We start from the raw sequence: 57,671 nt of genomic DNA on the forward strand, positions 1-57,671 counted from the left end.
TTGGGCGCAACCGATGTTGTCAATAATGAAGATGTAGGTAATGTATTGACTTACAATCCAACGACAGATTTCTTATCCAACACAACGTATTATGTAACAATCACCGCATACAATTCCGCAGGCGATGCTACAGGTTGTTCAGAAACAAGTTTTACCACAGAGAAAAGGGGTGAGATAAAATATGGTTTTTCACCAGATGGTGATGGAATTAATGAATATTGGGAAATCAAGGGGATAGAGCAATATCCGAAAAATGTTGTGAGTGTATACAACCGTTGGGGAGATATGGTATTCGAAATTAAAGGGTATGATAACAATTTAAGAGTATTTAGAGGAGAGGCTAATAAGAAAAAAGTTTTAGGAGCAGGAGCTTTGCCTTCAGGAACTTATTTTTTCAATATTCAAATTACAGGGACACATAACTTTAAAAAATTAAAAGGATTTTTAATCTTAAAACGATAAAAATAATTATGCAAGCAGTATTTAAACCAATATTTATTGGATTACTTTTTGGGATGTTTCATGTATGTTTGGCGCAGCAAACACCAACTTTTTCTGAGTACAATTACAATGTTTTTATTTTAAACTCAGCATATGCAGGTTTTGAAAAAGACACTGAATTGGTGTTTTCGAGTGCAGGTTTTTCTAATGAATTAGATGGAGCACCAAAAAGTACAACTTTTAGTTTTAACACCTCTTTAAAAGAAGGACAAATAGGTCTTGGAGCAGGTGTTATTCATGATGAAGTAGGGGTGTCAAAAACAACAACAGCTTTTGCAGCTTATTCATATAAACTTTTTTTTGATAGTCAGGATGATCGACCACATTGGCAACATTATTATCCAACAGTTCTTTCTTTTGGAATAACAGCTGGAGCACAGTTTTACAATGATAATTTGTTAGATTTAGGAATTATTGATGATCCTAAATTTCAACAAAATATAAATACAATAATTCCTATTATAGGTGTTGGTTTTATGTTTAATTATAAAGAGTTATTTGTTGGTGCTTCTATGCCAAATGTGTTAGGTGCTGAATTAGCGTCTGAGGATAATTTAGATTTATCAACACCTTTTTATATTTATGGGGGATACCGAATTTTTACAAATGTTTTTAGAGAGACAATGATTAAACCTAGTTTTTTATTGAAAAAAGAAGGAGGAGTGCCATTACAAGCAGATGTTAATGTAGCAGTAAACCTTAAAAATAAGATAGAATTTGGTGCGGGGTATAGAACCAATGGCTCCCTAAATTTATTATTAGGAGTTTATGCACTTAAAAAACTTAGGGTGATGTATAATTATAACATGGCATCAGGAAATGCGCCAATTCATACAACTCACGGTATTGTGTTAGGATACCGATTTGGAGATGGATATTCGGAATAAACAGTAAGCAACTTTTAATAAAAAAGAGAGTTATGATTTGATATAACTCTCTTTTTAAGAGGTTAGTTTGTGCTGAAAATGTCTAATAATATTGGTTTTAATCCACTAAAGAAAAACTCTACAGCAATAACCATAACAATTAGTCCCATTAAACGCATCATAACATTAATACCAGTTTGCCCAATAACTTTTATGATTTTTGAAGAGCTATAAAGTATTATATAAGTTAGTAAAATTACTAAGAAAGCAGTAAAAATTAACGCTATTTTTTTCTCCATAGAATCAGCATCTTCCATCATAACAATTGCGTTTGTTAAAGCTCCAGGACCACAAATCATAGGAATTGCTAGTGGTGTTACAGAGATGTCGTTTACATAATTTTTTACTTCAGGGTCTTTCAATTTTACTTTTCCTAATCTAGCATGTAGCATATCCATCCCCATTAAAAAGAAAATTACACCACCTACAATTCTAAAACTATTAACGGATATTCCAAAAAAGTTAAATAACAATTGACCAGAAAAAGCAAAAATCAAAATAGTAATGAAACTAACTATCGATGCTTTTTTTGCAGTTTTTGTTCTATGATTTTGATCTAAATCAGCAGTCATCGTCATAAAAATCGGCATGGTTCCAAAAGGATTTATCAATGTAAAAAAAGATGTAAAAGATAAAATTCCAAAAGCGATTACTTCGTTCATAATTTATTTATAAAATAGCTGTTTTTAACATACAATTTTTAATGATTTGATACGTGCGCTCAATATCATTATCCAATCCGATAGAAAACCGAATTAAACCATCAGATAAACCCATTTCTTTCTGTTCATCTTCTGGAATTTCAGATGACGTTGAAGTTCCAGGAGCTGAAAATAATGTTTTATAAAACCCTAAACTAACCGCTAAGTAACCTACATTTTTTTCTTGCATTAATTCCATTAAAGCATTTGCTTTATCTAACGAACCAGCATCAATAGTTAACATACCACCAAAACCGTACTCTTCATTCATCATCGATTTAAAAATTTCATGTGATGGATGTGATTTTAATCCAGGATATACGGTTTTTAATCCGTCAGCTTCAAATTTTTCAGCTAAAAAAGCAGCATTTTTACTGTGTTGTTTTATTCTGATGTGCAACGTTCTCATATTTTTTAAAATTGATGAAGAACGCAACGAATCCATTGAAGAACCTAATAACATACTTGCGCCATCAATTACACTTTTTTGCGAATTGATAAAATCTGCGGATGCACAAACAACACCTCCCATAGTATCAGAAGAGCCATTGATGAATTTTGTTAAACTATGTATTACCACATCGGCACCTAATTGCGCAGGTGAAATTGATAACGGAGAAAAGGTGTTGTCAATGACTAATTGTAAGTTGTACTTTTTTGCTAAAGCGGATAAGCCTTTAATATCGGCTATTTCTAATAGCGGATTACTTACCGATTCGCAATAAATCATTTTTGTGTTTTCGGTAATGGCAGCTTCTACAATTGCTAAATCTGTAATATTAACAAATGATGTTTTTATTCCTAATCTGGGAGTAAAGTTTTTTAAAAAAGCATAGGTTCCTCCATAAATAGTTCTACTTGAAACAACATGATCATTAGCCCCACAAATTTGTAAAATGGTAGCTGTAATTGCTCCCATTCCAGACCCAGCAACATTGGCAGATTCTGCACCTTCCATAGCTGCTAAAGCTTCACTTAAATATAAATTTGAAGGTGATGTGTGACGGGAGTATAAATAACAACCATCGGTATTTCCTTCAAAAGTATCGAACATTGTTTTTGCTTTTAAAAAAGTGTAGGTAGAAGAATCAGAAATAGAAGGATTTATACCTCCATATTCTCCAAAATATTGTAGGTCTTGAATATTATCAGCAGGTTTGAAACTCATAATGTAATTTTTTAGTTGTTTTTATTGCTGTAAAACACATGTTTTTTTGATTGTAAATCAATGCATAAGGTTAATTATAGATTATTTTTCTTTAAATTTTAGTATTAGTAGTTTTAAAAGTTTATTTTTTGCTTTTTAAAGTATAAAAACACTTAAAATTTTCAGATGAAATTAGATGGAATAGATAAAAAATTATTGAGCTTACTTCAAAAAGATAGTAAGCAAACCACAAAACAATTGTCTTTACAGTTAAATTTATCGGTAACTGCTGTTTATGAGCGAATTAAAAAGCTTGAAAGAGAAGGTGTAATAACCCAATATGTGGCACTACTTGACAAGAATAAAATTGAAAAATCTTTTTTAGTTTTTTGTCATTTAAAGTTAGAAAAACATACTAAAGAAAATATTGTAGTTTTTGAAAAAGAAATTACAAAATTAGAAGAAGTAACCGAATGCTTTCATGTCAGTGGTGATTACGATTATATTTTAAAAATTTACGTAAAAGATATGGATGAATACCGTGATTTTATGGTAAATAAATTAACTGTATTAAAACACATTGGAAGTACTTACAGTACGTTTACTATAGGTAAGGTCAAAAATTCTAATGCTATTATATTATAAAAGAGCAACCAATTAAACGGTTGCTCTTTTGATTTTTGTTAGAATAATTATTATATCAATAATATTTTATTTTTTAATTAAAACTATATTTTCGGTTTGTTTTTCAACTAGTTTTTTATAAAAATTTTTAACTATACCATAGTATTGTTGATTAATAATTTGTGTATTAAATTGTAATATTGACGATAATTTTATTTTATTTCCTTGAACTGTAACGAGATATTTAAAGACCCCTAGATTATCAGGTAAAGCAATAGCACTCTCTTTAGGAAAAGATTCAACGATATAACCTTCAGGCACCGTTATAGAAACTGTAAATTTATCTTGCCAAGGAATGATATAATCAATAGGATAGTTTCTTTCATTAGTCTTAAATGGGTTTTCCGAAGTTGCTAAAAATAATAAAGGCGAAAAATATAATTTTTCATTAACCTTTTCAATTAAATCTTCACTTGTAAATTTTAAGGTTTGTGTAATTGATTTTGTAGTGTTTTCTTTATTTAAAATTTTAAAGTCATTAACTTCAATACTAAGTTTTTCTTCTATTGATGTAATAATTTCATCTTCTTTTTTGATGTTGTTTAATTGTCTGTAAAACATAGCCGCATGACCTGACAATGATTTTCGATACATTCCTGTAACTTCACCTAAATCAGCATCTATTTTTACATATAAAATATTATTTTCTTTTGAGTGCTTTGTAGGGGTTAGTTCTACTTTTCTTGAGTCTCCATTGGTAAGAATTTCTCTTCCATACCAATTTAATGCTCTTTGTGGAATTACATTAGGAGCAGAATAAGGGTCAGTAGCATCTAATAAAATATATTTTCCATTAGAAAAATTAACTTTTGAAATAACATAATTAAATCCTAGTACAGTAGGGAAAAGAGGTACTCCGCTGTTTTTTGTGCTTATCAAGACAGGGTTAGCGTCTAAACCAGCAAATCGTAGCATTGATGTAAGCATAAGATTTATTTCTGCAGAATTTCCAGTACCTTCTTTATATGCTTTTTTTACACCTTTATCGGTGTACTTAGAGTAGTATCTATTCCATTTTACTTTAAATTTCAAAAACTGAAAAATAGATAAAGCCTTTTCGAAATTATTTTTACTATCACCTATAATTGATTTTAAATCATCTTTGTAGTAATTGTTTTTTTCTAGTTCTCGACCAAAATATGGAGACTCATATATCGTTTTAGATATGTTTTTCCAATTAGTAGAGAGGTATTTAGGGACTGAGTTTGGGAATTTTAAAACACTTGTTTCAAACTTTATAGCAGCTCTATAGTTGTGAATATTAGAAGAAAAAACCTCTTTGCTTTTTAGCCTTGGTACATTTTCTTCTTGAATGATGTATAGATAATTTTTAAATTCTAAATTACCTTCAAACTTAGTTTTTACATACCCTCCTTGTTGGTTAACCATTTTGTCATATTTGTAAGGTATCGTTTTATTTTCAATACTTTCTTTGATGTTAAAATGTAGGAATCCTTTAATATGTTTTTTTGTTACGAAATATTCTGGAATTTTAACAATAACATCGAGTTTTTTTATAGGTATATTGTTTTGTAAATAAATTTCACTAATACTAGAGGTAAATGGAGAGGTTATGGTATAACTTAAGTCAATTATACAAAAAGGCTTTACGTTAGGCATTGTAAATTTAACCAATTCTAAATATTTATTTTTTTGTTCTTTAAATATATCTTTTTTTGTCAGTTTTGTTCTTTCTATTTTATTTTCATTAAGATTAAAAGTGTATGCTTTTAATGAAGAAATATTCTCTTTAGTGTTATTGTTTTTTAATAGTTTTATTTCTTTTTTAGAAAATTTGTAACCATTCTTATTTAATATTTTAATTGTTTCTCGTACGTAAGTTTTTGTGGTCCAGCCTTTAGTAGGGCTAAATTCGTATTCAATTTTTTTTTCTTTTAAAAGATATATCGCATCTGCAGTAGAATCTAAAGGGTGAAGTTTTTCTTCAAGTTCAGTTTTTGAAACTTTTCCGAATTTTATTTTTTGAGAATTGATTGTCAATGAGATTAATAGTGTAAAAAGTAAGAGTGTTTTTTTCATAGTAATTATTGTTTAGTAAGTTCTGTTCTTAAGTTATCATATTTAGCAACCGTTTTTCTGAATTTTCTGTAGGCTTTATATTCTTCTTTTGGATGTATTCCTTTTTTTAAAGAGAACTCTCTGTTGTATTTAAAAGAAGTTTCATTAATTTTTTCAAAAGCTATTTTATAAGTTCCAAACTTATTTGAAATATGTTTATTTAACGGTAAGTTTAAAATTGAATATCCTTCAGGTATTTTAAAAGTAAAACTATCTTTGTCAGTAAAGCCTCTATCAATTTCTAAAACTCTTTTTCTATTCCTATATCTTTTAGGTATGCTTGTAATTCTATTAAAAACATTCAGCTTAAATAAATAACTATTATCTTTAACTGTTGCAAAATTTTTAATATTTGCATTTATTTTTTCAGTAAATTCAACTTTTTCTTTATTGTTTTCAAGTACTACGTTTTCAATTTCTAAGTTGTTATTGTAATCCCAAACACGCGATTTGTAATACTTATTGAGTTCTTTTTTAGTGTAGTTTTTAATATGGTATCTATCACCATATTGTGTTCCGTATGATTTTTTTTCAATAGTTGCGCTCATGTCACCATTAGTTAAAAGAGTGATAATTGCGTTGTTTAATTGTAAGTTTTTATCATTGATATATGAAGTAGTTCTTTTAATAATTCCACCCTCAGGTGTAATAACTAAAACATCTCTATCATCAGTAAAATCTCCTAAAAATCCAAAAGGAATTGTTTGACTAGTACATTCCAACCAAACATCATTGCCATTATTTGGAATATTTAAAATCACGTGATTTCCTTGCATAGAAGAAAAATAAGTATGTACATTTTTCTTTTTGCTTCCTGCCCATACAACTGAATAATGTGATGTTACGCCTGCTGCATCTAATAATGCTTTTGTATAATTAGTTAAACCTTTACAATCACCATATCCTAGTTCATCCACTTTATTTGCGGTTATAGGTCTCCATCCCCCAATATCTTCTTGAACACTTATATATCGTGTTTTATCTTGAACGTATTTATAAACAATTTTGGCTTTTTCTAAGGGAGATTTCACTCCACTAGTTAATTTTTTAATATTACTTTTTATAGTTTCAGAAATTACATCGTTCCCGTTTTTCAGATGATTGTATCTCCATTTCCCAAACTCTTTCCAATTAGAAGCTTTACCTTGTACTCCTTTTAAACTAAACTCGTTTAATGAGATACTAATATTAGGTACAAAATCTTCATAATTAACGGTTCCTCTTTCGTACTTAATAGCTTTTTGATTTGTTAAAGAATAGCTTAAACTATTCTCATTTGAAGATTTTTCAATAGCAAATCCTTTAAAATTCTTCTCCTTTTTTCTAAAAGATATATTCTGAGGATTGTGCAGTTCGTAGATACTTTTTTCTACAGATAGATAATAATTTTCTACAGGGAACCACTTAGGGATGAATCCTGTTGATGAGTTTTTATATTCAGATTCTATAACAATCGTATAAGGATAAGATGTAGGTGTATACTCTAAGACTTTAACTCTAGAGTCTGAATATAAAGTTCCGCCATCAACAGCAGATACATCTGTAAAATCACCTTTAGAGTATTTTTTCTTTTTTTTACCTAAGGCATCATATATAATTGCAGATAATTTAGTGATTTTAGTATCCTCATCATAGTGTTTGTAGGCATCTACATGTGTTTTTCCTAATTTATTTAAAACGGTAACAATTCGTTTTTCTTTAACAATTAATTGGGTTGGAGAAGTAACTGTTATCGTTGTTTTTTGAAGCCTAATAACAGCATTTGCATCTGTTTTTAGTATTTCAGGAATAGTCAGAGAAGATAAAATATTGGCTTCTTGGGCTTGGGCTATTGTTTTTACACATAGCAAAATAGCCATCAAAAAGATAGCTTTGGATATTCGATTCATGCAATATTATTTTTTTGATTCGAATATAAAAAAATTATATGATTTCTTGTTGATTTTTATAAAAAGTATCCGCTTGTTGTTTTAGTAAATTACGTGCTATTTTTTGCTTGTACAGATACAATTCTTCTTCGGTTTTAAGATCAGAATACACTTTGTTATTAAGGTCAATGTCAGTTTTTAAAATGGCTTCTCGTTGTTGTACTTGTTGTTCAATCCATGTTTTAACTTTTGATTCTTCATTTTCGAGTTTAAAATCATATTCTCCTTTAGGGCTGATAAGTTTCGAAAAAATAGGTGCCGTTTCAATCGCTAAAAACAATAAAAAAATAAAGAATGAAGGTAGCCAAGGCAATGTGTTTAATGCCTCAATACGCGCCATTAATCCATCGAAATTAGAAATTATGGGTTGTGTTTTTTCTTCAGTTAACAGTTGTTTTTCTTGTAAGTTTACAATCGCTAATTCTTTCGCTTTAATTTGTTGTTTATTGTTCTCTTTTAATAATTGTAGTTCAGTTAAAGAGGCATCGTGTTTTGTTCGTTTTTCTTTATAAACAGGCCCTTTTCCTAAGCGTTTCGTTCCTTTTGTGCCTTCAGCTTCTGCAATATAAGTTTCGTATAGTGCATTGGTTTCGGTTTCTTTTGTAAGAATTTCATTTTTTAAAACGTTAATTTCAGAATTAAGACTGTTTATTTGGGGTGTAAATTGTTGTGCAATTTGGGTTTTATTTGCTAAAGTCATTTTATTTTTCTCAGTTAACAAAACCTGATTAATTTCTTTTTCAAAAATCTTTAATTCTAGCGGCTTTGAAATTACCACGGCAATAATAAATGCTAAAAGTAAACGCGGAATTACCTGTGTTATTTCTTGACGTTTTGAATCTCTTTTTTTGATAGTTGAAACAATAAAACGATCTAAATTAAAGATTAGCAAACCCCAAATAAAACCAAAAAAGATAGCTGAATATAAGTTGTCAAAAATTATAAATAGCGCATAGCTACACGCAATTGTAGCCATCAAGGCTGTAAAAAATACAGTTGCACCAATACCTGCATATTTGTTTTGCTCTCCGTTAGCGCAATCTTTAATTAATTGTAAATCTACTCCCGAACAAATAAGAAAAAATTGTTTTAACATAAAAATAAGTATATGCTATAAGAACGATATTTTTATAAAAATGTTACAAAAAAAGCCTCAATTAAGAGGCTTTTAACAAAAAAAATAGCTTTTGAGATTGATTTCAATACTTTTTTTAAGGTATAACGAAATTATTTAGATAATTCAGTAAAATATTTATAAAAATGAGGAATTGTTTCAATTCCTTTCAAGTAATTCCAAACCCCAAAATGTTCGTTTGGTGAGTGAATAGCATCAGAATTTAATCCGAATCCCATTAAAATAGTTTTGCTTTTTAACTCTTGCTCAAATAAAGCAACAATAGGAATACTACCTCCACTACGTTGGGGAATTGGCGTTTTGTTAAAAGTTTCTTGATAGGCTTTACTGGCTGCTTGATACGCAATATTATCTATCGGAGTTACATACCCTTGTCCTCCATGATGCGGTGTAACTTTTACGGATACAGACTTTGGAGCAATGCTTTCAAAATGTTTTTTAAATAAATCGGTAATAGCTCTCCATTCCTGCCCTGGTACAAGTCGCATCGAAATTTTTGCATACGCTTTACTAGCAATAACTGTTTTTGCACCTTCGCCAATATAGCCGCCCCAAATTCCGTTTACATCTAACGTTGGTCGGATAGAGTTGCGTTCGTTGGTTGTATATCCTTTTTCACCGTGTACATCGTCAATTTTTAAAGCATCTTTATATTCATCTAACGAAAAAGGTGCTTTTGCCATTTCATCACGCTCTTCACGAGATAATTCTTCTACATTGTCGTAGAAACCAGGAATGGTAATGTGATTGTTTTCATCGTGTAATGAAGCAATCATTTTTGTTAAAATATTGATTGGGTTTGCTACGGCACCACCATATAAACCTGAGTGTAAATCGCGATTAGGACCCGTAACTTCAACTTCTACATAACTTAAACCACGTAAACCTGTTGTAATTGACGGAATATCGTTTGCAATCATTCCTGTATCAGAAATTAAAATTACGTCGTTAGCTAATTTTTCTTTGTTTCTTGGTACAAACCAAGCTAAACTTTCTGAACCAACTTCCTCTTCACCTTCAATCATAAATTTCACATTACAAGGTAAGTTTCCTGTACTTGTCATGTATTCCATGGCTTTAACGTGCATGTACATTTGCCCTTTATCATCACAAGCTCCACGAGCAAAAATTGCACCTTCAGGATGAATATCTGTTTTTTTAATTACAGGTTCAAAAGCGGGAGAATCCCATAACTCAATTGGGTCAGCAGGTTGCACATCGTAATGACCATACACTAAAACCGTAGGCAAATTAGGGTCGATAATTTTTTCTCCATAAACAATCGGATAACCAGGCGTTTCACAAATTTCTACTTTGTCGCACCCTGCTTTTTCTAAGCTATTTTTAACAGCATCGGCAGTGTTTAATACATCTTTGCTAAAAGCTGGATCGGCACTAACAGAAGGAATTTTTAATAAATCGATTAATTCGGTTATAAATCTATCCTTGTGCTGATCAATATATTTTTTAATGTCTTTCATGGGTTGTTATTTAATAGGTATCAAAAATAATAAAAATTTTGTGCTTGTGCTTTGTAGTTTGTAAGTATTGTTTATATTTGCAGCCACAATTCAATAAGTATGCGGGCGTGGTGGAATTGGTAGACACGCTAGACTTAGGATCTAGTGCCGCAAGGTGTGGGAGTTCGAGTCTCCCTGCCCGTACAGCGTTAAAAAGCTTCTCATTTACGAGAAGCTTTTTTATTGTTTATAAAGTTTTTTTTATCTAAAACTCCAATTTTTATAATTACTACTAGCTTCTAGCCTAGTTTCAATAGCATCTGGCAATTCTGGGAAAAAATCAATACCAGTTTTTTCTTCTAATTTATCAATAGAAACCACAAAATTATATAAAGGTTTGTTGCTTTCTTTATGAGGAAATAAAAACGCAATAGCTTTTATTTCTGGCTGTGAATAATCTAATAGTATCTTATAAAATTCGGTAGGAACACTTACTTTGTTTTTGCCAATAGTTTTTAAATCAGATTTTAAAATACCGCCAGTAACAACATATAAATGTTGGTGTTTTTTAACCCAATAACGCGTTTTTTGCTCTAATCTGTTCCAAATACCAGCGTTAAAATCGTGTTTTTGAGGCGAAATATTAGAAGTGTAAAAAGTTTCGTCATGTGCTGCTTTAGAATAACGCCTATCGGCAGCAGGACACAAATGCCCTTTATCATAACCAGATTTTTTATAACTCCGCCAATTAGCAGATTTTGTTTTTACCTTCGGATCGTTAATAAAATAAGGACGTTTAAAGTTGTTATAAACAATATCACTTTTATTTAACGAATACGCAACCCATTCTGCTTGCTCATGTTGTTCGCTATAAGATAATTGATATCCATGATGTTTTACAATAACTCCAGTTGTTGAGGTAGGTAAATAATTAAAATCTCCAATATTTTCAACGGTTTTTTCAGAAGAAAAGTCAGAATTGTTTTCACCTTTTTTAATCCAGTAACTAAGAAGTAAAACAATAGCAGCAATAATTATTTGTATTTTTTTAGCGTTACTCATTAACTTTTTAGTAAAATTTCCTTAAAGTCATCTGTTTTTTCAACCTGATCAAAAATTGTTTGAAACTTGGTTGGCGGAACCGTTAATTTTCTTTTTACCAAATCTAACCAAGCTCCGTACACGGTAATTATTGCTGATAATTTTCCTGTTTCGTTAAAAACTTCGTGCTGAATTTTCCAACGCTCCCCTTTACTTGATAACCCAATTATTTTTAAATTTACTGAGATATCGGTTCCCATGTGAATTTCTCGTAAAAATTTGGTATTCTCTTCAAATAATATAGGGCCGGTTTTTTCTTTAGTAAAGTCTTGAATCGTAATATCATGCTCCTTAAAAAAACGTAATCTCACTTCGGCAGCATAATCATTGTATGCCGTGTGTCGCATATGTATATTGGCATCAAAATCTGACCATCTTGTTTTAAAATCTACACTAAAACTCATTTCTATCTTTATTTTTTTGAAAAGCGAAGATACAAACTTTCATTCTTTGGGCGTTACCACAAGGGTCGGGCTTTTCGCACTCGCTTTTTGTTCGTGTCTCACAAAAGAGCTTAAACAAATGCTACAATCCCTAACGCGGGTGTTTTGTCAATTTCTAGCGTAAAATCACATTAATTTTTCACATCTAAAGCATCACGAAGTGTATTTCCTATAAGCATAAATGCCATTACTAAACTCATAATTGCAAGCCCAGGAATTAATGCTAAAAAAGGCTTTCCTAAGATGATATAATTATAATGATTTTTAATCATAGCTCCCCATGATGGAGTAGGAGGTTGTGCGCCAATACCTAAAAAACTTAAACCACTTTCAATTAAAATTGCTGCGGCAAAATTTGCTGCGGATATTACAATTATAGGCGCTAAAATATTCGGTAGTATATGTTTAAAGATAATTCTAAAGTCAGAAAAACCTAAGGCTTTTGCAGCTTCAACATATTGTTGTTGCTTTGTAGTAATTACTTGTCCTCTTACTACACGAGCAACTTCTACCCACATTGTTAATCCAACAGCTATAAATACTTGCCAAAAACCTTTTCCTAATGCTAAAGTTATTGCGATTACTAATAATAAGGTAGGTATAGACCAAGTAATGTTAATAACCCACATAATAAAAGTATCCATTTTACCACCAAAGTACCCTGCCAAAGCCCCAATAGGAATTCCTATTAAAAGTGAGATGAAAACTGCTATGAATCCGATAAAAAAAGAAATTCTAGCACCAATTAATAATCTACTTAATAAATCACGACCATATTTATCGGTTCCAAACCAGAACGTTTTTTGTTGAATGTGTTTTTTTGGTTGATCATTAAATAATGCTAAAGGATAGTTTTTAGCTAAACCATCTGAATACTTTAAAATTTCTAATTGATTGTTAATTAGTTTGTATGATTTTATAGGGATTTCTGTAGGTGAATTTTGCTTTCCGTTCATAAAGACAGAAAACCAAGATTGTTCTTTCTTAGATTGAGAAGGAATACTTAGCATCATTACAGAAAAGCCTGGTGATTTAGAGTGAATTTCTAAATGCATTTGATTAGCAGCATTACTATTGTCAGGGGCAATTGTATAACAAAAAACAGCAATTAATCCACAAAAAACGATAAACAAAAAACTAAGCATTCCTGTTTTACTTCGCTTAAATTTCTGAATAGCTAATTGCCATAATGAAGTAGGTTTTTTAGTTACCAAAGCTTACTTTTTAATAGTTAAAATATCTGTACCTGTTGGGTTTTCAAAAACCTCTAAGTTAAAGTATTTTATGCTAGCTAAAATATGATCAAAAATATTAGCCATATCTCTTTCATAAGCCAACCACGATTTATTTTTGCTAAAGGCATATATTTCTAACGGAATTCCGTTGGCAGTAGGTTGCAGTTGACGCGACATATATAATAATTCTTGATTTATTTGCGGGTGCTGTTTTAGGTATTCATCTACATAATTTCTAAACATTCCGAAATTAGTCAAATTTCTACCGTTAATTAATAGAGATTTGTCAACATTATGTGTTGCGTTATGTTTTTTTACATCATTATAAGCCGTAGTAACATAATCAGTAAGTAATGCTATTTTTTTATAATGTTCAACATCTTCATCAGTTAAAAAATGAATAGAGTTTATTTTAATTAAAATAGCACGTTTCATTCTTCTTCCGCCTGAATTATCCATGGCTCTCCAATTTTTAAACGAATCAGAAATTAAAGAATAGGTAGGGATGCTAGTTACCGTGTTATCAAAGTTTTTTACAATTACCGATGCTAAATTAATAGCAATTACATTTCCGTCAGCATTGTATTTTTTCATGGTAATCCAATCATTTAAACGAACAGTATCATTTACAGATATTTGAATGCTGGCAACAAAACCTAAAATAGTATCTTTAAAAATAAGTAATAAAACTGCCGAAAAAGCTCCTAAAGTTGTTAAAAAACGCATCAGAGGTTTTCCTGTAATAATTGAAAAAGAAATGATAATACTAATAATCCAAAGTAGTATCATAAAAATTTGAACATAACTCTCTAAAGGTTTGTCTTTAAAGGCTGTGAAATTTTGTAAAAAATCTTTAATCGTTGATAAAACACTTTTAATAAACCAAATAGTTGAAAATAAAATAGCGATGTTAATTATACGATCAGCATATTTTAAAAACTGAGGAAAATCAATTAATATAGATGATAACAACCCGTAAAGAATAACAAAAACAAAAATTCTTGAAATGTTTAAAAACACGCGATTTTTAATTAGTAAATCGTCAAAATTGGTTTTTGTTTTTGCAGCAATTTTAGTAACAAAATGACCTCCGAAATAACGAAACGTTTTAAAAAAAATATACCCTAAAGTCGCAATTACAAATAAATTGGCAGTTAAATTAAGGTACGTAGCTGTTTGTTCAGTTACAGAAAATTGATTTTTAAAAAAATGATAGAAAAATTTAGCAGACATAGTTTTATTTAAGTATCAAAAGTAGTTATTTCTTGACCAACTTTTAAGTTGAATTTTTTTCGAAACCAAAAAACAATCAAGTATAAAACAGGAGTATCTATAGCAGCCACAATAATTTTAAATAAAAAACCACTAATTAACAAGTTTGTGAAAATACTCCATGGTAATATTTTAAAAGAAGATAAGAGAAATAAAACAGTAAAAGTATCTATAAATTGAGAAAAAAAAGTAGAAAAATTATTACGAAGCCATAAGTGTTTTCCATTGGTTAACTTTTTCCAAAAATGAAAAATTCTAATATCAATAAATTGTGCAAATAAATAGGCTAACATTGAGGCTAACACAGCCAAAGGAGATAACCCAAAAACGGTAGAAAATATGTTGTTATTTACAGGTGAGTTGTTTATTGCCGGAACATAATCAGCCATTAAAATAATTAACATTGAAAAAAACGAGGCAAAAATTCCAGCAATAACTACTTGGTTGGCTTTTTTCTTTCCGTAAATTTCAGATAAAATATCAGTAATTAAAAAAGTTAACGGATAGGGTAAAATACCCACTGAAATTTCAAAACGGTATAAACCAAAAGGTTCCCAATAAAAAAATTTCTGAAAAATTAAATTAGAGGTTACTAATGAAGCAATAAATAAAGCAGCTAACACTAAATAAATAAGTTGCGCTTGATTTTTTAATTGTTGAGTCATACAACGAAATTACTAATTAATAATGATTTTAAAAATGTGTATGTTTGCAGCATTAAACAAACAACATAAAAAAGATGAAAGCATATATTTTTCCAGGTCAAGGAGCACAGTTTACAGGAATGGGATTAGATTTATATGAAAAATCACCATTAGCTCAAGAACTTTTTGAAAAAGCTAACGATATATTAGGTTTTAGCATTACAGATGTAATGTTTGAAGGAACTCCTGAAGCCTTAAAACAAACAAAAGTTACACAACCAGCAATATTTTTACATTCAGTAATTTTAGCAAAAGTTTTAGGAGATGATTTTAAACCAGAAATGGTAGCAGGTCATTCTTTAGGCGAGTTATCGGCTTTAGTGGCAAATGGAGTTTTATCTTTTGAAGATGGATTAACATTGGTTTCAAAAAGAGCTTTGGCAATGCAAAAAGCATGTGAAATTGCACCTTCTACAATGGCTGCGGTTTTAGGGTTAGAAGATAAAATAGTGGAAGATACTTGTGCTGAAATAGAAGGTGTAGTGGTTGCAGCTAATTACAATTGCCCAGGTCAATTAGTGATTTCAGGAGAAGTTGAAGCGATAGAAAAGGCTTGTGAGGTTTTAACTGAAAAAGGAGCAAGAAGAGCTTTAGTTTTACCAGTTGGAGGAGCTTTTCATTCGCCAATGATGGAGCCAGCTCGTGAAGAATTAGCTAAAGCAATAGAGGAAACTACTTTTAGTGAGCCAACTTGTCCGGTATATCAAAACGTAGTAGCAAAGGCGGTTACGAATCCAGCAGAAATTAAAGAAAATTTAATTGCACAATTAACAGCTCCTGTAAAATGGACGCAATGTGTACAAGCAATGATTGCAGATGGAGGAACTGAATTTGTAGAGGTAGGTCCTGGTAAAGTGTTACAAGGTCTAATGCGTAAAATAGATCGAAGTGTTGCAGCTAGCGGAGCTAGTATTGAGGCTTAATTTACAGTTGTTGAAAAGTATAAAAAATCCCGCTAAACATTTTAGCGGGATTTTTATCATAAAATAATTTTAGTGTTGATTTTCTTGCCATTGCCATGATGATAACAAAGCTTCGTCTAAGGTTTTTTCTGTTTTCCAGTTTAATTCTTTGTTGGCAATAGTAGTATCAGCATAAGCAGATGTTATATCTCCTGCGCGTCTACCAACAATTTTATAATTTAATTTTTTGCCTGTTACTTTTTCAAAAGATTTAATTACCTCTAAAACAGAACTTCCTGTACCTGTACCAACATTAAAAAACTCAAAATTTGCATTGTTTTTCTTGTTTAATAATCTGCTTAAAGCAGCAATATGTGCTTTGGCTAAATCTACTACATGAATATAATCTCTAATCGCGGTTCCATCTGGTGTTGGATAATCATCACCAAAAACAGATAACTCCTTTCTAATTCCTGCTGCTGTTTGGGTTACAAACGGAATTAAATTTTGCGGAACTCCCAATGGTAGTTCGCCAATTTTAATACTATCGTGTGCTCCTACAGGGTTAAAATAACGTAATGCTATTGCGTTAAAATTATGAGCATTACAACTTTCTTTTATAATTTCTTCACCAATTTGTTTGGTGTTTCCATAAGGAGACTCTGCTGGTTTTGTTGGAGCATTTTCTGTAATTGGTAATTCATCTGCTTGCCCATATACTGTGCATGATGAGCTAAAGATAAAATTATTTAATTTTCGGTTTCTTATTTCTTGTAATAAATAGACTAAACTACCAATATTGTTTTCGTAATAATCTAACGGATTATCAACGCTTTCTCCCACAGCTTTAAAGGCTGCAAAATGAATGATTCCATCAATAATGTTTGCATCAAAAAAGTTTTTAACATCTTGTTTATTACGTAAATCAATTTGATGAAAAGCTGGTTTAATTCCTGTGATAGCGGTAATTTTATCTAAAACATCAATTTTTGAGTTGGATAGGTCATCAATAATAATAACTTCAAAACCTTTGTTTTGTAGTTCAACTACAGTATGCGAGCCTATAAAACCAAGTCCGCCAGTAACTAGTATCTTTTTCATAATTTTTAAAGGTTGGAATTTTTAATTTTTAAAAGTTGAAAAATTTTATCTTCTTTAGGTGCTAAAAGAATCAGGTAAAATAAAAGAATTACTCCAAATAGAATAAAATCAGGTTTTAACAAAAGAATCAAAAAACAAGCTCCTTCTAGTATTGCCCACTTAATAATTGACGCCGTTTGATATATGGCAAACTTTTCATCATTAGTTGAATCTTTGGTTATTTTGTTTAAAGCATTTCTAAAAACAAAATTACTCAGCACATAAGCAAGCGCCGGGATAAAAGAGTAAATAAGAGAAGCGTTGTCAATTTGTAAATTTAAAATATTTTCAAAATCTCCTATTAAGAAGTAAGCTAATGTTACTCCGCCAACTAAAGCCAAGTGAATTATTTTAAGTGTTTTTATTTTTTGAAGCATCGTTGGTTTATTTTAAACAAAATCTAAAATAGTTTTGGTGATAAAAGCCAATTGTTCTTCGTCTAATTCGGTATGCATTGGTAACGAAATTACTTCATCAATTAATTGATTAGTAACTTTAAAATCGGCTTCATTATAACGCTCATCTTGATATGCTTTTTGGGCATGTAATGGCACTGGATAATAAATAGCGTTCGGAATGTTATTATCTAATAAGTGTTGATGTAATGCATCTCGTTTTCCATTGGTGATTTTTAGCGTATATTGATGAAAAACATGGGTTGAAAAAACACTAATTGCTGGTGTAATAATATTTGAATTAGTAGCAAAAGCTTCGGTATAATACATCGCAGCTTTTCTACGAGCATCACAAAAACCATCTAATAAAGGTAATTTTATTTGTAAAACAGCAGCTTGTAAACTATCTAAACGAGAGTTTACTCCAACTACATCATGGTAGTAACGTTTATACATTCCGTGGTTTACAATTCCTCTAATAGTATGTGCTAAATCATCATCATTGGTAAAAATAGCGCCACCATCACCATAGCATCCTAAGTTTTTAGAAGGGAAAAAAGAGGTTGTTCCTACGTTTCCAATAGTTCCTGACTTCTTTTTTGTTCCATCAGAAAAAGTGTAATCAGCACCAATTGCTTGTGCATTATCTTCAATAACAAAAAGGTTATGTTCTTTAGCAATTTCCATTACGGCTTCCATATTGGCACATTGACCAAATAAATGTACAGGAACAATGGCTTTTGTTTTTGGAGTAATCGCCTTTTTTAAAGCTTCAATATCAATATTAAATGTGTCTGGCTCAACATCAACCAAAACAGGGGTTAATTTTAATAGCGCAATAACTTCAACAGTGGCAGCAAACGTAAAATCGACAGTGATTACTTCGTCACCTTGCTCCAAACCTAGCCCCATCATAGCTATCTGTAAAGCATCTGTCCCGTTTGCACACGGAATTACATGTTTTACATCTAAATAGTTTTCTAAATCGCTTCCAAAACCTTTAACTTCTGGTCCACCAATATAATAAGCTGTATCTAAAACGTTTTCGAAAGCTTTATTTACTTGAGGTTTTATTTTTGCATATTGACCTTGTAGGTCTACCATCTGAATTTTTTTCATCTCTAAAATTATATTTTAACGATTAAGTTATTCTTATTTATTGGTTTAGATATATAGTATTGTGGTAAGAAACTACAATTTACCAACAAATGTTGTACGATTATGTTTTAATAAAAACATGACTGTAAAGATACTATATAGCTAGGTAACAAAAAATGATACTTATAGCTTTTTAAAAGCGAATTTTTATTAAAAATACAAAAATGAAAATTTTGTGATTTTATAATTTTATCTGCGAAAAAACATACTGCATTTCTGTAGCAATTTGGATACTTCTTTCTAGGTATTTCTCTGCTTGAAGTGGGGTGTTGTCAAATGCTTTCGGATCTTCAAAAGTTATTGGAATTCGTTTTTCGGCACCAGCAATAAAAGGGCAGCCACCATCTGCTTGTGAGCAGGTCATGATAGCAGCAAACGCTGATTTTGGATTAAAATCACTATCTAATTTTTTAGAAAAACCAATAATAGGGTGTTCGTTTTCGCTGTATTTAATACTATAAACAGGATTGTTGTTTTTTGAAAGCGTGTTAATTTCAAATCCTGAGTTTTTAAGTGTTTCGGCTACCAACGGAAACAAGGCAGTAGCTTCTGTTCCGCCCGAATAACAAACAACGTTTTTAATACTAAAATAATTAGCCATTACTTGTGCCCAAACTTGCGATAAGTGACTTCTGCGAGAGTTATGCGTGCAAATAAAGTTTAATCGTATTTTTTGATTATTATCTATTTTAGACTGAATATAATCAGTTAACGGTTGTAAAACAGCTTTTCGGTCATTGGTAATCGTTAGCGTGTCTAATTCGTTAATAAACTTTTTTATCGGTTTAAATAATGTTGGTGGTGTTATTGACATTTCTAGTTGTTTTATTATTATATTGCAATATTACGATTAATGTTTTGTTTGTCAAAAGAATATTTTATTAGAAGTTAATCGTTTTACTTTCTGGTGGCTATAGGAGAAATTTAAATTATATTTCGGCTATCTTTGAAAAAAATCAAACTTAAATGAAATTGCTAAAAAAAATACTTAAAATAACTTTTATTATTGTTGCATTGCTAATAATAAGTGGCTGGATTTTTATTAAAACATTACATCCTACTTATAGTGGTGAATTGCAGTTAGCTAATATTTCAGATAAAGTTACTGTGCAGTATGATGATGTAGGTGTGCCGCACATAAAAGCAAAAAATCAGCAAGATGCATATATAGCTTTGGGGTATGTACATGCGCAAGATAGGTTGTGGCAAATGGAATTGATTCGTAGAATTTCAGCAGGAAGATTAGCGGAGGTTTTCGGTAAGGATTTGGTGCGTACAGATAAATTTTTCTCTGGGTTAGGTATTGAGGAGGCTGCTGAGAAAACGATTCAAAATTTAGATAAAAATACGGAAGCATATAAACTAACACAGGCATATTTAAGTGGAATTAATCAATTTATTGATGAAGGAGCTACGCCGCTAGAATTTTATTTGGTTGGGCTTGATAAAGAAAAATATACGATAAAAGATGTATATAATGTGTTTGGATATATGGCATTTAGTTTTGCTGTGGCGCATAAAACGGATCCGATGTTAACCGAAGTAAAAGAAAAACTAGGCGATGCTTATTTTAACGAGTTAAATGGTGCTAACTTTGAAAATCTGACCTTAATTAAAAATGAGAAAAACCCTGAGGTAAAAGCAAATTTTGCACAGGCAATGAACACGTTGTTAGATAAATTACCAATTTCACCTTTTATAGGGAGTAATTCTTGGGTGTTAGGTCCAGAAAAAACAAAAAACGGAAAAGTAATTTTTGCAAACGATCCGCATATTGGGTTTTCGCAACCTTCCGTTTGGTATCAATCACACATAAAAACACCAAATTACGAAATTTACGGATTTAATTTAGCGTTAACTCCGTTTCCGTTGTTAGGACATAATAAAGAATATGCTTACGGATTAACAATGTTTGAAAACGATGATGTTGATTTTTATTACGAACAAAACAACCCAAACAATCCGCTTGAGTATAAAACACCAGCAGGGTATCAAAAATATAAATTAATTGATAAAACAATTAAGATAAAAAATGCAGCGGATACTACTTATCAAATAAAAGTTAGTAAACATGGTCCTGTAATGAATGGGTTGATTGATTTTATTGATGATGAACGACCTATTGCTATGCAATGGATTTACACCAAGTTGAACAATCAGTTATTAGATGTTTCTTATCAAATGTCGCACGCAAAATCACTGTCAGATTTTAAAAATGGAGCAAGTAAGTTACATGCCCCAGGTTTAAACATAATGTATGGTGATGCAAAAAATAATATTGCTTGGTTTGCTTCAGGAAAACTGTACAAATACCGAGATGACTTAAATACAAAGCTAATTTTAAACGGGGCTTCTGGTAAGGATGAAATTAAAGAATGGCTTGATTTTGAAGATAACCCACAAGCTATTAACCCTAGTTTGAATTATGTGTATTCCGCAAATAATCAGCCAGATTCTATTGCGGGTGTTTTATATCCGGGATATTATTTATCAGAAGATAGAGCCAAAAGAATTGTAGATTTATTAACTCCAAAAAATGATTGGACAAAAGAAGATGTTGCTACAATGATTTATGATGTAACATCGCCAACAGCACCTAGAGTGGTGAAGGATTTACTAAAATCCTTAGATTTTTCTACTTTTTCTGTAAGTGATAAAAAAGCCGTAACAATTCTTAAAAACTGGAGTGGATTTTATGGAAAAGACGAGGTTGGTCCTGTAATTTATAATCGAGTTATTTATGAGTTTCAAAAAAATACTTTTAAAGATGAAATGGGTAAAGGATATGCTCAACTTGAAAATACACCGTTAATAGAAAAGGTTTTACCTGTTCAAGCAAAAAGAGAAAAATCTGTTTGGTGGGATGACGTAACAACATCTGAAAAAATTGAAACAAAAGAAGATATTATTACCAAATCGTTTAAAAAGGCATTTTCTTCGTTAAAATATCAATTAGGTGAAAATGTAGAAGATTGGAAGTGGAACCGCGTTGCTTCTGTTGAATATGAGCATCCGATAGGGAAAGCGGGTGGTGTTTTACGAAGTCTTTTTAATGTAGGGCCTTTTAGAACTCGTGGTGGAGATCAAGTGATTAACAATCAAATTTATAATATTGATAGTACGGGTGTTTACAAAATTACTGCAGGTCCGTCAACTCGTAGAATTATAGATTTTTCTGATTTAGAAAATAGTATTGCTATTTTACCAACAGGGCAATCGGGTAATGTTTTTAGTGAACATTATAAAGATCAGGCGCAAAAGTATGTAGATGGGAAGTTTGTGAAAATGAAGTTAAAAGAGGAAGATATTAATAAAGTAAGTAAAAACAAATTAGTGTTTTTACCTAAAAAATAATTTTAAAAATCCTCAAATTATCATTTAATTTGAGGATTTAAGTTATTAAGATTTGTAAAATGTTATTATTTAGTTTTAGGTAAGCTGTTAAGTTGCTCTTTTTTAAGTAAACTATCTTGTTTTGCATTAATGTTGTTTATAGAATCTATTTGTTGTTTTGATAAAATAGAAATAGTATCTGTACTCGTAATTATTTGTTGCATCCATTCTTGATGCTTTTCTATAATTTCTTCAGTTTTATTCTGATTTAAATGATTAAATTTTGTCAGTAGATTAAAAGAAAGTATAAGAATGCTAATTAAGATGATTGTAATTCCAGTAAAAATAAACGTAGTTTTTTTACGTGTCATGCTTTTACACTTCTTTATAAATTTCATCAAAAGGAACTCTAAAACGCTCGCCATAAACACCTTCTGGTTTTCTAATTCCGCAACTAACAATCATGTTTATTTCTGCATTTCTCGGTATGTTTAATAAGCGTTTTACACGCCAAGTGTCAGAGCCTTCCATAGGGCAAGTATCATACCCTTCGGCAGCCATCGACAGCATAAAAGTTTGCGCTGCAAGTCCGCAGGTTTTATGAGCTACAATTCGCATGTCGCTGTTACGAACTTCCCTGTAAATAGGTTTAAATATTCCTGTAATTAAAATTAATAAATATTTAAAAAAACCAACGATTTTGAAAAGGTCAAAATAAGCAAAAGGTATAATCTTTTCATAATAATTACGAGCAAATTTTTCTCTACTACTTTGTTTGTTTTTCGGATTACCCTTGCCAAAATTAGTATCGATATTTGATAAATTTGCTTTTGCTCTTTTTCGCCATAAATCTTTTCTAGTAACAAAAACAACTAGTTGTTGTGCGGTTTTTGCTGCGTTTTGATTAAAACAAAGTGGTGCAATTTTATTAATGATTTCTTTGTCGGTAATGTGTTGAAACTCCCATAATTGCATATTACTGCTAGTAGGAGCTAAACTTGCTTGTTGTAAACATTTTTTTACGATAGATGCTTTAATAGGTTTTTCAGCATCATAAACCCTTACGGATCTACGGTAATTTATTGCTTCTGATACAGTTTTTTTGCTCATTGAAATATTTTTGTGCTAATTGTTAAATCTGATAGATATGTTTTAAGAAATTTTCATTAAAATTTTTAACTGTTTTAATTTTCCTGTATACGGAGCGTATCTTGTAGGGATGTCAAGCCAATTACCCCTTGTAACTACTCCTTTTTTGTGAGAAAACACATCAAAAGTTTGTTTTCCATGATAACTTCCAATACCGCTTTCACCAACTCCACCAAATGGTAGTCTGTGATTTGCAAAATGAACAGTGGTGTCATTAATTGTTCCGCCTCCAAAAGAGTATTTAGTAATCATTTTTTTTGCAAAATGATTTCGAGTAGTAAAAACATACAGTGCTAAAGGTTTGTCGTATTTCTGGATTACAGCATCAAAATCGGCTTCGTTTTCGTAAGAAATTATCGGTAAAATTGGGCCAAAAATTTCCCCTTTCATTACTTGGCTATCTAAACTAGGTTCATCAATTAAAGTTGGCGCAATGTAATCTTCTGTTCTATCAGTTTGTCCGCCAATAATACAATTTTCATTTTCAAGCATTAAAGCGAGTCTGTCAAAATTTTTTGTATTAACAATACGTGGATAATCTTCTGATTTTTTAGGGTTTTCACCGTATGCATTTTTAATTTCATCTTTAAAATAGGTGATGAATTTTTCTTTTACTGATTTATGAATTAATAAATAATCTGGAGCGATACAGGTTTGTCCACCATTGATAAATTTTCCCCAAACTAATCGTTTAGCAGTGAGTTTTATATTGGCTGTTTCATCAATAATGCAAGGGCTTTTTCCACCTAATTCTAAAGTAACTGGGGTTAAATGTTCAGCAGCAGCTTTGGCAACAATTTTACCTACAGGTACACTTCCTGTAAAAAAAATATAATCCCAGCGTTGTGCTAATAATTCTTGAGAAACTGAAACACCTCCTTCTATTACTGAAACGTGGTTTTTGTCAAAAACAGTTGCTACAATTTCTCTAGTTATTTTACTGGTATGTGGTGTTAATTCAGAGGGTTTTAGTGTTGCTGTATTTCCAGCAGCTATGGCTCCTATAAGTGGCGCAAATGCCAATTGATACGGATAGTTCCAAGGAGCAATAATTAAAGTGTTTCCGTAGGGTTCTTTGTGTATTTTGGCTGTGGATGGAAAGTTTAAAAGAGATGGTAAAACACGTTTAGGTTTAGCCCAAGCGTGTATGTTTTTTATAACCATTTTTAATTCGGCTAGTACAATTGAGGTTTCTGTCATTACGGCTTCATATTCTGATTTTTTAAAATCATTATGCAATGCCTTTATGATATCGTTTTCTCTTTTTATAAGTTCTTTTTGAAGTTTTTTTAAAGCGTTTTTTCTAAAAGAAATATCTTTGGTTTGTTGGTTGGCGAAAAAGTTTTTTTGACCTTGTAATAGTTCAGGAATATTCATGCTTTAAATTTCCCTAAAGATACAAAATTAACTGAATTTTTTAACGTAGTTGTAATGTTATAAACAAGCGTCCCAAATGGATTCTTTTGGAGTCGGAGCATTTATTTTTATTAATTCTTTGCTCACAGGATGGGTAAATTCTATTTTACGAGCATGTAAGTGAATACTGCCATCTTTGTTGCTTCTTTTTGCACCATATTTTAAATCCCCTTTTATAGTTGCTCCAATGTTTGATAATTGCACTCGAATTTGGTGATGGCGCCCGGTTTCTAAGTCGATTTCTAATAAAGAATAATTGTCTAGTTTTTTAAGAACTTGATAATGTAGAATGGCTTTTTTGCTGCCATCAATTTCTTTTGAGTAGGCGGTTGATTTATTGTTTTTCGGATTCTTTTTTAAGAAATTAATTAAAGTATCTGAAGTTTTTTTTGGTGGGTTTTTTACAACAGCCCAATATGTTTTTTTAATTGTTTTTTCACGAAGCATTTTGTTTAAGCGCTCTAAGGCTTTTGAAGTACGTGCGTAAATTACTATGCCCGAAGTTGGTCTGTCTAAGCGGTGAACAGTGCCTAAATAAACAGCTCCAGGTTTATTGTATTTTTCTTTAATGTATTCTTTAACAACATCAGAGAGTGGTTTGTCTCCAGTTTTATCACCTTGAACAATATCACCTGCTCTTTTGTTAACAACAATTATATGGTTGTCTTCATGTAAAACTTGTAAGTTTTTTTTGGTAGAATACATACTGTAAAATATTTTCGAGTTATATCGAAAAATTATTCAAAATCTTTAGCTACATCTTGATTTACTCCATCAATAAAATTTAAAAATTCATCACGTCCTAATCCATTAGAGGAAGAGGTGATAAATGACATTGGAAGTGTTTCCCAATGTTGTAATAATTTCTTTTTGTAAGAAGTAATTTGTTTATTTAATTTAGAGCTTCCTAGCTTGTCTGCTTTGGTAAAAACGATACAAAAAGGAATTTGATTTTCGCCTAAAAACTGCATAAATTCTAGGTCTATTTTTTGAGGATCATGACGAGAGTCAATCAAAACAAAAGTACATACCAATTGTTCGCGTTCTTTGAAATAATTCTCGATAAAAAACTGAAAAATGGTTCTTTTCTTTTTTGAAACTTGTGCGTAACCATATCCGGGTAAATCTACCAAAAACCACTCTTGATTTATTTTAAAGTGATTAATAAGTTGTGTTTTACCGGGTTTTCCAGAAATCTTTGCTAAATCTTTACGTGCCATCAGCATATTGATTAGCGAAGATTTACCTACATTAGAGCGACCTATAAAAGCATATTCAGGTATCCTGTCTTTAGGTGCTTTCGTAACATTACTGTTACTCATCACAAAATCAGCAGATTTTATTTTCATAAATAAGATATTAAGCTATTTGTGCTGTTATATATTTCGTTTAGAAAACCAGTTTTCTAAAATTGTATTAAATTCTTTTGGTGTTTCCATCATAGCGGCATGCCCACATTTATCGATCCAAAATAAATCAGAATCGGGTAATAGTTTGTGAAAATCATCAGCTACCTCAGGAGGTGTTACACCATCTTGTTTTCCCCAAATAAGACATGTTGGTTGGTGCATGTTGGGTAGATCATTAGCCATGTTGTGGCGTATAGCGCTTTTTGCAATTGATAAAGTTTTTAAGGCTTTAACTCTGTCATTTACAATGCTATAAATGTCGTCAACAAGTTCTTTTGTGGCTATTTTAGGGTCATAAAACACCTCTTGTGCTTTTGTTTCAATGTATTCATAATTACCTCTTTTAGGGTAACTATCGCCCATTGATTTTTCATACAACCCTGAGCTTCCTGTTAAAACCAAAGCGCCTACATCTTCGGGGTAGTGTTTTGTGTAATATAATGCGATATGTCCACCTAAAGAATTTCCTAAAAGAACTACGTCTTTTAGTTCTTTGTATGCAATAAAATCATGCAAAAAACTTGCTAAATTTTTAACATTTGTTTTTAGTAAAGGGAGTGTGTATAAAGGTAGTTCAGGAATTAAAACGTGGTAACCTTTTTTTGAGAAATGTTTAAAAGTTTCATCAAAATTACTAAGAGCACCCATTAAACCGTGTAACACGATTAATGCTCTTCCTTCTCCTGCCTCTGCATATGTAAAATTGCCTTCTTTCTTTAAAAAATTAGTCATTAATGTATGGGATTTGACGTAACGACAAATGTAGCCTTTTTTTGTTAAATGGTCATTTTTATTATTCGTGTACTGTTGTCGTTGTTAAATATACTTGTTATCAGTTTTTTAGCTATAATTTTAAAACTTATCAACAATGTGGTAAAATGTGGTAAAATGTGGTAAATATTTTTTATTTTTGATGCAAACTACGAGTGTTTAACGTGATAAATTTAATTGGAACATACGAGTGTAAGGCAGATGCTAAAGGGAGGGTGATGATGTCATCTGTCTTTAAGAAGCAGTTGTCGTCAGTATTGCAAGATGGTTTTGTTGTTAAGCGTTCTGTTTTTCATCCGTGTTTAGAGTTGTATCCGATGCAGGAGTGGAACTTGATGATGGCTAAGGTTAATAAGTTAAATCGGTTTGTAAAAAAGAATAATGATTTTATTAGGCGGTTTACTGCGGGTGTAAAAATGGTTGATGTAGATGCGTCAGGTAGGGTTTTAATTCCAAAAGATTTGTGTCAGTTTGCGGGTATTGAAAAGCATGTGGTGTTTTCATCTGTGGGGGCGATTATTGAAATTTGGGATAAAGAGAAGTATGAGAAAGTAATTGATGATACTGTTGTTGATTTTGCTGATTTGGCGGAAGAGGTGATGGGTAATACAGATATAGATGAGTTATCATAGTCCTGTTTTGTTAAAAGAAAGTGTAGATGCGCTCAATATTAAAGAAGATGGTGTGTATGTTGATGTAACTTTTGGTGGCGGTGGTCATTCGAGAGAGATATTGAGTAGGTTGGGTGAGAAAGGAAGGTTATTTGCTTTTGATCAGGATCCTGATGCGCAACAAAATAAAATAGACGATGATCGCTTTGTGTTGATTGGTGAGAATTTTAGATTCATTACAAGGTTTTTGCGTTTTTATGGTGTGAGAAAGGTAGATGGGGTTTTGGCTGATTTAGGAGTGTCTTCGCATCAGTTTGATGAGGCTGAAAGAGGGTTTTCTACTCGTTTTGATGCTGATTTAGATATGCGAATGGATCAGAAGTCTGATTTGTCGGCAAAAAAAATTATCAATAAATATAGTGAAGAAAAATTAGCGGATGTATTGTTTTTGTATGGGGAGTTGCGAAATGCACGAGCGTTGTCAAAAAAAATAGTCGAAGCTAGAGAGGTTGAGCAGATAGAGACGAGTTTTCAGTTGAAAGAGGTGTTAAGGCAGTTTCTTCCGCAGGCAAAAGAGCACAAAATATTAGCGCAAATATTTCAAGCAGTAAGAATTGAGGTGAATCAGGAGTTGGAGGTGTTAAAGGAGTTTTTAGAGCAAATGCCTGGTTTGTTGAGTGGTGAGGGTAGGTTAAGTGTTATTTCGTATCATTCTTTAGAAGATCGATTGGTGAAACGTTTTATTAGAACAGGCTTGTTTAGTGGTGAGCCAGAAAAGGATTTTTATGGAAATATCAGTGTTCCGTTAAAAAAAATAGGAAAAATGATTATTCCTACGCAAGAAGAAGTTAAAACGAATAATAGGGCGCGGAGTGCAAAATTGCGAATAGCAACATTAAAATAATGTCGAAGGTTAAAAAAGGAATTTACGATATTTTAAAGGGGCGGTTTTTAACAGATGATAGCTCTTTTAATAATTGGCGGATATTAATTTTCGTGGTTGTATTGTTGCTAATTATGATTTCGAGTTCGCATAGGTTAGATGCAAAGGTTGTGAAAATAGCAGCTCTAAATAGTCAAAAAAGAGCTTTGCGGGCAGAGGATTTTGATACGAGTACTACGTTAACAAAAATGAGGTTGGAAAGTACTATTAGAAAAAAAGTAAAAGTAAAAGGTTTGTTTCCTGCTGAAAAACCACCTCAAAAAATAAAAATAACAATTAAAAAAGAATAGATAAAAATGGTAATAAAGAAAAGTATATTAAGCAAGCTCTATGTAGTTGTGGTTTTAATGACGCTTTTCTTTGTGGTTATTATTTTTAGGGTTTTTAATCTTCAGTATGTTGACGGTGATAAGTATCGGAAGTTATCTCAGGAAAAAACGGTAAAAAATGACACGATTTTTGCTAATCGAGGTAATGTGTACGCTGCAGATGGTAATTTGTTAGCTACTTCAATGTCTAAATACACCATTCGTATGGATGTAATGGTGGTTCAATCAGAAGTTTTTGAAAAAAATATTAGAGCGCTTTCTGAAGCGTTGTCTAATATGTTAGGGAAATCAGCAAATTATTATCAAAAAAAGATAAGACAAGCAAAAAAACAAAAAAATCGTTATTTGTTAATTGCTCGTAATGTAGGGTATAACGATTGTATGAAAATGCGCGAGTTTCCGATTTTTAAAGAAGGGATATATCGAGGTGGGTTTATAGCAGAGCAAAGTACCGTTCGAGTGCATCCTATAGGTAAGATAGCTGCAAGAACTATTGGGTATGATAATAAAAAAGGAGGTGCAGGTATTGAAGGTGCATTTGCTGAGTATATGGAGGGTGAAAACGGTTGGCGATTAAAACAAAAAATTGCAAAAGGGCAGTGGCGACCAATTAATGATGTAAATGAAAAAGAGCCAATTGATGGTAGCGATGTTATAACAACTATTGATGTAAATATTCAGGATATTACGCATCATGCTTTGTTGAGTAGATTAGAGTATTTAGAGGCTGATCATGGTTGTGCAGTTGTGATGGAGGTTGAAACAGGTGAGGTGAAAGCGATTGCTAATTTAGGAAGAACATCAAAAGGGAAATATTACGAAAAAAGGAATTATGCGGTCTGGGAAAGTCACGAACCAGGGTCTACTTTTAAGTTGGCAAGTTTAATGGCTGCTTTAGAAGATAAAGTTGCGGACACGTCTGATGTTGTTGATTGTGAAAAAGGGAAAATATTTATAAACAATAGAAAGATAGAGGATAGTAAGGTAGGTGGTCATGGTAAAATATCTTTAGCACGAGTTTTTGAAGTTTCGTCAAATGTTGGAATTGTAAAAACAATTCAAAAGCACTATGATAAAAATCCAAAGAAATTTATTAAACGAATTAAATCATTTGGGTTGGATGAGTTAACAGGGGTAAAAATAAAAGGAGAAGGGAAGCCGTATATTCCAAACCCTTCAGAAAAAAGTTGGAGCCCAATTTCATTAGAATGGATGGCGTGGGGGTATGGTATTCATTTAACTCCGTTGCAAACACTAGCTTTTTACAATGCGGTTGCTAATAATGGAAAATTAGTGAAACCTTATTTTGTTAAAGAGTTAAGGGTTGGTGGAAAAGTTGAAGAGCGTTTCGGAACGGTGGTGTTAAAGGATAAAATAGCATCTCAAACAACTATAAATAAAGTGCGAAAAGTGATGGAGAATACAGTGCAAAATGGAACTGCAAAAAATGTGTATTCTTCAAATTTTTCAATGGCTGGAAAAACAGGAACTGCAAAAAAATGGATTCCTAAGCATAAGGATAAAAATGGTAAAACGGTGTATGGTCATTATTCAAATAAAAAATATGTAGCCTCTTTTGCAGGTTTTTTTCCTGCGAATAATCCTAAATATTCATGCATTGTGGTTGTGCATAGTCCTAAGAAAGAAAAAGGGTATTACGGTGCAATTGCAGCAGCGCCAATATTTAAAGATATTGCTCAGAAAATTTACACAACAACTCCGGTAAATAATCAGTTGGTGTCAGATAAAATAACTTCAAAGAGTATTGATAAGAGTTATCAAGATTATTATAGTAAGTTAAGAAAATATAAAACAATTATGCCTAGAGTAGTTGGTATGAGTGGTATGGATGCCGTGGCTTTGTTAGAAAACATGGGGTTAAAAGTTCGATTTTCTGGAATGGGAAAAGTAATTGAGCAGTCAGTAGATAAAGGGATGAAGATGAAGAAAGGGACAGTAGTTTATTTAAAAATGGCATAATTGAAAAATTTAAAAAACATATTATATAAGGTAGCTGTAAACGCAATTTACGGAAACACTGATGTGGATATTTGTAATATTCAGTTTGATAGCAGGTTGGTTCAGAATAACGACTTGTTTGTCGCGCAAAAAGGAGTTACGGTTGATGGGCATCAGTTTATAGAAAAAGCATTGAGTTTAGGAGCTACTGTAGTTGTTTGTGAAAATATTCCTGAAAATAAAAAAGTAGGAATAACTTATGTTCAAGTAAAGGATTCTAATGAGGCGTTAGCAGTTATGGCGGCTAATTATTATGAAAATCCAGCAACAAAATTACAGTTAGTAGGTGTTACCGGAACAAACGGAAAAACAACAATTACAACTCTTTTGTATCAATTATTTAAAAAAGCAGGATACAAAGTTGGTTTGTTGTCAACCGTTAAGATAATGGTTGGTGATAATGTTCATGCAGCAACACATACGACTCCAAATTCTTTAGCAATCAATAAGTATTTATCATTAATGGTTGATGCAGGTATTGAGTATTGTTTTATGGAGGTTAGTTCTCATGGAATCCATCAAAAGCGTACCGAAGGGTTACACTTTGTTGGCGGAGTTTTTACAAATCTATCACACGATCATTTAGATTATCATAAGTCGTTTGCAGAATATAGAGATGTAAAAAAATCGTTTTTTGATTCGTTGCCAAAATCAGCTTTTGCGTTGGTGAATTTAGATGATAAAAACGGACAAATAATGTTGCAGAATACCAAAGCTAATAAGCAAACATTTGCGTTAAAAACAGTAGGTGACTATAAAGCAAAAGTTTTAGAAAAACGTTTTTCAGGAAGTTTGTTAACAATAAATGGCGTTGAGGTTTGGACAAAATTGATAGGTGAATTTAATGCGTCTAATTTGTTAGCTATTTACGGTGTAGCAAATTTATTAGGCTTAGAAAAATTAGAAACCTTACGACTTATAAGTGAGTTAGAGAGTGTGGATGGTCGTTTTCAATATACTGTTTCAGAAGATGGTGTAACTGCAGTTGTAGATTACGCTCATACTCCTGATGCACTTAAAAACGTGCTGCAAACCATAAATGATATTCGTACAGGTAATGAAAATGTAATTACCGTTGTAGGGTGTGGTGGCGATAGAGATAAAACAAAACGCCCAAAAATGGCAATGATTGCTGCGCAATTAAGTAATCAGGCAATTTTCACTTCAGATAATCCAAGAACTGAAGATGCGCAGTTAATTATTGATGAGATGGAAGTTGGTGTGTCGGCCGAAAATTATAAAAAAACAATAGCTATTTTAAATAGAAAGCAGGCTATAAAAACAGCCTGTAAAATGGCGATAACAGGAGATATTATCTTGATAGCGGGAAAAGGACATGAAAATTATCAAGAAATAAATGGTGTAAAACATCATTTTGATGATTTAGAAGAAGTGGTAAACTGTTTCAAACAATTAAAAAACTCATAAAATGCTGTATTATATATTTCAATATTTAGAAAGTGAATTTAATCTTACAGGAGCAAGTGTGTTTCAGTTTATTACATTTAGAGCAGCAATTGCATTTATTCTTTCATTATTGATTTCAACCATATTCGGAAAAAAGATTATTAACTTTTTAAGGAAACAACAAATTGGCGAAACCGTAAGAGATTTAGGTTTAATAGGGCAGGTACAAAAAGCAGGAACTCCTACAATGGGAGGTGTAATTATAATATTAGCAACCCTGGTACCGGTACTTTTGTTGGCGAAATTAGAAAACATTTATATCGTTATTTTATTAATTACTACAGTATGGATGGGATTAATAGGGTTTACTGATGATTATATAAAAGTCTTTAAAAAAGATAAAGCAGGTTTAAAAGGTAAATTTAAAGTTTTAGGGCAAGTTGGGTTAGGAGTAATCGTAGGGTCTATGTTGTATTTTCATCCAGATGTAACAATTAAAGAACAGTTGCCAGCAACGCAACAAATAACACAAGTAAACGGAAAAGTAAAAGTGTTTGGCGAAGCTCACAAATCAACTAAAACGACAGTACCTTTTTTAAAAAATAACGAATTAGATTATGCTAAAGCATTTAGCTTTTTAGGTGATGGTTATGAAAAATATGGATGGATTATTTTCATATTCGTTGTTGTTTTTATTGTTACCGGAATATCAAATGGGGCAAATTTAACAGATGGTATTGATGGTTTAGCGGCAGGTACCTCTGCAATTATGGTTATCGCACTAGCAATATTTGCTTGGGTATCAGGAAATATCATTTTCGCAGATTATTTGGATGTAATGTACATCCCTAATTCTGGTGAAATGACAGTGTTTATTTTCGCTTTTGCGGGAGCTTTAATAGGGTTTTTGTGGTACAATACATTCCCTGCTCAGGTTTTTATGGGAGATACGGGTAGTTTAACTATTGGTGGAATTATTGCAGTTATTGCAATTGCTATTCGTAAAGAATTACTGTTGCCAATTTTAGCAGGGGTTTTTGTAATTGAAAATTTATCAGTAATCCTTCAAGTGTTCTATTTTAAATACACAAAAAAACGCTTTGGCGAAGGAAAAAGAATTTTTAAAATGGCTCCTTTACATCATCATTATCAGAAACTAAATTATCATGAAAGTAAAATAGTTACCCGTTTTTGGATTGTTGGAATCTTATTGGCAGTATTAACAATTGTAACCTTAAAATTACGATAAAATGAAAAGGTTAGTGGTTCTTGGTGGTGGAGAAAGCGGAGTGGGTACTGCAATTTTAGCAAAACAAAAGGGTTTTGATGTTTTTGTATCTGACAAAGGAAGTATTGCAAAAAGATATAAAAAAGTTCTTTTACAGCATGCAATTGATTTTGAAGAAAATCAGCATACCGAAAATAAAATTTTTAATGCTGATGTGGTGATGAAGAGCCCAGGTATTCCAGATACGGTAAACCTAATTCAAAAATTACGGTTACAAAAGATACAGGTAATTTCTGAAATCGAGTTTGCGGTGGCATTTACCAAGGCAAATATAATCGGAATTACAGGTTCAAACGGAAAAACAACCACAACAATGCTAACAGGTCACGTGCTTAAAAAAGCAGGTTTTAATGTTGGTGTTGGTGGAAATATAGGAGATAGTTTTGCGCAATTGATTGCTGAGCAAAATTATGAAGAATATGTATTAGAATTAAGTAGTTTTCAATTAGATGGAATTATAGATTTTAAACCACATATAGCAATTATAACCAATATATCGCCAGATCATTTAGATCGATATGATTATAATTATGACAAGTATATAGCTTCAAAATTTCGAATAACTAAAAATCAAACAGTAAATGATTTTTTAATATACGATGCAGATGATGAAGCAATACAAGGCTGGTTGAGTAAAAATAAAACTAACGCACAAAAAGTTCCGTTTTCAATTGAAAGAGAATTAGCATACGGAGTTTTTTTAAGACAAGATAAAATAATAATGAAATTAACAACAGAAGAGGTATTAATGAATGTTTCTGAATTAGGATTAAAAGGAAAACATAACACTAAAAATGCAATGGCAGCATCAATGGCAGCAACGCTGTTACAGGCAAGAAAAGAAACAATTGCAGAAAGTTTGTTAGATTTTGAAGGTGTTGAGCATCGTTTAGAAAACGTACAAAGAGTTAACGGAGTGCAATATATAAATGATAGTAAGGCTACAAATATTAATGCAGTATTTTATGCTTTAGAGTGTATGGATGCACCAACAGTGTGGATTGTAGGAGGTGTTGATAAAGGAAATGATTATACAGATCTTTTACCATTGGTAAGAGAAAAAGTAAAAGCAATCGTTTGTTTAGGGTTGGATAACCAAAAAATTATAGCCACATTTGGTAATGTAGTAGATGTTTTGGTTGAAACTGCAGGAGCTGAAGAAGCTGTTAAGGTGGCTAATAAAATAGCAGCTAAAGGAGATGTTGTTTTGTTGTCGCCAGCATGCGCTAGTTTTGATCTATTTGAAAGTTATGAAGATAGAGGTAGGAAGTTTAAAGAAGCTATTAAAAATTTATAAAACCATTCTGATTGATGATGAAAACCATCTTTCAACATATTAAAGGAGATAGAGCTATTTGGGCAATTGCAGCAGTGTTAGCAATTTTCTCATTTATGCCAATATATAGTGCAAGTACCAACCTAGTTTATGTGGTTGGTAACGGTTCTACATTTGGGCATTTGGTAAAGCATATTGTATTGCTAATTACTGGTTTTGCAGTAATTTATGGTGTGCATAAAATTCCGTACCGCTATTTTAGTGGAGGCTCTGCTTTAATGTTACCTGTTGTTGTGTTATTGTTGATATTCACATTGTCGCAAGGAACCACTATTGGTGGTGCCAATGCAAGTAGGTGGATTCATATACCGTTTGTAGGTATTGGTTTTCAAACCTCTACTTTGGCAGGATTAGTGTTAATGGTATATGTATCAAGGTATCTGGCGCAAAACAAAGAAAAAATAATAACTTTTAAAGAAAGTTTGTATCAACTATGGTTGCCAATAGCTTTTGTATTGGTTTTAGTCTTGCCAGCAAACTTTTCAACGACCGCTATTATTTTTTCAATGATTTTATTATTAACCTTTATTGGGGGGTATCCATTAAAATATATAGGGTATATTTTAGCAATGGGGCTTTTTTCTTTGTTGTTTTTTATTCTGGTAGCAAAAGCATTTCCTGATGCAATGCCCAATCGTGTAAGTACATGGCAAAGTAGGATTGAAGGGTTTTCAAAATCTGATGGAAAAGAAAATTATCAAGTAGAAAAAGCTAAAATAGCAATTGCTACTGGCGGATTAGTAGGTAAAGGGCCAGGTAAAAGTGTGCAAAAGAACTTTTTACCACAATCCTCTTCCGATTTTATATATGCAATTATTATTGAAGAATATGGGTTAGTAGGTGCAGTAATTGTAGTGTTTATTTATTTTATGTTGCTTTTCAGAATTTTAATTACAGCAAAAAAAGCAACTACTATTTTCGGTACATTAATGGTGTTGGGGGTAGGAATACCAATTGTTTTTCAAGCGATGATTAACATGGCGGTAGCTGTAAATATATTACCGGTAACGGGACAAACATTGCCGTTAATCAGTAGTGGAGGTACTTCTATTTGGATGACATGTTTTGCGCTGGGAATGATACTAAGTGTAAGTGCGTCAAAAAATGAAACAGAAGAAACAATTTTAGATGATAATCCTTTAGATATTTTACATGAAACAATCGATTAATGTTATAATAAGCGGTGGTGGAACTGGAGGGCATATCTATCCAGCAATAGCAATTGCAAACGAAATAAAATCTCGTTATCCAGCGGCTAATATTTTGTTTGTAGGCGCAGAAGATAAAATGGAAATGGAAAAAGTTCCGCAAGCGGGATATGCAATTAAAGGATTATGGATTTCAGGAATTCAACGAAAATTAACTGTTGAAAATTTACTTTTTCCAATAAAATTATTAAATAGTTTATGGAAAGCGTACAAAATTATTAGAAAATTTAAACCTGATGTAGCAATCGGTACAGGTGGTTTTGCAAGTGGTCCAACATTAATGGTTGCGGGAAGTAAGGGAGTTCCGACTTTGGTGCAAGAGCAAAATTCATTTCCAGGAATAACAAATAAATTGTTGAGTAAAAAAGCAATAAAAGTATGTGTTGCTTATGATGGTTTAGAAAGGTTTTTTTCGAATGAGAAAATTATAAAAACGGGAAACCCTGTTAGACAAGATTTACTTAGTATTGATACGAAAGTTGAAGAAGGGCAAAAGGCTTTTGGTTTAGATACAGCTAAGAAAACAATTTTAGTTTTAGGAGGAAGTTTAGGGGCAAGAAAAATAAATCAATTAATAGAGTCAAATTTAACATTTTTTAAAGAGCAAAATGTTCAGTTGATATGGCAGTGCGGTAAGTTGTATTTTGAAGATTATAAAAAATATAATGAATTAGAAAATGTGCAAGTGCATCAATTTTTAAATAGTATGGATTTAGCATATGCTTCAGCAGATTTTATAATTTCAAGAGCTGGTGCAAGTTCGGTTTCTGAACTATGTATAGTAGGTAAACCAACTATTTTTATTCCGTCGCCTAACGTTGCTGAGGATCATCAAACAAAAAATGCAAAGTCAATTGCAGATAAAGGTGGTGCAATCTTGATAAAAGAAAGTAAATTAACTACTTTTTCATCGATACTAGAAGCGTTGTTAAATGACCAAGAAAAGCAACAGAGTTTAAGTAAAAATATTAAAGCATTAGCATTGCCTAATGCAACGATTGATATAGTTAACGAGGTAGAAAAATTAATTATTTAGTGAATTTAAAAGCGATACATAACGTTTATTTTATAGGTATTGGAGGAATAGGAATGAGCGCTATAGCCCGTTATTTTTCAGTAAATGGAAAACAAGTGTTTGGTTATGACAAAACACCGAGTCCGATTACTCAAAAATTAGAGCGTATTGGGGTTAAAATTCATTTCGATGATGCTGTTAAAAATATAGCATTACCTTGTTTAGATAAGGAAAGTACGTTGGTTGTTTATACACCAGCAGTTCCGAAAGAACATCAAGAGTTAAATTACTTTAAAAATAACGGATTTGAAGTTTTAAAAAGAGCGGAGATTTTAGGAGAAATCACTAAAAACACCTTTTGTTTAGCCGTTGCAGGTACACATGGTAAAACAACAACGTCTTCAATTTTAGGACATATAATGCAGCCTGAAAAAGCAACTTCTTTTTTAGGAGGATTTGCAGAAAATTATAATTCTAACCTAATTTTAGGAGAGGACAAAATATCAGTGGTTGAAGCAGATGAGTTTGATAGATCGTTTTTAAAATTATCGCCAAATATTGCCTGTGTTACATCAATGGATGCAGATCATTTAGATATTTATGGTGAAAATGAAATGTTACAGCAATCATTCAGAGATTTTGCAAATAAAGTTTCTGATACTTTAATTATTGCTAAAGGTTTGCCTTTAAAAGGATTGACGTATGCGGTAAATGAATCAGCAGATTATAAGGCCTTTAATGTAAGAGTAGGCACAGGTAAATATGTTTTTGATGTACAAACACCAACATCAGTAATAAAAAATATTGAATTTCATTTGCCAGGGAAACACAATATGATGAATGCTTTGGCAGCAATAGCTATGGCAGATGTTTATGGATTGTCATTGATAAAAATAAAAGAGCAATTAAAAACATTTAAAGGGGTTCAGCGCAGGTTTTCGTATAAGATAAAAAGAGAAGACATTGTGTTAATTGATGATTATGCGCATCATCCAACAGAAATAAACGCAGTAGAGCATTCAGTGCGTGAAATGTATCCGAATGAAAAGGTGTTAGCGGTTTTTCAACCACACTTGTATAGTAGAACAAAAGATTTTATAAATGATTTTGCAGTAGCACTTTCTAAATTCGATGAAGTACTGTTGTTAGATATTTACCCAGCAAGAGAGTTACCTATTACAGGAGTTACTTCTTCTTGGTTATTAAATAAATTAACGATTAATAATAAAAAGTTGGTGGTTAAAGATAAGCTGGGTGAAGAAGTGCTAAAATCGGATGCAAAAATTATTACAATGTTAGGTGCGGGCGATATTGGTTTGTTGGTTGATGAAGTAAAAAGCAAACTGGAAAAAAAATACGCAAATTAAATATGAAAACAATAACAACATATTTATCTTTTCTGTTACTGTTGGTGTTTTTAGGCTTTTTATACGGGTTTACAAAGGGTAAAAACGAGGTGAAAAAAGTGAAAAAAACAGTGGTAGAGTTTGCTGCAGGTGATAATAACTTTTTGACACACAGTATGGTTGATAAATTGTTAATACAAAATAAAAAATTTGTTAAAAACCAACCAAAAAGAGTGGTAGATTTACACCTTTTAGAAGCGAATGTTTCTGCAAGTCCTTATGTTGAAAAAGCAGCTGTTTTTTTAACAATTAATGGCGTCTTAAAAACACTAATAAAACAGCGTAGCCCAATAGCTCGTGTTGTTAATAAAGGAGATTCTTATTATGTTGATAAGTACGGTGTTAAGATGCCATTGTCAGAAAATTTTTCAGCAAGAGTACCTTTGGTTTCTGGTATAAATGACAACAGTGATGTAACAGCATTAATAGGGCTAATAAAAATAATTGGAACGTATGATTTTTTAAAAAAAGAAATTATTGCAATCCAAAAAAATGCTTTAAACGAATATGTGTTTACGGTTCGAAGTGGAGATTATAAAATAATTTTCGGAAAACTTAAAAACGTAAATGTAAAATTTAAAAAGTTAATAGCTTTTTACAACAAAGCATTGATTGATAAAACAATTAAAAATTATAAGACAATAAATGTAAAATACCACAACCAAGTTGTGTGCACAAAACAAAAGCAAGATGGAGAATAATAAAATTTCAGTTGGTTTAGATATTGGTACTACCAAAATTGTTGCCATGATTGGTCGTAAAAATGAGTACGGCAAATTAGAAGTTTTGGGTATTGGTAAAGCTAAAAGTTTAGGTGTAAAACGAGGAGTGGTAAGTAATATTACACAAACAATCCAGTCGATACAGCAAGCAGTTGATGAAGCTCAAAGTGTTTCTGGGTTAACAATAGAGAGTGTTGTTGTAGGTATTGCTGGGCAACATATAAGAAGCTTACACCATAGTGATTATATAACCCGTACAAAGTCAGACGAAGTAATTGATGAAAGTGATATTGAAAGTTTAGTAGGGCAGGTACACAAATTGGTAATGTTACCAGGGGAGGAAATTATTCATGTATTACCGCAAGATTTTAAAGTAGATAGTCAGTCAGATATTAAAGAACCTATCGGAATGTACGGCGGTCGATTAGAGGCTAATTTTCATGTAGTTGTTGGGCAAGTTTCTTCTATCAGAAATATTGGTAGGTGCGTAAAAAGTGCAGGTTTAAATTTATCACACATCACATTAGAACCATTAGCATCATCATCAGCAGTTTTAAGTCAAGAAGAAAAAGAAGCAGGAGTTGCTTTGATTGATATTGGTGGAGGTACTACTGATTTAGCAATTTTTAAAGATGGTATTATTCGTCATACAGCCGTAATTCCCTTTGGCGGAAATGTAATTACTGACGATATAAAAGAAGGTTGTTCAATAATTGAAAAACAGGCCGAATTATTAAAGGTGAAATTTGGATCAGCATGGCCAGGAGAAAATAAAGAAACAGAAATAGTTTCAATACCTGGTTTAAGAGGAAGAGAGCCTAAAGAAATTACGCTTAAAAATTTATCAAAAATAATTCATGCTAGAGTACAAGAAATTATAGAGCATGTATATTTAGAAATAAAAAATTACGGACATGAAACTCAAAAAGGAAAACTAATTGCCGGAATTGTATTAACCGGAGGTGGCTCTGAATTAAAACATTTACGTCAGTTAGTAGAATATATTACAGGTATGGATGTGCGTATAGGTTACCCTAATGAGCATTTAGCAGGTGATTCAGATGATGTTTTATCAAGTCCTTCATACGCAACCGCTGTTGGTTTATTAATGGAAGGTTTAGAAAAAGATGTATGTGAAATAGAAGATGATGTTTTGGAGCAGCAACAAGAAATTGAGGAAAAAATAGCCGATGAAGAAGAAGCTAATGCGCCAAAAATTGAAGAAAATATAAAGGAAAGAAAAGTTAAATCGAAATCTTTCTTTGATAAGTTTACTGAAAAGTTTAAAGAATTTTTAGACAACGCAGAATAAAGAATATTAAATAAAATTAATCCTTTTTTGTCCCCTGAGAAAGGAGAGTAAAGTGAATAAAAAATTAAAAAAGAAAAGTTATTATGAGCACAGAATTCAATAACATTTCATTCGACATGCCAAAAACACAATCAAATGCTATTAAAGTGATTGGAGTTGGTGGGGGAGGAAGTAATGCGGTAGACCACATGTATAATAAACAAATTCATGGGGTCGATTTCGTAATTTGTAATACCGATGCGCAAGCGTTAGAGAGTAGTCCCATTCCCAATAAAATTCAGTTAGGAGCCCATTTAACATCGGGGTTAGGAGCTGGTGCAAATCCGGATGTTGGTGCGCAAGCAGCAGCCGAAAGTATTCAAGAAATTCAACAAATGCTAAGCACGCATACTAAAATGGTATTTATTACCGCAGGTATGGGGGGTGGTACAGGTACTGGTGCGGCACCTATTATTGCCAAAATAGCAAAAGACATGGATATTTTAACGGTAGGTATCGTTACAATGCCATTTCAATTTGAAGGAAAAAGACGCTCTCAACAAGCTCAAAAAGGAATAGACGAATTACGTAAAAATGTAGATTCACTTATTATTATTAATAATAATAAACTTAGAGAGGTTTACGGAAATTTAGGTTTCAAAGCAGGTTTTTCTAAGGCAGATGAAGTTTTAGCTACCGCAGCTAAAGGTATTGCAGAAGTAATAACGCATCACTATAAACAAAACATCGATTTACACGATGCAAAAACTGTACTTTCTAATAGTGGAACTGCTATTATGGGATCAGCTAAAGAAACTGGAGATAATCGCGCTAAAAATGCAATTATAAAAGCATTAGATTCTCCATTGTTAAATGATAATAAAATTACTGGCGCTAAAAATGTATTGTTATTAATAGTTTCTGGTACAAATGAAGTTACTTTAGATGAAATAGGAGAGATCAATGACTATATTCAAGATGAAGCAGGTTATGATGCAAATATTATCATGGGGGTTGGTGAAGATGAATCTTTAGAGGATGGTATCGTTGTAACTATTGTAGCCACAGGTTTTACGGCCGATCAGCAAGGAACAATAACCAATACGGAAGTAAAAAAAATTGTTCATACCTTAGAAGATGAGCAAAAAGCAACCTATGATTTTGGTGAGCAAAAAGTGCAGGCTGCACCAGCAATAAACCAACCACTTACAACAAAAACACCATCAAAAATTGTTCATGTTTTAGAGGAGGAGGAAGAAGTTATAAAATCAAACTTTAATTTAACTCCAACAACCGCAGCAATAAAAAATATTGATGTAACATATGATGAAATTGCTATTGAAACAATTTCTGAAGATGATTTTATTATCACAAATGCTGTTAAGCAGAATAATGTTAAAAAAGAGGAGAAACAACAACCGCTTCAACAAGATTTATTATTTGACTTACCGGTAAATTCTTATGAAGAAGTAAAGCCTGAACCTCCAATAACAAATGTCATAAAAAATATTAATGTTATTGCCGAAGAAATAAAACCACAAGCACACCAAATAGAAAAGCGATATGTTTTAGATGATTTTAATGTACAGCCAACTATTGGTAAAAGCTCTACACCAATTGTAAAAGAACAAATTGAAGAAGAGTTGCAGTTTGAGGTAAAAACTAAAACTCAAGAAGAAATTAATAATATTGAAACAACAAGTGAAGAAGTTTCACCGTTAGATATTACTATTTCTGAGTTAAGAAAAAGAGCGCAAGAAAGACGTGAAAATATGAAAGGGTTTAATCATAAGTTTAGCGATCAGGTAAATAAAAATATCGATGAAATTGAGCGTCAACCAGCTTATAAAAGACAGGGGGTTGATATTAATGCAGGAGCAAATATTAGTAAGTCAGATACCGCGTTAAATACTGATAATAACGATTTTTTGCGTTCAAATAATTCGTTTTTACATGATAATGTAGATTAATGGAATAAAATAAAATATTTTAAATTCCCGTAAATCGGGAATTTTTTAATCCTAAAAAACTATTATGAGTTTGCAAAAAGAAGTAATGAATAAAATGAAAGAAGCTATGAAATCGAAAGATACCGTAGCTTTAACTGCATTAAGAGCATTGAAATCGGCCTTTATGTTAGCGAATACTGAAACTGGGGCAGGTGAGATATCTGAAGCTGAAGAACTAAAAATTATTCAAAAACAAGTAAAACAACGTAAGGACAGCGCTGCTGTTTTTTCTGAACAAGGAAGAGAGGATTTAGCAGCTCCAGAATTAGCAGAAGCAACTGTCCTAGAGCAATTTTTACCAGAATCATTATCTGAAGTTGAAATTGAAAAAGTAGTAAACGAGGTTATAGTAAAAGTTGGTGCTGAAGGAATGAAAGATATGGGTAAAGTAATGGGAATTGTTTCAAAACAATTAGCAGGGCAAGCTGATGGTAAAACGATCTCTACCCTAGTTAAAAAGAATTTGATGTAAATTATAATGGCTGCGTAGTTCAACTGGATAGAATATCAGATTTCGGCTCTGAGGGTTGGGGGTTCGAATCCCTTCGCGGTCACAAAATTAAGCACATAAAAAAAGCAATAGAAAGTACAATCTATTGCTTTTTTTATGCTTTTTATATAATTAATAATATTTAAGTTATAGTTCTAATATTTTTATTTGATTTCTACGTAGTTCAATTTTTGATTGTTTTTCTAGTGCCTTTAGTAACCTTGAAATAACAACTCTAGAAGTGTGTAAGTCATTTGCGATTTGTAAATGAGTAACATTTAAAACATCATTACCTATAACCATGGCTTTGTCTTTTAAATACTTTAACAAACGATCATTCATGTTTAAAAAGGCAATAGAATCTACAGCATCTATAAATTCGTTAAGTCTAGAATGGTAGCTGGCTAAAATGTATTCTTGCCAACTTTTATACTTACTTAACCACTCAGACATTTTGTTTTTAGGAATCATTAAAAGTGTAATATCTGTTTCAGCAACTGCTTTAATTTTACTTTTAGTTTCTCCCATACAGCATGATAGTGTCATGGCGCAAGTATCCCCTTTTTCGATATAATATAACACTAATTCATCGCCATCTTTGTCTTCTCGTAAAATTTTAATAGCTCCGCTAATTATTAATGGTATAGCTACCATGTAACTATTGACATCAATAATAATATCATCTTCTTTAAACTTTTTATAGATGGATACGTTTGCTATTTCTTGGAGTAGGTTTTCTTCAAATAAATAGCCATAATGTTGTTGTAGTTTAGTAATCAATTTTATAAGTATTTAGAAAGCATAATTTACGAAAATCAAAAATAGATATTGCTGATTTTTATCAGATTTTTGATTGATTTTATTTCTGAAATTTGTTGTAGTAATTAACAATAAATTGAAAATAAGATGAAAAAAAGAACACCAGTATCAGTAATTATGAGTAAAAACGTAATAACATTAAGTAGTAGTGATGATTTAATGCTTGCAGAAAAGTTATTTAAGAAAGAAAAGATAAGGCATATTCCTGTTGTAAGTGGTTCTGAAATAAAGGGAATGTTAAGTTATACTGACTTATTAAGAATTAGTTTTGCGGATGCTGCTGATGAAGATGAAAAAGATGTAGATACAGTGGTTTATAATATGTTTACTATTGATCAGGTAATGGTAAAAACATTAGTGACAGTAAATTCATCATCAACAATAAAAGAGGTTGCTGAAATTTTATCTAAAAAAGAATTTCATGCGTTACCTGTTGTTGATAATAATGAGTTGGTAGGTATTGTTACTACAACCGATTTAATTAATTATTTATTAGAACAATTTTAAACTAAAAAGAGGAGGTTTTTTAAACCTCCTCTTTTCTTTATTTTTAATTAACCAATTCTTTTAAATTTTTAATTGTTTCTGTTGGATTATCACTTTTAAATACATAACTACCGGCAACAAGTACATCAGCACCAGCTTCAATAAGTTGATTGGCATTTTGGTCGGTAACACCACCGTCAATTTCTATTTGACAATCAGAATTTGAAAATTCTATTAAATGTTTTAATTGACTTACTTTTTTGTAGGTGTTTTCAATGAATGATTGCCCACCAAAACCTGGGTTTACACTCATGATACACACCAAATCTAAATCAGCAATTACATCTTCTAAAACAGCAATTGGTGTATGCGGATTTAAGGCAACTCCAGCTTTCATGCCTGCAGCTTTTATTGCTTGTATTGTTCTGTGTAAATGTGTACAAGCTTCGTAATGTACCGTTAAAATGTCTGCGCCTAAGTCGGCAAAGGTTTTAATATATCTGTCAGGATCAACAATCATTAAATGTACATCGATTGTTTTGTTGGCGTGTTTTGAAATTGCTTTTAAAACAGGCATTCCAAAAGATATGTTGGGTACAAAAACACCGTCCATAATATCAATATGAAACCAATCGGCATCACTATTGTTTACCATTTCAATGTCTTGTTGTAAGTTAGCAAAATCTGCTGCTAAAATTGATGGTGCAATTAAATTACTCATTAGTTTGTTGTTGTGTTGTTATTTGTGCAAAGATACTTAATTCGTCTTTGCAAGAAACTATGGTAAAGTAATAAAATACATAAATATGCTTAGCCCTGATAGAACGGTTTGTGTGAGCTCTTTTTTGAAGGATGAAAAAAAAGCGAGTAGTGAAAGCAGGAAAAGGCTTCAAATAAAAAAACTCTCGAAAAATTAATTCGAGAGTTTATATATGTGTGTTTTGTAACATCAGTAAGATGACAAAAGGGGTCTGCGACTTCTAGCCTAAGTAAGTCATTAATATTTTAGATCTAGAAGTGTGCTTTAATCTTCTGATTGCTTTTTCTTTAATTTGACGTACACGCTCTCGAGTTAAATCGAACGTTTCACCGATTTCTTCTAAAGTCATTGGTTGGTGCTCTCCTAAACCGAAGTATAATTTTACAACATCCGCTTCACGAGGTGTTAAAGTTTCTAGTGCACGGTTAATTTCGATACGTAAAGATTCGTGTAATAATGTTTTATCTGGATTTGGAGATTCTCCTGAGTTTAATACATCGTATAAGTTAGAATCTTCACCTTCAATTAAAGGCGCATCCATTGATACGTGACGACCAGAGTTTTTCATTGACTCTTTTACGTCATTTACAGTCATGTCTAATTTCTTAGCAATTTCTTCAGGACTTGGAGGTCTTTCATTTTCTTGCTCTAAGAAAGCATACATTTTATTTATCTTGTTGATAGAACCAATCTTATTTAAAGGTAAACGTACAATACGTGATTGCTCTGCCAATGCTTGTAAGATAGATTGACGAATCCACCATACAGCGTATGAGATAAATTTAAATCCACGAGTTTCATCAAAACGTTTTGCTGCTTTAATTAAACCTAAATTACCTTCGTTAATTAAATCTGGTAATGTTAATCCTTGGTTTTGATATTGCTTTGCTACCGAGACAACGAAACGTAAATTGGCTTTAGTTAATTTTTCTAAGGCTCTTTGGTCACCAGCTTTAATTCTTTGTGCTAATTCTACTTCTTCATCGGCAGTAATTAAATCTACTTTTCCTATTTCTTGTAAATATTTGTCTAAAGAAGCAGTTTCTCTGTTAGTAACCTGCTTGGTAATTTTAAGTTGTCTCATCGAATTAAGTAATATTTTAATTTATCAATCGGTCTACATTAACTTATACGTATGATGTTGTTTTTTTGTTACAAAAAAAGATAATTTTTTTACTTTTATTTTTATCTCGTTAAAGAAATGTTAATTTTGTACTTTCGTGCATAAAAATAAGTGACAATTAATGAAAATAAGTGTCAAATTTAATTACAAACCAAACTTAGCTATTGAAAAGCCCTGACAATACAAAACTAAGCGACGAAGAACTGGTTAGTAAAATAGTAGAAAAAAATGATACTCATTTATTTGCTGTTTTGTATGATCGGTATGCGGGTGTTGTTTATAATAAATGTTATGGTTTTTCTAAAAATAAAGAAGAAGCACAAGATTTAACGCATGATGTGTTTATTCGTTTATTCGTAAAATTAAGAACTTTTAAAGGGAAGTCTAAGTTTTCTACCTGGTTGTATTCTTTTACCTATAATTTCTGCGTAAATTACGTGCAAAGAAATAAAGAGAAGAAAAAAGAAAAAGTAACTGTTGTAACCGATCAGATAAAAGAAGATAGTAATGAGGATGAGATAAATGATGCTGCATTGTTTGAACTTAAGGCTGATAAACTAGCAAAAGCTCTTGAAAAAATAGCTGTTTCTGAAAAGATGATTTTATTAATGAAATATCAAGATGATATGAGTATTAAAGAAATATCAGCAGCACTAGAGTTAGGAGATAGCGCAGTAAAAATGCGTTTAAAAAGAGCAAAAGAAAAAGTTATAAAGGCATATAACGCACTGTAATAATTATGGAAAATCCATTTAAGAAAATATTACATAATGAAGAATTGCCCGAGGCACTAAAAGGCAAAGTGCTTGGCGATGTGGCAATGATAAAGCTATCGATAGATATGGCTGATTTATTTGTGGTAAAATACCCAAATACAATTGCTGATTTATTAGGTGGTGGTGCGATTAAAGAAAAATCAAAAGAGACAGAATAACTAATAAAATTAATACCAATCATAGTAATTATGAATGCACTACAAATAGATATTTTAAAACCTTTTAAAAATATTTTTCAAGATATAATAGATTCACTGCCAACAGTTTTTGGATTTATTGGTTTTGTAATTTTAGCTTGGTTAATTATAAAGTTTTTTTTATTTATAGTTAAAAAAGCTTTAAGTAAAACAAAGATTGATGAATGGTCTAAAAAGCTAAGTAAAACAGAAATTTTTGGTAACTCAACAATAAATATTGTTTTAACAACAGCAATATTAGCTGTTTTGAAATGGTTTTTAATTTTAACATTTGTAATGGCAGGTTCAAATATATTTGGACTTGTAGTTGTTTCTGAAGGAATAAGAAGTTTTTTTGCTTATTTACCTAAATTATTAACTGCATTAGGAATTTTTGTAGCTGGAGCTTATTTAGGCACCATGGTAAAGAAAGCTATTCAAACATTATTTAAGTCTATGGAAATTTCAGGAGGAAATTTAGTAGGTAATATCGCTTTTTATTTAATTGTAGTTTTTTTGTCAATAACAGCGTTAGATCAAGCAGGAGTTGATACATCAGTAATAAAAAGTAATTTAACGTTATTGATAGGATCTGTGCTCTTAGCCTTCACATTAGCCTTTGGTTTAGGAGCAAAAGAAGTTGTAGCAAGATTGCTTTATGGATACTATTCAAGAAAAAATGTAAGTATTGGTAAAAAAGTTACTATAGGAGATATTAAAGGCGTTGTTACAGCAGTAGATAATATTTGTATGGTAATTACCACTGCTGATGGAAAGATAGTGTTGCCAATTAAAGACGTGGTAGACAGTAAAATAGTTATTGAAAATTAAAGAGTTTAAACTTTTTATTTTATATTTGTCAGTAATTGATAAAAAGAATTATAAAAATGATAGATTTCGGGGGACTTCTATCTTATAAGTAAAGACGTATTCTTTACTTTATGACCATCGAAAGATGGTCATTTTTTTTACTACAATTCGTGATTTATACTAATAAAATATTTCTCTAACTAAAGAAGGGTAGATTTGGAGGACTCTGTTTTATTTAGATTATTATAAATGACTTTCGGAAACGGAAGTTATTTTTAGTTGTAAACGTGCAGTTGTAGTTATAGAATAATAAAAAAAGCTACTGTTTTAAGTAGCTTTTTTTATTATTCGAAAGATAAGTGAAGAAAAACACCTCTTGTACCTAAAAAGTCAATAGGATCTGTCCATTGACTTGAAGACTTATTGTCATATACTGTTTCATTATTAATTGCAAAGATGCCTCTAATAGAAGGTGAGAACTTAAAATAACTCAAGTAAAAATCAACACCAATACCAACCTCGTACATAAAGTTACTAGAAGTGGTTCTAAACTGACCTGCAAAATTATCATTACTGTTGCCTTCATTACTAGAAAAATTATAATCGTATGATATTCCTCCTAATACATAAGGTCTTAAGTTGTTCATTCTATTAGTGCTTAATTTTAAGATAAAAGGTAGGTGTAAGTATGTGGCACCTACTTCTCTTGTTTTTACATTATCAGCACCAGCAATATGTTTAAACGTTAAAGTTTTAGTGTTAGATATTAATCCAGGTTCAAAACGTAAATTAAGATTCTCGTGTAGTTTTAAATCAGCAATTAAACCAACATTGAAACCTATTGATGACGATACATCTATTTCGGCATCATTAAAAGCACTTGGTTTGTATGCTATTTTATAACCGTTATTATTTAAGCCTAAATAAAATCCGTAATGAAATATTGGTTTATCAAAACTTGGTAGGTTTAATATTTTTTCTCTTTGTGCTTGAAAGCTGATTGTGAAAAATCCGAAAAATCCGAAAAGTAACAGTTTTTTTAACATATTATTTTAATGCGGTGTAAATTGATGCAACTCCAAAAGTTACAGGTAAATTCGTTGCACTCTTAAACCCATTTTTTTGTAAAATATTGTTAAAGGCTTCACCAAAAGGAAAAGAATTTGCACTTTCTGATAAATAAGAGTATGCAACTTTGTCTTTTGAAAATATTTTACCAATAATCGGTAAGATAAAATTAGTGTAAAATTTATACCCTTGTTTAAAAGGAAATTTTGTAGGGTTTGAAGTTTCTAATACCACAAATTTACCTCCGGGTTTTAAAACGCGTAATATTTCTGTTAACCCTTTGTCTAGGTTTTCAAAATTACGAACCCCAAAAGAAACAGTAATTGCATCAAAGGTATTGTCATTAAAAGGAATATTTTCACTATCACCAACAATCATTTCAATTTTATCAGATAAATTTACTTTTGAAATTTTTTGTTTTCCTACCTCTAGCATTCCAGCTGAAATGTCTAATCCAACAATTTTTTGAGGATTTAATTTAGCCATCATTAAAGCTAAATCACCAGTTCCGGTAGCGATGTCTAAAATTTGTTGCGGGTTATTTTCGCCAACTAATTTCACTACTTTTTTTCGCCAACTAACATCAATTCCTAATGAGATAACACGGTTTAATCCGTCGTAATCTTCAGAAATATTATCGAACATTTTGGCTACTTGTTCTTTTTTTCCTAATTCAGAATCCTTGTATGGCTTGATAGTTTTTGACATGTAATTTTAAAATTATCCGTTAATAGCAACTACTTCATTAATTTGATTTGGTAACATGTCTTTTAACATCGTTTCAATACCATTTTTTAAAGTTACCGTTGATGAAGGACAGCCACTACAAGCTCCTTGTAATATTACGCTAACTCTTTTAGTTTCTTGATCGTATGATTGAAAAGCGATGTTTCCTCCATCCGAAGCTACGGCTGGTTTAATGTATTCATCTAAAATGTCAACTATTTTAGCTTCTGTGTCTGTTAAATCTTCTTTCGGAATTTCAACATTTTGTTTTGTTTGTTGTTTTGGTAATTCCTGTATAATCGTTTTACCTTCTTGAATATAGTTTCTAATAAATGTGCGTACTTCTTGGTGTACTTCATTCCATTCTATCATGTCATATTTGGTAATCGATACATAGTTTTCAGAAATGAAAATTTCTTTTACAAATGAAAAACTGAATAATTCTTTTGCTAAAGGAGATGATTTGCTTGCTTCCTCAATGTTTTTAAACTCAACATCGGTTTGTGTAAGTGCTTTGTTTGTACCAAATTTCATTACTGCCGGATTTGGTGTAACTTCAGCATATACTTCAACAGCATCTTTTTTAACAGTTTCTTCTTTTACAAGAGTATTACCTTCTTGTAAATAGTTTTCTATTTGCGCTCTAACTTCTTCTTCAACATCTTCCCATTGCACAATGTCGTAACGTTGAATTGCAACAAAATTTGCTGTAATTAATATTTTTTTTACAAAAGGAAGGTAAAAAAGTTGTTGTGCTAAAGGTGAGTTTTTAGCCTCGTCTATATTATTAAATTCATAACTACCTCCATTTATTAAAATAGTGTTGCTCACAAATTTAAGAATGGTTTCGTTATTGGTTTCTTGTAGGGTTATTTTAATTGTACTCATAGGTTGTAAAATGAACTGCAAAATTACGGTAAAAAAGTGAGATATGTGTACATAAAAAATCCCGCAAATGCAGGATTTTTTTATAACGTTTGTTTCTGTTACGATTATAAATTGAATGTAATTGTTGCAGAAACTCTAGAGGTATTGTTATCTATCTTAATATCGCCAGGGTTATTTAAGGTGTAAAAATCCATACTTTCAGATTTTCGATATGATAAATCAAATTTGGTGTTTCCTAAATTATATCCTAATCCTAGTGTAAAACCTCTTAAGTTATCTTTATTTGTGCTTCCTCCAAAAGCATTTGGTAAGTTAGGATTTTTCTCATAGTGATATCCTCCTCTAACACTCATTCTGTCAAAACGCCATTCTGTACCAATATTTAAAGCATGTGTGCTTCTTAAGGTGTTCGAAAAACTTTGATTTGCGTCTACAAGTGTAGGGTCACTTTCTCTGTATTTAATATTTTTAAAATCTTTATAAGTGTAATCTACACTTAATAAACCTTTTTTTCCGAAAATAAAAGCACCACTTGCGGTTATTCTACCTGGTGTTTTAAAACGAAAACTATTAGGGCCATCATCAATAATATCATAAAAAGAACCAAGGTTTAAATTGTTAATTTCATTCATTGATAATCTGTCATAGTATTGCTCAATAACCTCTTCGTACCAGGTAGGTGTTTCATAGGTTAACCCAAAACGTAAGTTATTGTTAAGTTTATAAATGAAACCTAAACTAAGTGAAAACCCATTTCCTTGCATTTGAGTATTGGTTAAGTTATATGAGTTTAAAGCGTTTCCGTTATTATCTTCATTTGTTTCCTTTAAATGTGTAGTTTGTGTAAAATTAATGTCATGAAAATTTAAAGAACCACCTACATAAAGTTTGTTTTGATGTACAGCTGAAAATCCTAAGTTATAAGTAGCTGTTTCTCCTTCAAAAGAGTTGTTAAATTCATGATTAATAGAGTTTAAAAACTGTGTTTTGTTTGTGTCTGTATCATTTTCATGTTCGTAATACTTTAGGTAATCTCCATTGCTTAAGGCGTATGCTCCGTTAAAATCTTTTTTAATACTATAATTAATACTCACCGCAAAACGATTCCAATCTGAGCTAAAGTCTGAATCAAATGAAAGGATTGCTCCTGCTTGGGTTAGATTAAAAAAGTCATCTTGATTTTTAAAATTATCACCATAATAGTTAACATTTTGGTCTGTATTACGGTTGCCAACAGTAATAGAAAATAGGTTGTTTTTTGAAACAACTCCACCTGCAGGATTGATAAGTGTAGCAGATACATCACCACCTAAGGCTCCAAACGCGCCTCCCATTGCTTCAAAACGAGCGGTTCCGTAGTTTTCATTTTGAGAAAATAAAATACCTAAATCTGTATAGTTTAGAGATTGAGAAAAGGCTGTATATGTACTAGCGAACAATATCGCGAAAGTTAAAAGTTGTTTCATTTTTTTGTTAATTAATTTAAAAACTTATTCGAAAGTTTGTTTAGGTTATCGTCTACTGCTTCTTGAGCTACTACTTCTAGAGCTTCGGTTACTTGAAGAACTTCTGTTGCTGCTACTATTTCTTGATGAAGCTGAATGGCTACGAGAACTCCTGCTGGGTGTTGAATAATTTTTTGAACGATTACTTCTTTTAGATGATTTTGAGGATGAACTTTTAGGAGTTCGGTAGTTTTTTGTAGTACTGCTACGGTTACTTCTATTAGTTTTTCCACTACTTCTTGTGTTCCTGTTTCCGTTAGGGTTGTATCCTCTTGTGTACCTGTTATTCGTGTTTCTTGTAGATCGGGTGCCTCTTGTAGTTCTTGATGATCGTGTACTTCTAGAGGAACGAACACTACTGTTGTTTCCTCGTCTGTATGAATCTGAAGATCTTCTTGATGAAGAAGCTTTTCTATTATTGTTACTATATGTTCTTCTTGATGAAGTACGATTATTTCTATAAGCGGTTCTTCGGGTACCCCTATAGTAATTACTACCTCTATAAGGCCTGTAGTAGCGATTGTAGTTGTTTCGGTAATATGGTCTGTGATAATATGAGTTGTAAAAACCACCCATTCCTATATAAAATCCAGTATTGTAATAATGCCTGTTGTAAGGATTCCAGTAATTATGGTGTCCCCAGTAATAATTATTATAGCGAGATCTCCACCAAGGTCTGTGGTAGTTATACCCATAATAAAAATCCCAGTCATTATAATAGCCCCATTGAGGCGCAGTGTTTATATTAATAACAACATCATTCGTGTTATCGTTGTATCCCCAAGGTTGATTATTGTTATAGCTAATAGCTCCTGAGGTTGTTTCTTCTTCAATAAAATCTTCTTCGGTGTCGTATTCATTATTTTCAGAAGCATAGCTGTCGATGTCAGTAAAAATATCGGTACCATTAATTAGTCCTAAACGTTCAACCTCTTTTGTAAAGTAGTTTTCTTGATAGTCATCATATTCATTTTCATCAGCAATAACAACTTTACGTTGTGGTTGTTCTCGCCTTTCATAATTATCATCGTCATAAATTCCATCACCACTACCAGCAACTGTTTGTACTGTTCCGCATGAAACAAGTGTTGCTACCATAAATAATGATAGTATATAAAAAGACAGCTTTGTATTAGAGTAATGTAGCTTCATCGCTTAAATTTTTAGGTTATAAAAAACTAATTCGAAAATGGAAATGCAAAATATTATTTCTTTGTTGGGCTTGTACCCTTTTTAATGTAATTTTGCATAGACAATTTACGCATAAAAAATAACAATATTTATGCCAAACTTTTGAATATGAGCAAACATTTAACAAAAAGAGACGAAGATTACTCAAAATGGTACAACGAATTAGTTGTAAAAGCTGATTTGGCTGAGAACTCAGCGGTAAGAGGATGTATGGTTATTAAACCTTACGGATTTGCTATTTGGGAAAAAATGCAAGCAGAATTAGATAGAATGTTTAAGGAAACTGGGCATCAAAATGCGTATTTTCCGTTATTTGTACCTAAAAGTTTGTTTGAAGCGGAAGAAAAAAATGCAGAAGGATTTGCTAAAGAATGTGCTGTTGTAACACATTATCGTTTACAAAATGATCCTGATAATGAAGGTAAACTGCGCGTAGATCCTGAAGCAAAGTTAGAGGAAGAGTTAGTGGTGAGGCCAACTTCAGAAGCTATTATATGGAATACCTATAAAGGATGGATACAATCGTATCGTGATTTACCTTTATTAATAAATCAATGGGCAAACGTTGTTCGTTGGGAAATGCGTACTCGTTTATTTTTAAGAACTGCTGAATTTTTATGGCAAGAAGGGCATACCGCACATGCAACAAAAGCAGAAGCTATTTCAGAAGCAAAACAAATGCAAGAAGTTTATGCAACTTTTGCTGAGAATTTTATGGCAATGCCCGTAGTAAAAGGAGCAAAATCTGAAAGCGAACGATTTGCAGGAGCGGATGATACTTTAACTATTGAAGCATTAATGCAAGACGGAAAAGCACTGCAAGCAGGAACTTCTCACTTTTTAGGTCAGAATTTTGCAAAGGCTTTTGATGTTAAATACACTTCTAAAGAAGGAAAGAAAGAACATGTTTGGGCAACTTCTTGGGGAGTTTCAACACGTTTGATTGGTGGATTAATTATGACGCATTCTGATGATGCTGGGTTGGTATTGCCTCCGAAATTAGCGCCAATTCAAGTGGTAATTGTTCCTATATATAAAGGAGAAGAGCAATTAAATGCGATTTCTGAAAAGGTTGATGTAATTGTTAAAGAGTTACGTAAAAAGGGTGTTTCGGTTAAATTTGATGATAGAGATACGTTTAGACCAGGAGCTAAGTTTGCAGAATATGAACTAAAAGGTGTGCCAGTAAGAATGGCAATAGGAAAACGTGATTTAGAAAACGGTACAGTTGAGGTTGCTCGTCGTGATACTTTTGAAAAACAAACCATAGCTATTGACAAAGTGGTAAGTTTTGCAGCTAATTTGTTAGAAGAAATTCAAGATAACTTATTTAAGAGAGCTTTAAATTACAGAGCTGAGCACACTACAGAAGTTACAACTTTTGACGAATTTAAAGAGGTAATTGAAAATAAAGGAGGTTTTGTCTCCGCACATTGGGACGGAACAATAGAAACTGAAGATAAAATTAAAGAGTTAACCAAAGCAACTATAAGGTGTATTCCTAACGATGCTATAGAGGAGGAAGGAAAGTGTATTTTTACAGGAAAACCTTCTTCTAAAAAAGTACTCTTTGCAAAAGCCTATTAATACGATTATACAAACCCTGCTTTTGCAGGGTTTGTAATTTGTAGTAGTAAAAAAGAGTTAAATATTAAATAATTTCACTTTTTTCTTAAGTAAGAGGTTTTTAGTTAAGTGGTTAAAGTGTGTGTAGTTGTTTTTTAATGAGAAATATTCATTTATAGTTGATTTCAAGTAAGCATTATAGTGGCTTTTTTTTTAAGTTTTTATAGTGTGTAAAAAAAAATAGGTAAAAAAATAAAAAAACCTTTGTTCAATTAAAAAAGTGTTTCTATATTTGCACCCGCAATCAGGAAAAATGATTGTTATGGTCCGTTCGTCTAGGGGTTAGGACGCCAGGTTTTCATCCTGGTAACACGGGTTCGATTCCCGTACGGACTACAAGTTGTAATTGGTGTTTGAAAGAATTTAAACGTTTGAAAAAAACTACTAATTAAAGAATAAAATTATTGCAAATATCAAAAATTATTGTATATTTGCACCCGCAATCAGAATGATTGTTTTGGTCCGTTCGTCTAGGGGTTAGGACGCCAGGTTTTCATCCTGGTAACACGGGTTCGATTCCCGTACGGACTACAAAGTTTTTATAAACAATTAAGAATTTATATAATGGCAAATCACAAGTCAGCAATAAAAAGAATTAGAAGTAACGACGCAAAGCGTTTAAGAAATAAATATCAGCATAAAACAACTCGTAATGCTGTTAGAAGATTGAAAGCTACTGAAGATAAAAAAGAAGCAGAAGGAATGTTTTCTACAGTTGTTTCAATGTTAGATAAATTAGCAAAAAACAATATTATTCATAAGAATAAGGCTGCTAACTTAAAATCTAAATTAGCTAAACACGTAGCTTCTTTATAAGAAATTATATGTTAAAAAAAACGCTTTGATATTTATCGAAGCGTTTTTTTTTGTTCAAAATTTTAACAAATAAATTAAAGCTTTAAAAAAGTCTAGAGAAGAGATAGAAAGTTGTTTAGCTCTGCTTTTTTAAGATGTTGTAAAACAAACAAAGCAGTTGGGTTTACTTTATATAGCTTTGTTGTTTTAGAAAAAATACTGGTTTTTTACCAATCATATTTTTTATGAGCATCCAATCTAATGAAGATAAATAAGAGTACAGTAAATCCCCATAAAGAAGAGCCACCATAGCTGAAAAAAGGTAAGGGGATTCCGATTGTTGGTAGTAATCCAATTACCATTCCGACGTTTACCACCAAATGAAAAAATACAATAGAGGCAATTCCGTAGCCATATATCCTGCTAAATTTATTAGTTTGCTTTTCAGATAAGTAAATAATTCGGTATAGCAGTAGGGTGAATAAGATAATTACAGTAGCGCTTCCTAAAAAGCCCCATTCTTCACCAACAGTACTGTAAATGTAGTCTGTTTCTTGTTCGGGTACAAATTTCCCTTGCGTTCTATCACCTTGTAAAAACCCTTTTCCTAATAAACCACCTGAACTAATTGTTAGTTCTGACTGATAAGTATTATAGCCTTTGTTTTTAAGATCGGTTGTTTGTCCTAATAAGATATCAAATCGGTCTTTTTGATGTGGTTCTAGTATGTTATCATAAGTATAACCAATTCCAAAAATAAAAATACTTGTAAAAAGATATAAAGCAATTATTTTTAAGGCATTAAAACGAAGAAAACGTTTGTTTTTGTACAGCCCATATATACTTGTAAGTGTTATAATAAATAAACAGCTAATAAGTATCCATTTTGCACCAAAATATATGGTTAGTATAAATAAAATTATTGAACTAGCCCCAAATAAAAGATAACCTAGACTTAAACCCTCTCTATTTAAAACAAAAAAGAAAGCAAAATAAATTAAAACAGAACCCATGTCTGGTTGTAAAGCTATAAAAAAGGCGGGTAAAAACATTACGACAAATGTTTTTATTTGGTTTTTTATTAGCTTTAAGTTGTATTGCCGATCACTCATTAATTTAGCTAGTGCTAAAGCGGTAAATACTTTAGCAAATTCCGAAGGCTGAAGGCTAATGCCTCCAAAGTTATACCATGATGTTGCTCCATTAATTTTGCGGCCAAAAACTAATACACCGGCTAATAAAACAAGAGAAATGATATATAAAACACTGGCAAATTGCTCGTAAAATTTTGAGTTAAAAAAAAGAATTAAAATAATAAGAGGAATGGTTAAGGCAATAAATATTAGTTGCTTCCCGTATTTAGTTGAAAAATCAAAAACAGCCCTAGTTTCATCTGTTGATGAAGAAGCATAAATATTCATCCATCCAAAGCCTACAAGTAGTATGTATAATAAAACAAGTAACCAATCGATGCCTTCAAAAATGTTATTTCTTTCCTGGCGCAAGAGTATCTTTCTTTTTAATTAATTTATCATATTCTTTTTGAAGACTTAGATTTATCATACGTTCTTCAACATACTTTTTAGTAATTGTTCCCTTAATATATTTTTCAATCATAAGACTTGTTATAGGTGTTGCTATTGTAGATCCATAACCACCATTTTCGATATAAACTGCCATAGCTATTTTCGGATTATCTTTAGGAGCAAAAGCAATTAGTATCGAATGATCTTGAGCTTGTACTTTTTCTCCATCAATGATTTTAATTTTATTTTCAGCAGTTCCTGTTTTTCCACAAATATCAATTCCTTCTATCTGGTGCCATTTGGCAGTTCCGTATGTAAATACTTCATGCATAG

The 57,671-nt window shown here is 31.6% G+C and carries 56 protein-coding genes and 4 tRNA genes (1 of these 60 running past the window's edge); 29 read left to right on the plus strand and 31 right to left on the minus strand.

Annotated features, from left to right (window positions below):
• Both Q4586_RS11335 and Q4586_RS11340 read left to right on the plus strand, forming a co-directional pair.
• On the plus strand, positions 1-462 hold a 462-nt coding region (locus Q4586_RS11335), incomplete at its 5' end, for a T9SS type B sorting domain-containing protein (RefSeq protein ID WP_303529067.1).
• Positions 463-470: 8 nt separating this feature from the next.
• Positions 471-1,388, plus strand: a complete 918-nt coding sequence (locus tag Q4586_RS11340; RefSeq protein ID WP_303529068.1) for a PorP/SprF family type IX secretion system membrane protein — start codon at positions 471-473, stop codon at positions 1,386-1,388.
• A gap of 62 nt (positions 1,389-1,450) precedes the next feature.
• Here Q4586_RS11340 and Q4586_RS11345 read toward each other — a convergent pair whose 3' ends face one another.
• Both Q4586_RS11345 and Q4586_RS11350 read right to left on the minus strand, forming a co-directional pair.
• Positions 1,451-2,089 carry a MarC family protein gene (locus tag Q4586_RS11345; protein WP_303529070.1) on the minus strand — a complete coding sequence of 213 codons (639 nt, stop codon included), beginning with the start codon at positions 2,087-2,089 and terminating at the stop codon, positions 1,451-1,453.
• Between the two features lie 7 nt (positions 2,090-2,096).
• Positions 2,097-3,296 (minus strand): aminotransferase class I/II-fold pyridoxal phosphate-dependent enzyme, encoded by a 1,200-nt coding sequence (locus tag Q4586_RS11350; protein ID WP_303529072.1) that lies wholly within the window; start codon positions 3,294-3,296, stop codon positions 2,097-2,099.
• Positions 3,297-3,461: 165 nt separating this feature from the next.
• Between Q4586_RS11350 and Q4586_RS11355 the strand changes: the two genes are divergently transcribed.
• On the plus strand, positions 3,462-3,920 hold the full coding sequence (locus tag Q4586_RS11355) for an Lrp/AsnC family transcriptional regulator (protein ID WP_068701383.1): 459 nt from the start codon (positions 3,462-3,464) through the stop codon (positions 3,918-3,920).
• 66 nt (positions 3,921-3,986) lie between these two features.
• Here Q4586_RS11355 and Q4586_RS11360 read toward each other — a convergent pair whose 3' ends face one another.
• The 4 genes from Q4586_RS11360 to Q4586_RS11375 all read right to left on the minus strand — a co-directional run bounded on the left by Q4586_RS11360 (position 3,987) and on the right by Q4586_RS11375 (position 10,582).
• Positions 3,987-5,999 (minus strand): DUF3858 domain-containing protein, encoded by a 2,013-nt coding sequence (locus Q4586_RS11360; protein WP_068701381.1) that lies wholly within the window; start codon positions 5,997-5,999, stop codon positions 3,987-3,989.
• A 5-nt stretch (positions 6,000-6,004) separates the two neighbouring features.
• Positions 6,005-7,927 carry a DUF3858 domain-containing protein gene (locus Q4586_RS11365; protein WP_303529075.1) on the minus strand — a complete coding sequence of 641 codons (1,923 nt, stop codon included), beginning with the start codon at positions 7,925-7,927 and terminating at the stop codon, positions 6,005-6,007.
• A 34-nt stretch (positions 7,928-7,961) separates the two neighbouring features.
• Positions 7,962-9,062: a DUF4407 domain-containing protein gene (locus Q4586_RS11370; RefSeq protein ID WP_303529076.1), complete on the minus strand. Its 1,101-nt coding sequence runs from the start codon at positions 9,060-9,062 to the stop codon at positions 7,962-7,964.
• A 131-nt stretch (positions 9,063-9,193) separates the two neighbouring features.
• The gene (locus Q4586_RS11375) at positions 9,194-10,582 is read right to left on the minus strand and encodes a dipeptidase (RefSeq protein ID WP_303529078.1); all 1,389 of its coding nucleotides are present in this window, start codon (positions 10,580-10,582) and stop codon (positions 9,194-9,196) included.
• 101 nt (positions 10,583-10,683) lie between these two features.
• On the opposite strand from Q4586_RS11375, the gene Q4586_RS11380 reads away from it, so the two are divergent.
• Positions 10,684-10,765, plus strand: a tRNA-Leu gene (locus Q4586_RS11380).
• A gap of 57 nt (positions 10,766-10,822) precedes the next feature.
• Here Q4586_RS11380 and Q4586_RS11385 read toward each other — a convergent pair.
• From Q4586_RS11385 to Q4586_RS11405, 5 genes are all read right to left on the minus strand, one after another.
• Complete coding sequence (locus tag Q4586_RS11385) at positions 10,823-11,623, minus strand: DNA/RNA non-specific endonuclease (protein WP_303529079.1); 801 nt, start codon at positions 11,621-11,623, stop codon at positions 10,823-10,825.
• A complete protein-coding gene (locus tag Q4586_RS11390; RefSeq protein ID WP_068701370.1) occupies positions 11,623-12,066 on the minus strand; it encodes an acyl-CoA thioesterase in 444 nt (147 codons plus the stop codon). The genes Q4586_RS11385 and Q4586_RS11390 overlap by 1 nt, the downstream gene beginning before the upstream one ends.
• A 170-nt stretch (positions 12,067-12,236) precedes the next feature.
• Positions 12,237-13,319, minus strand: coding sequence for an ABC transporter permease (locus tag Q4586_RS11395; protein ID WP_303529080.1), 1,083 nt, complete (start codon positions 13,317-13,319; stop codon positions 12,237-12,239).
• A 3-nt stretch (positions 13,320-13,322) separates the two neighbouring features.
• Positions 13,323-14,573 (minus strand): mechanosensitive ion channel family protein, encoded by a 1,251-nt coding sequence (locus Q4586_RS11400; protein ID WP_303529081.1) that lies wholly within the window; start codon positions 14,571-14,573, stop codon positions 13,323-13,325.
• 8 nt (positions 14,574-14,581) lie between these two features.
• Complete coding sequence (locus Q4586_RS11405; protein WP_068701364.1) at positions 14,582-15,277, minus strand: queuosine precursor transporter; 696 nt, start codon at positions 15,275-15,277, stop codon at positions 14,582-14,584.
• A 74-nt stretch (positions 15,278-15,351) separates the two neighbouring features.
• Between Q4586_RS11405 and fabD the strand changes: the two genes are divergently transcribed.
• Positions 15,352-16,239 carry an ACP S-malonyltransferase gene (gene fabD, locus Q4586_RS11410; protein WP_068701362.1) on the plus strand — a complete coding sequence of 296 codons (888 nt, stop codon included), beginning with the start codon at positions 15,352-15,354 and terminating at the stop codon, positions 16,237-16,239.
• A gap of 69 nt (positions 16,240-16,308) precedes the next feature.
• On the opposite strand, the gene galE is transcribed toward fabD, so the two are convergent.
• The 4 genes from galE to Q4586_RS11430 all read right to left on the minus strand — a co-directional run bounded on the left by galE (position 16,309) and on the right by Q4586_RS11430 (position 19,725).
• Positions 16,309-17,319, minus strand: a complete 1,011-nt coding sequence (galE, locus tag Q4586_RS11415) for a UDP-glucose 4-epimerase GalE (protein WP_068701360.1) — start codon at positions 17,317-17,319, stop codon at positions 16,309-16,311.
• A gap of 5 nt (positions 17,320-17,324) precedes the next feature.
• Positions 17,325-17,735, minus strand: a complete 411-nt coding sequence (locus tag Q4586_RS11420; RefSeq protein WP_068701359.1) for a hypothetical protein — start codon at positions 17,733-17,735, stop codon at positions 17,325-17,327.
• A 12-nt stretch (positions 17,736-17,747) separates the two neighbouring features.
• Positions 17,748-18,872, minus strand: a complete 1,125-nt coding sequence (locus tag Q4586_RS11425) for a DegT/DnrJ/EryC1/StrS family aminotransferase (RefSeq protein ID WP_068701357.1) — start codon at positions 18,870-18,872, stop codon at positions 17,748-17,750.
• Between the two features lie 220 nt (positions 18,873-19,092).
• Entirely contained in the window at positions 19,093-19,725 is a 633-nt protein-coding gene (locus Q4586_RS11430; RefSeq protein ID WP_068701355.1) for an arsenate-mycothiol transferase ArsC, read from the minus strand.
• Positions 19,726-19,877: 152 nt separating this feature from the next.
• On the opposite strand from Q4586_RS11430, the gene Q4586_RS11435 reads away from it, so the two are divergent.
• On the plus strand, positions 19,878-22,265 hold the full coding sequence (locus Q4586_RS11435; protein WP_068701353.1) for a penicillin acylase family protein: 2,388 nt from the start codon (positions 19,878-19,880) through the stop codon (positions 22,263-22,265).
• 65 nt (positions 22,266-22,330) lie between these two features.
• Here the strand turns inward: Q4586_RS11435 and Q4586_RS11440 are convergent, their stop codons facing one another.
• The 6 genes from Q4586_RS11440 to Q4586_RS11465 are packed head-to-tail and all read right to left on the minus strand — an operon-like array spanning position 22,331 to position 26,950.
• A complete protein-coding gene (locus tag Q4586_RS11440) occupies positions 22,331-22,615 on the minus strand; it encodes a hypothetical protein (RefSeq protein ID WP_141677633.1) in 285 nt (94 codons plus the stop codon).
• A gap of 4 nt (positions 22,616-22,619) precedes the next feature.
• Positions 22,620-23,354 carry a nitroreductase family protein gene (locus tag Q4586_RS11445; protein WP_068701349.1) on the minus strand — a complete coding sequence of 245 codons (735 nt, stop codon included), beginning with the start codon at positions 23,352-23,354 and terminating at the stop codon, positions 22,620-22,622.
• A gap of 42 nt (positions 23,355-23,396) precedes the next feature.
• On the minus strand, positions 23,397-24,770 hold the full coding sequence (locus tag Q4586_RS11450; RefSeq protein ID WP_303529087.1) for an aldehyde dehydrogenase: 1,374 nt from the start codon (positions 24,768-24,770) through the stop codon (positions 23,397-23,399).
• A gap of 57 nt (positions 24,771-24,827) precedes the next feature.
• Complete coding sequence (locus Q4586_RS11455; RefSeq protein WP_068701345.1) at positions 24,828-25,514, minus strand: RluA family pseudouridine synthase; 687 nt, start codon at positions 25,512-25,514, stop codon at positions 24,828-24,830.
• 32 nt (positions 25,515-25,546) lie between these two features.
• A complete protein-coding gene (gene yihA / locus Q4586_RS11460; protein WP_303529089.1) occupies positions 25,547-26,158 on the minus strand; it encodes a ribosome biogenesis GTP-binding protein YihA/YsxC in 612 nt (203 codons plus the stop codon).
• Between the two features lie 27 nt (positions 26,159-26,185).
• Positions 26,186-26,950 carry an alpha/beta fold hydrolase gene (locus tag Q4586_RS11465; RefSeq protein ID WP_303529090.1) on the minus strand — a complete coding sequence of 255 codons (765 nt, stop codon included), beginning with the start codon at positions 26,948-26,950 and terminating at the stop codon, positions 26,186-26,188.
• A gap of 203 nt (positions 26,951-27,153) precedes the next feature.
• On the opposite strand from Q4586_RS11465, the gene Q4586_RS11470 reads away from it, so the two are divergent.
• From Q4586_RS11470 to Q4586_RS11540, 15 genes are all read left to right on the plus strand, one after another.
• Positions 27,154-27,621: a division/cell wall cluster transcriptional repressor MraZ gene (locus Q4586_RS11470; protein WP_068701339.1), complete on the plus strand. Its 468-nt coding sequence runs from the start codon at positions 27,154-27,156 to the stop codon at positions 27,619-27,621.
• On the plus strand, positions 27,608-28,504 hold the full coding sequence (gene rsmH, locus Q4586_RS11475; RefSeq protein ID WP_068701337.1) for a 16S rRNA (cytosine(1402)-N(4))-methyltransferase RsmH: 897 nt from the start codon (positions 27,608-27,610) through the stop codon (positions 28,502-28,504). The genes Q4586_RS11470 and rsmH overlap by 14 nt, the downstream gene beginning before the upstream one ends.
• The gene (locus tag Q4586_RS11480) at positions 28,504-28,833 is read left to right on the plus strand and encodes an FtsL-like putative cell division protein (protein WP_068701335.1); all 330 of its coding nucleotides are present in this window, start codon (positions 28,504-28,506) and stop codon (positions 28,831-28,833) included. Before rsmH ends, Q4586_RS11480 begins: the two co-directional genes overlap by 1 nt.
• 6 nt (positions 28,834-28,839) lie before the next feature.
• Positions 28,840-30,852, plus strand: a complete 2,013-nt coding sequence (locus Q4586_RS11485; protein WP_303529092.1) for a penicillin-binding protein — start codon at positions 28,840-28,842, stop codon at positions 30,850-30,852.
• Positions 30,853-32,319: a UDP-N-acetylmuramoyl-L-alanyl-D-glutamate--2,6-diaminopimelate ligase gene (locus tag Q4586_RS11490; RefSeq protein ID WP_303529094.1), complete on the plus strand. Its 1,467-nt coding sequence runs from the start codon at positions 30,853-30,855 to the stop codon at positions 32,317-32,319.
• A gap of 1 nt (position 32,320) precedes the next feature.
• Positions 32,321-33,547 carry a phospho-N-acetylmuramoyl-pentapeptide-transferase gene (gene mraY, locus Q4586_RS11495; protein ID WP_068701329.1) on the plus strand — a complete coding sequence of 409 codons (1,227 nt, stop codon included), beginning with the start codon at positions 32,321-32,323 and terminating at the stop codon, positions 33,545-33,547.
• 1 nt (position 33,548) lies between these two features.
• Entirely contained in the window at positions 33,549-34,883 is a 1,335-nt protein-coding gene (gene murD, locus Q4586_RS11500) for a UDP-N-acetylmuramoyl-L-alanine--D-glutamate ligase (RefSeq protein WP_303529097.1), read from the plus strand.
• A 17-nt stretch (positions 34,884-34,900) separates the two neighbouring features.
• Positions 34,901-36,091 carry an FtsW/RodA/SpoVE family cell cycle protein gene (locus Q4586_RS11505; protein WP_068701325.1) on the plus strand — a complete coding sequence of 397 codons (1,191 nt, stop codon included), beginning with the start codon at positions 34,901-34,903 and terminating at the stop codon, positions 36,089-36,091.
• Positions 36,075-37,166 carry an undecaprenyldiphospho-muramoylpentapeptide beta-N-acetylglucosaminyltransferase gene (gene murG, locus Q4586_RS11510; RefSeq protein ID WP_303529098.1) on the plus strand — a complete coding sequence of 364 codons (1,092 nt, stop codon included), beginning with the start codon at positions 36,075-36,077 and terminating at the stop codon, positions 37,164-37,166. The genes Q4586_RS11505 and murG overlap by 17 nt, the downstream gene beginning before the upstream one ends.
• A complete protein-coding gene (murC, locus tag Q4586_RS11515) occupies positions 37,166-38,512 on the plus strand; it encodes a UDP-N-acetylmuramate--L-alanine ligase (RefSeq protein WP_303529099.1) in 1,347 nt (448 codons plus the stop codon). Before murG ends, murC begins: the two co-directional genes overlap by 1 nt.
• A 2-nt stretch (positions 38,513-38,514) precedes the next feature.
• A complete protein-coding gene (locus Q4586_RS11520) occupies positions 38,515-39,252 on the plus strand; it encodes a cell division protein FtsQ/DivIB (RefSeq protein WP_303529100.1) in 738 nt (245 codons plus the stop codon).
• The gene (gene ftsA, locus Q4586_RS11525; protein ID WP_068701317.1) at positions 39,242-40,585 is read left to right on the plus strand and encodes a cell division protein FtsA; all 1,344 of its coding nucleotides are present in this window, start codon (positions 39,242-39,244) and stop codon (positions 40,583-40,585) included. The genes Q4586_RS11520 and ftsA overlap by 11 nt, the downstream gene beginning before the upstream one ends.
• An 83-nt stretch (positions 40,586-40,668) precedes the next feature.
• A complete protein-coding gene (gene ftsZ, locus Q4586_RS11530; RefSeq protein WP_303529101.1) occupies positions 40,669-42,534 on the plus strand; it encodes a cell division protein FtsZ in 1,866 nt (621 codons plus the stop codon).
• A gap of 64 nt (positions 42,535-42,598) precedes the next feature.
• Positions 42,599-43,045 (plus strand): GatB/YqeY domain-containing protein, encoded by a 447-nt coding sequence (locus Q4586_RS11535; RefSeq protein ID WP_068701313.1) that lies wholly within the window; start codon positions 42,599-42,601, stop codon positions 43,043-43,045.
• An 8-nt stretch (positions 43,046-43,053) separates the two neighbouring features.
• Positions 43,054-43,127, plus strand: a tRNA-Arg gene (locus Q4586_RS11540).
• Positions 43,128-43,210: 83 nt separating this feature from the next.
• On the opposite strand, the gene Q4586_RS11545 is transcribed toward Q4586_RS11540, so the two are convergent.
• Complete coding sequence (locus Q4586_RS11545) at positions 43,211-43,843, minus strand: Crp/Fnr family transcriptional regulator (protein ID WP_303529104.1); 633 nt, start codon at positions 43,841-43,843, stop codon at positions 43,211-43,213.
• 126 nt (positions 43,844-43,969) lie between these two features.
• On the opposite strand from Q4586_RS11545, the gene Q4586_RS11550 reads away from it, so the two are divergent.
• On the plus strand, positions 43,970-44,389 hold the full coding sequence (locus tag Q4586_RS11550) for a CBS domain-containing protein (protein WP_303529106.1): 420 nt from the start codon (positions 43,970-43,972) through the stop codon (positions 44,387-44,389).
• Between the two features lie 43 nt (positions 44,390-44,432).
• On the opposite strand, the gene rpe is transcribed toward Q4586_RS11550, so the two are convergent.
• The gene (rpe, locus tag Q4586_RS11555) at positions 44,433-45,089 is read right to left on the minus strand and encodes a ribulose-phosphate 3-epimerase (protein ID WP_068701307.1); all 657 of its coding nucleotides are present in this window, start codon (positions 45,087-45,089) and stop codon (positions 44,433-44,435) included.
• A gap of 259 nt (positions 45,090-45,348) precedes the next feature.
• Positions 45,349-46,212, minus strand: coding sequence for a sigma-70 family RNA polymerase sigma factor (locus Q4586_RS11560; RefSeq protein WP_028890199.1), 864 nt, complete (start codon positions 46,210-46,212; stop codon positions 45,349-45,351).
• 203 nt (positions 46,213-46,415) lie between these two features.
• On the opposite strand from Q4586_RS11560, the gene Q4586_RS11565 reads away from it, so the two are divergent.
• From Q4586_RS11565 to Q4586_RS11575, 3 genes are read left to right on the plus strand one after another with little or no spacing between them, the layout of a single operon-like run.
• Entirely contained in the window at positions 46,416-46,985 is a 570-nt protein-coding gene (locus Q4586_RS11565) for an RNA polymerase sigma factor (protein WP_271406916.1), read from the plus strand.
• Positions 46,986-46,990: 5 nt separating this feature from the next.
• A complete protein-coding gene (locus Q4586_RS11570) occupies positions 46,991-47,185 on the plus strand; it encodes a hypothetical protein (RefSeq protein WP_068701303.1) in 195 nt (64 codons plus the stop codon).
• 30 nt (positions 47,186-47,215) lie between these two features.
• Entirely contained in the window at positions 47,216-48,034 is an 819-nt protein-coding gene (locus tag Q4586_RS11575; protein WP_068701301.1) for a mechanosensitive ion channel family protein, read from the plus strand.
• Between the two features lie 323 nt (positions 48,035-48,357).
• Here the strand turns inward: Q4586_RS11575 and porT are convergent, their stop codons facing one another.
• From porT to Q4586_RS11600, 5 genes are all read right to left on the minus strand, one after another.
• On the minus strand, positions 48,358-49,059 hold the full coding sequence (gene porT, locus Q4586_RS11580; protein ID WP_068701300.1) for a type IX secretion/gliding motility protein PorT/SprT: 702 nt from the start codon (positions 49,057-49,059) through the stop codon (positions 48,358-48,360).
• A 1-nt stretch (position 49,060) separates the two neighbouring features.
• Positions 49,061-49,789 (minus strand): bifunctional demethylmenaquinone methyltransferase/2-methoxy-6-polyprenyl-1,4-benzoquinol methylase UbiE, encoded by a 729-nt coding sequence (ubiE, locus tag Q4586_RS11585; protein ID WP_068701298.1) that lies wholly within the window; start codon positions 49,787-49,789, stop codon positions 49,061-49,063.
• Between the two features lie 12 nt (positions 49,790-49,801).
• Positions 49,802-50,695 (minus strand): NifU family protein, encoded by an 894-nt coding sequence (locus tag Q4586_RS11590; RefSeq protein WP_068701296.1) that lies wholly within the window; start codon positions 50,693-50,695, stop codon positions 49,802-49,804.
• A gap of 104 nt (positions 50,696-50,799) precedes the next feature.
• Positions 50,800-52,161, minus strand: coding sequence for an OmpP1/FadL family transporter (locus Q4586_RS11595; RefSeq protein ID WP_303529114.1), 1,362 nt, complete (start codon positions 52,159-52,161; stop codon positions 50,800-50,802).
• A 45-nt stretch (positions 52,162-52,206) separates the two neighbouring features.
• Entirely contained in the window at positions 52,207-53,352 is a 1,146-nt protein-coding gene (locus Q4586_RS11600) for a hypothetical protein (RefSeq protein ID WP_303529116.1), read from the minus strand.
• Between the two features lie 147 nt (positions 53,353-53,499).
• On the opposite strand from Q4586_RS11600, the gene proS reads away from it, so the two are divergent.
• From proS to rpsT, 4 genes are all read left to right on the plus strand, one after another.
• On the plus strand, positions 53,500-54,978 hold the full coding sequence (gene proS, locus Q4586_RS11605; RefSeq protein WP_303529118.1) for a proline--tRNA ligase: 1,479 nt from the start codon (positions 53,500-53,502) through the stop codon (positions 54,976-54,978).
• A 303-nt stretch (positions 54,979-55,281) separates the two neighbouring features.
• Positions 55,282-55,353 (plus strand) — tRNA-Glu (locus Q4586_RS11610).
• 123 nt (positions 55,354-55,476) lie between these two features.
• A tRNA-Glu gene (locus Q4586_RS11615) sits at positions 55,477-55,548 on the plus strand.
• Positions 55,549-55,581: 33 nt separating this feature from the next.
• The gene (gene rpsT, locus Q4586_RS11620; protein ID WP_068701287.1) at positions 55,582-55,833 is read left to right on the plus strand and encodes a 30S ribosomal protein S20; all 252 of its coding nucleotides are present in this window, start codon (positions 55,582-55,584) and stop codon (positions 55,831-55,833) included.
• A gap of 206 nt (positions 55,834-56,039) precedes the next feature.
• On the opposite strand, the gene rodA is transcribed toward rpsT, so the two are convergent.
• Both rodA and mrdA read right to left on the minus strand, forming a co-directional pair.
• Positions 56,040-57,317 (minus strand): rod shape-determining protein RodA, encoded by a 1,278-nt coding sequence (gene rodA / locus Q4586_RS11625; RefSeq protein WP_303529121.1) that lies wholly within the window; start codon positions 57,315-57,317, stop codon positions 56,040-56,042.
• A protein-coding gene (gene mrdA / locus Q4586_RS11630) for a penicillin-binding protein 2 (protein ID WP_303529122.1) crosses the window boundary here: on the minus strand, positions 57,298-57,671 show its 3' portion. 1,510 nt of this gene lie beyond the right edge of the window; the window shows 374 of its 1,884 coding nt (coding positions 1,511-1,884); its start codon lies beyond the right edge, outside the window; its stop codon occupies positions 57,298-57,300. Before mrdA ends, rodA begins: the two co-directional genes overlap by 20 nt.

Origin of the sequence: Tenacibaculum soleae, assembly GCF_030549005.1 — a bacterium.
Classification (GTDB): domain Bacteria; phylum Bacteroidota; class Bacteroidia; order Flavobacteriales; family Flavobacteriaceae; genus Polaribacter; species Polaribacter soleae.

Bases quoted from the DNA above. Each gene is read 5' to 3' on its own strand.
- Q4586_RS11340 (WP_303529068.1), top strand. From the start codon at position 471: ATGCAAGCAGTATTTAAACCAATATTTATTGGATTACTTTTTGGGATG.
- Q4586_RS11345 (WP_303529070.1), bottom strand. From the start codon at position 2,089: ATGAACGAAGTAATCGCTTTTGGAATTTTATCTTTTACATCTTTTTTT.
- Q4586_RS11350 (WP_303529072.1), bottom strand. From the start codon at position 3,296: ATGAGTTTCAAACCTGCTGATAATATTCAAGACCTACAATATTTTGGA.
- Q4586_RS11355 (WP_068701383.1), top strand. From the start codon at position 3,462: ATGAAATTAGATGGAATAGATAAAAAATTATTGAGCTTACTTCAAAAA.
- Q4586_RS11360 (WP_068701381.1), bottom strand. From the start codon at position 5,999: ATGAAAAAAACACTCTTACTTTTTACACTATTAATCTCATTGACAATC.
- Q4586_RS11365 (WP_303529075.1), bottom strand. From the start codon at position 7,927: ATGAATCGAATATCCAAAGCTATCTTTTTGATGGCTATTTTGCTATGT.
- Q4586_RS11370 (WP_303529076.1), bottom strand. From the start codon at position 9,062: ATGTTAAAACAATTTTTTCTTATTTGTTCGGGAGTAGATTTACAATTA.
- Q4586_RS11375 (WP_303529078.1), bottom strand. From the start codon at position 10,582: ATGAAAGACATTAAAAAATATATTGATCAGCACAAGGATAGATTTATA.
- Q4586_RS11385 (WP_303529079.1), bottom strand. From the start codon at position 11,623: ATGAGTAACGCTAAAAAAATACAAATAATTATTGCTGCTATTGTTTTA.
- Q4586_RS11390 (WP_068701370.1), bottom strand. From the start codon at position 12,066: ATGAGTTTTAGTGTAGATTTTAAAACAAGATGGTCAGATTTTGATGCC.
- Q4586_RS11400 (WP_303529081.1), bottom strand. From the start codon at position 14,573: ATGTCTGCTAAATTTTTCTATCATTTTTTTAAAAATCAATTTTCTGTA.
- Q4586_RS11405 (WP_068701364.1), bottom strand. From the start codon at position 15,277: ATGACTCAACAATTAAAAAATCAAGCGCAACTTATTTATTTAGTGTTA.
- fabD (WP_068701362.1), top strand. From the start codon at position 15,352: ATGAAAGCATATATTTTTCCAGGTCAAGGAGCACAGTTTACAGGAATG.
- galE (WP_068701360.1), bottom strand. From the start codon at position 17,319: ATGAAAAAGATACTAGTTACTGGCGGACTTGGTTTTATAGGCTCGCAT.
- Q4586_RS11420 (WP_068701359.1), bottom strand. From the start codon at position 17,735: ATGCTTCAAAAAATAAAAACACTTAAAATAATTCACTTGGCTTTAGTT.
- Q4586_RS11425 (WP_068701357.1), bottom strand. From the start codon at position 18,872: ATGAAAAAAATTCAGATGGTAGACCTACAAGGTCAATATGCAAAAATA.
- Q4586_RS11430 (WP_068701355.1), bottom strand. From the start codon at position 19,725: ATGTCAATAACACCACCAACATTATTTAAACCGATAAAAAAGTTTATT.
- Q4586_RS11435 (WP_068701353.1), top strand. From the start codon at position 19,878: ATGAAATTGCTAAAAAAAATACTTAAAATAACTTTTATTATTGTTGCA.
- Q4586_RS11440 (WP_141677633.1), bottom strand. From the start codon at position 22,615: ATGACACGTAAAAAAACTACGTTTATTTTTACTGGAATTACAATCATC.
- Q4586_RS11445 (WP_068701349.1), bottom strand. From the start codon at position 23,354: ATGAGCAAAAAAACTGTATCAGAAGCAATAAATTACCGTAGATCCGTA.
- Q4586_RS11450 (WP_303529087.1), bottom strand. From the start codon at position 24,770: ATGAATATTCCTGAACTATTACAAGGTCAAAAAAACTTTTTCGCCAAC.
- Q4586_RS11455 (WP_068701345.1), bottom strand. From the start codon at position 25,514: ATGTATTCTACCAAAAAAAACTTACAAGTTTTACATGAAGACAACCAT.
- yihA (WP_303529089.1), bottom strand. From the start codon at position 26,158: ATGAAAATAAAATCTGCTGATTTTGTGATGAGTAACAGTAATGTTACG.
- Q4586_RS11465 (WP_303529090.1), bottom strand. From the start codon at position 26,950: ATGACTAATTTTTTAAAGAAAGAAGGCAATTTTACATATGCAGAGGCA.
- rsmH (WP_068701337.1), top strand. From the start codon at position 27,608: ATGAGTTATCATAGTCCTGTTTTGTTAAAAGAAAGTGTAGATGCGCTC.
- Q4586_RS11480 (WP_068701335.1), top strand. From the start codon at position 28,504: ATGTCGAAGGTTAAAAAAGGAATTTACGATATTTTAAAGGGGCGGTTT.
- Q4586_RS11485 (WP_303529092.1), top strand. From the start codon at position 28,840: ATGGTAATAAAGAAAAGTATATTAAGCAAGCTCTATGTAGTTGTGGTT.
- mraY (WP_068701329.1), top strand. From the start codon at position 32,321: ATGCTGTATTATATATTTCAATATTTAGAAAGTGAATTTAATCTTACA.
- murD (WP_303529097.1), top strand. From the start codon at position 33,549: ATGAAAAGGTTAGTGGTTCTTGGTGGTGGAGAAAGCGGAGTGGGTACT.
- Q4586_RS11505 (WP_068701325.1), top strand. From the start codon at position 34,901: ATGAAAACCATCTTTCAACATATTAAAGGAGATAGAGCTATTTGGGCA.
- murG (WP_303529098.1), top strand. From the start codon at position 36,075: ATGAAACAATCGATTAATGTTATAATAAGCGGTGGTGGAACTGGAGGG.
- Q4586_RS11520 (WP_303529100.1), top strand. From the start codon at position 38,515: ATGAAAACAATAACAACATATTTATCTTTTCTGTTACTGTTGGTGTTT.
- ftsA (WP_068701317.1), top strand. From the start codon at position 39,242: ATGGAGAATAATAAAATTTCAGTTGGTTTAGATATTGGTACTACCAAA.
- ftsZ (WP_303529101.1), top strand. From the start codon at position 40,669: ATGAGCACAGAATTCAATAACATTTCATTCGACATGCCAAAAACACAA.
- Q4586_RS11535 (WP_068701313.1), top strand. From the start codon at position 42,599: ATGAGTTTGCAAAAAGAAGTAATGAATAAAATGAAAGAAGCTATGAAA.
- Q4586_RS11550 (WP_303529106.1), top strand. From the start codon at position 43,970: ATGAAAAAAAGAACACCAGTATCAGTAATTATGAGTAAAAACGTAATA.
- rpe (WP_068701307.1), bottom strand. From the start codon at position 45,089: ATGAGTAATTTAATTGCACCATCAATTTTAGCAGCAGATTTTGCTAAC.
- Q4586_RS11560 (WP_028890199.1), bottom strand. From the start codon at position 46,212: ATGAGACAACTTAAAATTACCAAGCAGGTTACTAACAGAGAAACTGCT.
- Q4586_RS11570 (WP_068701303.1), top strand. From the start codon at position 46,991: ATGGAAAATCCATTTAAGAAAATATTACATAATGAAGAATTGCCCGAG.
- Q4586_RS11575 (WP_068701301.1), top strand. From the start codon at position 47,216: ATGAATGCACTACAAATAGATATTTTAAAACCTTTTAAAAATATTTTT.
- porT (WP_068701300.1), bottom strand. From the start codon at position 49,059: ATGTTAAAAAAACTGTTACTTTTCGGATTTTTCGGATTTTTCACAATC.
- ubiE (WP_068701298.1), bottom strand. From the start codon at position 49,789: ATGTCAAAAACTATCAAGCCATACAAGGATTCTGAATTAGGAAAAAAA.
- Q4586_RS11590 (WP_068701296.1), bottom strand. From the start codon at position 50,695: ATGAGTACAATTAAAATAACCCTACAAGAAACCAATAACGAAACCATT.
- Q4586_RS11595 (WP_303529114.1), bottom strand. From the start codon at position 52,161: ATGAAACAACTTTTAACTTTCGCGATATTGTTCGCTAGTACATATACA.
- Q4586_RS11600 (WP_303529116.1), bottom strand. From the start codon at position 53,352: ATGAAGCTACATTACTCTAATACAAAGCTGTCTTTTTATATACTATCA.
- proS (WP_303529118.1), top strand. From the start codon at position 53,500: ATGAGCAAACATTTAACAAAAAGAGACGAAGATTACTCAAAATGGTAC.
- rpsT (WP_068701287.1), top strand. From the start codon at position 55,582: ATGGCAAATCACAAGTCAGCAATAAAAAGAATTAGAAGTAACGACGCA.